Origin of the sequence: Enterobacter asburiae, assembly GCF_008080435.1 — a bacterium.
GTDB classification, from domain to species: domain Bacteria; phylum Pseudomonadota; class Gammaproteobacteria; order Enterobacterales; family Enterobacteriaceae; genus Enterobacter; species Enterobacter asburiae_C.
The window spans coordinates 1-42,213 of the sequence record NZ_VRKN01000022.1 but is presented as its reverse complement, the minus strand read 5'-3'; the positions used below and the strand labels follow the sequence as shown (position 1 = coordinate 42,213).

Below are 42,213 nucleotides of genomic sequence, written 5' to 3'. Positions count from 1 at the left end.
GTAACCGCTTTCTCAGACAGAAAGAAATAAAAGTGACGGACGTGACAAAATTTTGGACGGTTCCCGCTTACACCCCCTGATGGCGCGTGGACTCTGGGTATCACCCAATGAATTTGTCAGCTTTGCCGAACCGAATAAGACGCTGACGGAGCAGATTGCGTCACGCAGCCGCTCCATCGACTTCTTCGGTCTGGGGATGTATCTGCCCAATCCCGATCCTATTCTCAAATCACAGGGCCGGGATATTCGCATCTATCGCGAGCTGCGTACCGACCCGCTGGTTGGTGGCTGTATCCGCAGGCGTAAAGCGGCGGTCAAGTCGCTTGAGCGCGGGCTTGAGCGTGGTCATGCCCCGGAGCGGGTGTTCAGCTTTATTAACGATATGCTCGACGACCTTGATATCTCCCGCATCATCGGCGAGATGACTGATGCCGTGCTCTACGGATATCAGCCCTGTGAAATCATGTGGGGCCGTTCGGTTAAGTCCTGGGCGGTCACCGACATCGTGGGTAAACCACCCGAGTGGTTCCAGTTCGACAACGACAACCTGCTGCGCTTCCGGGCAAAAGACGCCGGGCTGGAGGGCGAAGCTGTACCGCTGAATAAGTTCGTGGTACCGCGTCAGGATGCGACCTACGACAACCCGTATGGCTTCCCTGATTTGTCGATGTGCTTCTGGCCCGTGACCTTCAAAAAGGGCGGGATGAAATTCTGGGTGCGCTTTGCTGAGAAATTCGGTTCGCCGTGGGTTATCGGCAAGCATCCACGTGGTACGGCGCAGGGTGAGATTGACCTGCTGCTGGACTCGATGGAAGCGATGGTCGAGGACGCCGTGGCGGCTATTCCTGATGATTCCTCCATTGAAATCAAAGAGGCCGCAGGCAAAGCCGACAGCAGCGATATTTACCAGAATCTGATTACGCTCGCCCGCAGTGAAATCTCTATTGCCCTGCTGGGGCAGAACCAGACCACCGAGGCGAACAGCAACCGCGCCTCGGCACAGGCCGGGCTGGAAGTCACCAGTGATATCCGCGATGCCGACGCCGAGATTGTGGTGAGCGCAGTAAATCAGGTTATCCGTCAGGCCGTCTCGCTGAACTTTGGCGATGTGGCCAGCCCTGTCTGGAAGATGTGGGAACAGGGAACGGTCGACGATACGCAGGCCACCCGCGATGAGAAACTCAGTCGCGCCGGTGTGGTCTTCACGCCGCAATACTTCAAACGCGAGTACCAGCTGCTGGACGGTGATATTGATGAGACACCGCCTTCAGAGCGCCAGAAGAACAACACGCTGCCGCTGTCGTTCGCCGAGGCGATTGATGCCGATATTCAGGCTCAGCAAGAGCTGGATGATGCGCTGGATATTCTGATGAACGGCGGCTCGTTAAACGGCGTGCTTGAGCCGGTGCTGGCACCGCTGTTTAAGCAGGTTGAAGGCGGTGTTAACCCCTCGGAGCTGCTGGGTGCGCTGGCAGAACTGTACCCGCAGATGAACGCGGATGACCTGCAGGAGCGGCTGGCCCGTATCCTGTTTGTCTCAACACTCTGGGGGCGTCTGCATGAGCGTGACCACGGCTGAGCTGGCGTACTGCATGACGTTGCCTCCGAAGCGGGCCATCAGTTACCTGAAATCCAAAGGGTATAAAATCACCTGGGACTGGGAGGACATGTGGCAGGATGCCCATGCCCGCGCCTTTACCGTCGCCAAAGTAACCCGCCTCGATATTCTGGAGGATATCCGAAGCGCCCTGCAGAAGGCGCTGGACGAGGGGAAAACAGACCGCTGGTTCCGAAAGGAGCTGGAGCCGGAGCTGCAGCGCAAGGGGTGGTGGGGGCCGCGTGACACCATCTTTCGCACCAATATGTCGGTGCTCTACAGCGCCGGGCGCTGGGCCGAACAGATGGAGAACGTCGACGACAGGCCGTACTGGATGTACACCGGCATCAACGACAGCCATACCCGCAAGAGCCACCTGATGCTGCACGGTCTGGTGCTGCGCTATGACGATCCGTTCTGGCAGGCGTTCTACCCGCCGAACGGCTGGCGCTGCCGCTGCGGCGTGATTGCCCTGAGTGCAGCAGACGTCCGTGCCCGTGGTCTGAAGGTGGCGGATTCCGGCACCGCCATGGGCTGGGAGCTGAAGCTGGTGTCGGAGAAAACCGGCGAGATGCAGAGCGTTGCCACCTTCCAGACCGGTAACACGAAGGTGGCCACCGACGTCGGCTGGTCTTATGCACCGGGGGCGGAATACCGTCCTGACCTTGCCCGCTATCAGGGCACGCTACAACCGCTGGCACAGCGGGAACTGAGAGGATAACGATGGCTTCCGATAATCTGGTCAACATCACCATTAACGATGAGTCCCTGCGCCGGAGTCTGCGGGCGCTGGATTTAGCCGCCACAGACCTGGAGCCTGCGATGCGTAAAATCGCCGGAACCCTGCTGGCGGAAACACAGTTTAACTTTCTGGATGAGGGACGGCCGGGATGGATGCCCTCGCTCGCCGCACAGGATCGTGATGGTCAGACACTGCAGCTCACCGGGCGACTGATGGGGTCAGTATCAACAGACCATGACGACAGGCAGGCAGCGGTTGGCACTAACGTCGTTTATGGCCCGATTCACCAGTTCGGCGGTAACCCTCAACAAGAGAATGACGCGATGACCAAAGAAGAAATTGAAGCCCTTCAGGCGGAAAACACCCGCCTGAAGGCAGATGCCACCCAGCGAGCCGAGCTGGATGCGAAGAACAGGCAGGAGAAGCTGCACGCTGACAACGTTTCCTACGCTGAGAAGCTGGTAAACGGCGGGCAACTGGCCCCGGCAGCGAAGCCCGTTGTTGTCGCCATTCTGGATGCAGTCTCTGCTGGCGATAAGCCGGTGGAGTTTGCCGAAGGCGATACCCGCACACCGCTTGCCACAGCATTCAAGACACTGCTGGATGGCGCTGCACCGGTGCTGAATTTCAGTGAGCACGCAACCAAAGACCGTGTGGATACCGGTGTTTCAACGTCTTCAGCAGAGTTTGCTGAAGCCGATCCAGATCGTCTGGCGCTGCATCAGAAAGCGCTGGATTTGTCGAAAAAAGAAGGCATCAGCTACGACGCTGCTGTCTCACGCTGCCTGTAATTAAGGAGAGAGCATGTCTGATTATTTAAAGGGTAAGCGCGTCGTTGATCCGGTGCTGACCAGCATCGCACGCGGTTATAAAAATGCCGCGTTCATCGGTGAGCACATCTTCCCGATTGTCCAGACCGACAAGGAAGGCGTGACCGTGCCGACCTTCGGCAAATCGGCTTTTGTGGAGTACGACACCGAGCGTGCCGTGGGAGCTGACAGCAACGTCCTGGTACGTGAGAAAACCGGCAAACTGGATCTGGTTCTTAACGAGCACGATCTGGCCGCGCCGGTGGACTATCGCGAGCAGGCGGAGTCAATGTTCAACGAAGAAGCCAAGGCCATTCGTCGCGTCACCAGCGGCGTCAACCTGAATCGTGAACTGTACGCAGCCCGCCTGGCCCAGGATAAAAACGTCTACCCGGCATCGTCCGTTAAAGCACTGGCTGCCGCTGAACGCTGGGTGGATGGCAAGGGTAATCCAATCACCGTCATCGAAGCCGGTATCGAGGCTGTACGTAACAAAACAGGCCTGCGCCCGAACCTGATGACCATGGGTGCCAGCGTCATGTCACTGCTGAAGTTCCATCCGGCGATCCAGGCCGCGATCGGAGCCAACGAGCGCAAACGCATCACCATCGAGATTTTGAAAGACCTTTTCCAGCTGGAAGACGTGGTGATCGGCGAGCCGGTCTCCATGGCCTCGATGAAAGACGCACAGAATAAGGACAAGACCCCGACCGATGTCTGGGCCGATAACCTGATGCTGCATTACGTCGGTAAACCCCAGCCGGGCACCGACAGCGCAGACGAAAACGAGCCATCGTTCGGTTATACCCTGCGTCGTAAGGGCATGCCGGTGGCGGACAAATACGATGGCGTCGGCGGCAAGGTGAAGTACTGCCGTTATACCGATATCTACAAAGTCGCCGTGGTCGGCGGTGATGCCGGGTATCTCGTCACTAACATTGTGAAATAAGGAGAGCGTAATGGGTACCACTCAGCAGGTCATTCTGACCACCACCGTTACGGCCAGTGCGGCGCTAACCCAGCAGCGTTTTGTCGGTGCCGATAATGCCCCCTGTCAGGCCGGTGCAGTGGCACTCGGTGTGGCAGAAGTCGATGCCGCTGCCGGTGATTTAACGCCGGTTAACGTTCTGGGTATCGTCGCCGTCGAAGTCGGCGCGGCTGTCACAAAAGGCCAGAATGTCCAGTCCGATGTCAACGCCTGCGCGGTTCCCCAGACTGCCGCATCGGGCGACACCCCAGCAGGTATTTCTGCCGGGATTGCGCTGGATGAGGCGCTGGCAGAAGGCGACGTTATCCGCATCCTGCGCGGGGTGTGACATGTACTGCACCCTGGCGGATTTGCTTGAGCAGGTACCGGAAAGGACGCTCATTGAGCTGACTAACGAGTCGGTTGGCTTTGATGAGCAGCCTCCGGTCAATGCTACCGTGGTTGAGAGTTGCATCCGCTACGCCGGTGAACTGATAGATGCCCACCTGCGTGGGCGCTATACCCTGCCGCTGACGGAAGTGCCGACCGTTCTGCGCGACATTGCCATCACGTTGACCCGATACCGTCTGTACTCCGCCGTCCTGAAGGTGACCTGCCTGACACCGTGAAGGACGATAACAAGGAAGCACGACGGCAACTGGAGGCCATTCGCGACGGGAAACTCACGCTGGGGCTGCAGTCGACTCAGAAAGATGTGCCTGAGTCCGGTGAAATCCGGGCACGGGCACGCCGTCCCACCTTTGGCGGGCGCGATGGCTTACTGGAGAAATACTGATGAATGTTCTGCCCGTTATTGATGCGGTTGTCGCCCGCCTGAAGGAGAAACTCCCGACGCTGGCGGTGGAATACTTCCCGGAGAAACCAGCGGAATATCGCCTCAACCACCCGAAGGGAGCGCTGCTGGTGAGCTATGCCGGTTCGCGCTTCGACAAGCCCAATGATATCGGTGCGGTGATCCAGCCTCAGACCATCCAGCTGTGCGTCACGGTGGTCTTCCGCCAGCTCAACGGTAAACAGGGCGCGGTGGATGTGCTCGACGTGGTACGCCGCATTCTCGGCGGCTACACCCCGCCGAACTGCCGCCGTCGTATCTGGCTGACCCGCGAGGTGTTTATCGGTGAGGTCAAGGGGCTGTGGCAGTACGCCCTCGACTTTGCCACTGAAAGCGTCTTTATCGAAGACAGCGACTTACCGTCCGGCCCGCTGTTAACCGAAGTGAATTATGAGGAAAGCGAGTGATGAAAGAATACCGCTATTCCGGCCCGGCCAGCGGCGTCACGCTGGGCGACGGAACCGAAATCCTGCTCTGGCCGGGGAAGAACGTCTCCCTGCCAGAGAACCATGAGTACGTGACGGTTCTGGTGGCCCTGAAGCACCTGACGCCGGTACCTGAAGAAACCAAACCCGCCAGCACACCCGCGCCTCAGTTACCAAAGCGCAGGAACGGTGGCGACAACGATGTGAAAACGGAGGACTCCCATGGCAGCTAACTATCTGCACGGCGCCGAAACCATTGAGGTGGAAAACGGTGCCCGCCCGGTTAAGGCGGTGAAGTCTGCCGTTATTGGCCTGATTGGTACCGCCCCGATGGGTGACGTCAATACGCTGGTGCAGTGCCTGTCTGAGAAGGATGCGGCGGCATTTGGCAGTCAGCTCACCGGCTTTACCATCCCGCAGGCGCTGGATGCCATCTACGACCACGGCGCAGGCACCGTTCTGGTCATTAACGTGCTTGATCCGGCGGTACATAAAACCGCTGTGGCCGATGAAAATGTGACGTTCGATAAAGCAACGGGCAAAGCGCAACTGGTCAATCCGGTGGTCGCGCAGCTGGTGCTGAAACCGGACAGCGATGGTCAGCCTTACGTCGAGGGTGAAGATTACTCGCTCAATGCGCAGACCGGCGTGATCACCAGCCTCGGCAAAAGCATTGCGGCGGGCGCAACCGTGACGGCCAGCTATAACTATGCTGACCCGACTAAAGTCACCCCGGCTGATATCATCGGTGCGGTTAACGCGGCGGGCAACCGTACCGGCATGAAGCTGCTTAACGACAGCTTCAACCTGTTTGGCTACTTCGCCAAAATCCTGATTGCCCCGGTGTTCTGCACCCAGAACAGTGTTTCAGTAGAGCTTATTTCCATGGCTGAAAAGCTGGGGGCGGTGACCTACATCGACGCGCCAATTGGCACCACCTTTGCACAGGCGCTGACGGGACGTGGCCCGGAAGGCACCATCAACTTTAACACCAGCTCCGATCGTGTCCGTCTGTGTTATCCGCATGTCAAAGTGTACGACGCGGCCACCAACAGCGAACGGCTGGAACCACTGAGTCAGCGTGCTGCCGGGCTGCGTGCCAAAGTTGACCTGGATAAGGGTTACTGGTGGTCTTCATCCAACCAGGAAATCATGGGTATCACCGGCGTGGAGCGCCAGCTGTCGGCGATGATTGACGACCCGCAGAGCGAAGTAAACCTGCTCAACGAACAGGGCATCACCACGGTCTTCAGCAGCTACGGCAGCGGCCTGCGTTTGTGGGGCAACCGGACGGCAGCATGGCCAACGGTCACCCATATGCGCAACTTTGAGAACGTTCGCCGCACGGGCGATGTTATCAACGAGTCCCTGCGCTACTTCAGCCAGCAGTACATCGATATGCCCATCACCCAGGCGCTGATTGATGCGCTGACGGAGTCGGTCAACGCCTATGGCCGTAAGCTGATTGGCGACGGTGCGCTGCTGGGCTTTAAATGCTGGTTCGACCCGGCCCGTAACGAAGAGACGGAGCTGGCCGCCGGTCATCTGTTACTGAGCTACAAATACACGCCGCCACCGCCGCTGGAGCGACTGACGTTTGAGACCGAGATCACCTCGGAATACCTGTTAACCCTGAAGGGGAATAGCTGATGGCAAAGATTGAGATCAACCGCATCACCAATGCCAACATCTACCTGGATGGCGCTAACCTGCTGGGCCGGGCCGAGGAGGTCAAACTCCCTGACGTGTCCATGACAATGCAGGAGCACAAAGCGCTGGGGATGGTGGGCAAGGTAGAACTCCCGGCAGGCTTCGACAAAATGGAAGGCGAGATCAAGTGGAACAGCTTCTATCGTGACGCCATGTTGTCTGCTGCAAATCCGTATAAATCGCTGGCCCTGCAGTGCCGCTCGAGCGTACAGCGCTACAGCTCACAGGGGCTGATTGATGAAATCCCGCTGGTCACCTTCCTGACGATCATGTTCAAGAAGAACCCGCTGGGGACGTTCAAACAGCATGAGAACGCTGAGTTCTCCAGCAGCTTCACCTGCACGTACATCAAGCAGGTACTGGACGGTGAAGAACTGCTGGAGCTGGACTATCTGGCCAACATCTTCCGCGTCGGCGGCGTTGGATAAGTGGTATCCGGGCAAGGGTGACACGTTGACGCTAAAAATGGGCTATCAGGGCGAGAAACTGCTGTCCTGCGGTACGTTCTCGATAGACGAGATCGAAGTGAGTTCGCCCGCGTCCGTTGTCGCTATCTGCCCCCTCAATCACCGTCGCCCCGACAAAACTCCCCGACGGAATATACGGAAGCGCTGACGCATCATCCTTTTTTTCGCCGTAATCGATACTCATGGTGGACAGCCCCTGATTCAGCTGTGGGGCGATATTCACCGTCATCTGATTGCCGGGAACGCCGGGATAAAAGGCGGTCGGCGATGGAACCGCCCCTGAACCACCACCGACAGGCAGGGTGCCGGCGGGTGCTCCCGGACCCGGCGTGGCATTACCACTGCCGCTTTCCCCCGCCTGGTTCATGGCGTCAATCTGCGTCTGCAGCAGTTTGATATCATCATCCTGTGACCGAATTTTGTCCCGGTAGGACTTGTTTTCACTTGCGAGTTTATTGAGCTGATTCTCGAAGCTGGCCAGCTTTTTATCGGCTTCATTCGCGGTATGCTGCAGGTCAGCCACCGCCGTATCGCTGACTTTTTTGCCAAAGGTACTGGAGGTCACCGCGCCGGTCATATCCGGTACCGTTTTTTTTGCCTGGCCCTTACCGGGGGACACCTTTGACGGGGCACCGATATACCAGGCGACACCGCCGATAGCGCTTAATCCCAGCGCCACGGCGATCAGCACCGCCATCTGCTTGCGACGGGTCAGCACGTTAATGTTAGCCATTAGCTTGCCCCTCCCCGTCGTTGCTGACCGTGACCCACACCTGCGTATCGGTGCCGGGCATCAGCGTGGTACTGAACGGAAACACCATCACTGCCCGTACACCAGGTGCCTTAAACAGTCGTTCAGGTATAGCCAGCGCACTGGCACCACGATTACGCACCGTCAGACGATAGAGCCGAAGCCCACCACCGCTCCACATTTGTTGAGGCATCACCGACAACCAGCCCGGCAGGGAAAATGTCGGTGCCGCCACGACAGGTGCCTCGGTAAACCCTTTCGGTACGCCGCCACTCAGTACCGCCTGCTGAACAGAGATCAGAGTGCGCACATACGGCTGCGACTGCTCCCAGCGCCGCGCATCATCATGCTGTACCGGACGGCTGGAGATAAACTGCAGCACCCGGCCATCCCGTTTAACGGTCAGTCCACCTTCCGTGCGGACATAGAAGGTGAACGGGGCCGTCTGGGCTGTCATCAGCTGTACGCCGCCGTTGGCCTGTCCCTGCGCCTTGTTGTCATTGAGAAACATGCCCTGCGCGCTGTCTACGGCGATAATCTTATCGCCGAGCACAACCAGCAGATTCGGATTGGTATTGCTGAGCGCGACCCGGACCTGGCTGTCCGGCGAAACCGGTATCTTTGTCGGTAGTGTGACCACCGACTCTGCCAGTACGCTGCCGCTCAGACAGAGCAGACTGGCCAGCAATGCAAGACGGTGCCTGCCATGCCTGTTATTTTTTCTTTTCATCCACCTGCTCCCTGAAATCCTGAATGGTGGTAATACCCCGGTGATAGCGCAGTGCCATCCGGATCGTTTTGTCTTCCGGCAGCTGCTTACGATTGCCTATCCACTGCTGTACCGTCCCGTGAATATCCACGATCCCCGAAGCCGGATAGGTGTCGAAACCGGACAGATAAAAGGCCGTGGTGACGTTATTGTCGATAACGCGCTGCGCTTCGCTGGCCAGCACTTCCTGCATGGCAGGACGCTCTTCGTTATCAAAGAAGCGCAGCAGCGCTTTGTGATTGGCCTTCACCGATTCCGGCGACACGTTGTAGCGCAGGAAAACCAGTGACTCGGCGGTTTGCTCCAGATAGTTCGCATCCATCCGGTTGCGCGTCAGGGTGAACGGGGTATCAAACCCCATCGGGATATAGGTCTCCTCACGGCTGTTAATCAGCGTATCGAGTCGTAACCAGGCCACCAGATTGCCGGCAAGACTCAGACCAAAGAACACCAGAAGCAACAGAAAGATGAGTGATGTGTAGCGGGCCGACAGGTGCTTTGCCTTCAGGTCCATGGAAATACCTCCTGGTCATCAACGCAGCCACAGCCGGAATGACGAATCGGGAATGACTTTGTACATGTCTTTGAAGAGTGAAGACGGGAGGTACCAGTAGCAGGCGTTGAGCAGCCAGTCGGTCCCCCTCCCCTTTTTGAAATACTTCAGACAGAACCAGAGCAGAACGGCGATGACCAGACCGGTAACGTACTTACCGGTATAAAAGCCCCATCCCATCGGTACGAACAGGGCTATTGTCTCATCCATCGGTAGCCCGATGGGCCGAGTCTGCTCTGTCAGTGTCTGAGGAAACATGAAGCGCGAGGCGCGTTCCTCATCCATTGGCTGGTCTCCGTGCCGATCAGCCCCCGGAACGGGCAGAAATGATGGAGAAGATGATTTTGGTAATCAGGATAAACACCGGGATGAGCAGGAAGGTCGCCGGGTTATGAGATTTGAGGTACAGCAGGAAGACCAGCACCACTTCCGCAATCATGAAGTAGTACATCATGGTGGAGTCTTCACCAAAGGTATCCGTCGCATCCTGTTTGCCGGCCGCCGTCAGGTCTTCAGCATGCGCCATGCCGCGCGCCGCCAGAGATAATGCCAGCGGCATCGCAACATACTTAAACAGCGCCTTCGCAGTACGGTTATTCACCAGCGACGGCACAGCTTTCACGGCAGATACCATGCGTGACAGCAGTCCCTTTTTATTCCCCTTGCAGACAACGTCCGCCCTCTGATTTATCACTGAAATATCAGCCATATCATTTCCTTTAATTAACGATTAAGTTGTTCGGGCAGATACGCCCCCGCAAGGCAAAAGCTGCGGGGGATTATCTGTACAAACTCTTTTAGGCACGCTACCGCCCCAGGGTGTCACACCTGTCGTGGGGGGATACTCACCCGACGGATTTTGGGCAAAGGGATGCCCGCCGAATTTTTGACAAATAAAAATTCGGGTAATGCGAGAAACCTGTTTATTGAGGTCCCCGGAGAGGGGACCATCATCGTGCTACACGGGAAAAAGTATATGGCGGCATGACCTCCTGAAATTCAATTAGTAACAAAGCCCCCTTCAAAACGTGGTGATCTCATAGTAATCACCGTTGATTTCGGGGACACGCCTGAGATGATCGTGCAGCCGAATCGTGGCCTCCTGCACTCGGGAACGATCTGCTTTTCTGGCTACTTCGGTCAGTCGTGTGCTGGCTCTGGCGGTGAGGATCGCAGTGATTTTTTTGTTACGCTCCAGTTCTTCCTGAGCAACCGCCCAGTCGTCCGGAATTCTGGAGAATAATTTAAGGTGGTCATGCAGACGAAGCGTGGCCTCCAGCTGGCGGGAGCGTTTGCCTTTCCTGGCAAGTCCAGACAGTTTATCGCTGTCAGCTTTGGTTAGCGGCACGCCGATGGATTTAGGGCGAACCAACTCGTCTTCTGCGGGTGTTTTCTGGCTCATGGGATTCCCTGGTGTTGGAGACATCAGGGGCATTATTCAGGAAAATAAAAGAGGTGGGAACGGGGCGGTCGCCCCGTGGATAAATAACCATATTGACAAATAACACCTTGATTTTTATGCGCTTGCATAATAAAAATGCAATAAAAAATATCAATTTATATTGATATGCATCAATCGTCGGGCTTGAAAAAGCTATTGACATGGATGTACCAACAAAATCTGAGACCCAAGCAGGTATATTTCTCATAGAGACCAGGAGGGACAAGATATAGCGTACCGGTAAACTTAAGACGTAAAAAACCGACTGGTGAGGTCGGTTTTTTCAGTTCCGGACGATGATGGTTAACTCTGACCGGAGGAGGCAAGCTTTATCTAACAATTGAGCAATGCTGTGACAGACAGTGTATGAGTAAGCAGCATAGTTCTCACTCCGCTTTTGATGGAGAAACGAGTGAAAGTTTTCATTGAGAAAGCTATCGCTGCTCTTAAAGCGCTAATAGCGCTGCTGGAGTTGATCCGCCAGTTCGTAGACTGATAGCGGAGACGTAATTAATGGCGGGAAGCAAACCACTTCTCGCCCTTTAACAAAGATGAGCTTAGCCAAGCCTTATGACATTCGAATCTGCAACAAATCTAAATAGCTGCGCGGAATAGTAGATCACTTTGAGGGAACTCAGCCCGGACTGAGCGATGCCGATCATAGCACCAATTCCCCGTGACGAACGACACCTGATGCAGAAAGCAATCTATAAAACGCACGATAAAAATTATGCCCGCAGGCTGACTACCATGCTGATGCTGCATCGGGGTGACTGCGTCAGCGATGTTGCCGGAACGCTCTGCTGTGCCCGTTCCTCCGTCGGACGCTGGATTAACTGGTTCACGTTGTCGGGTGTTGCAGGACTGAAATCATTACCTACCGGACGAACCCGTCGCTGGCCTTTTGAGCATATCTGCACGTTATTACGTGAGCTGGTAAAATATGCTCCCGGCGATTTTGGCTACCAGCGCTTACGCTGGAGTATAGAACTTCTGGCAATAAAAATCAATGAGATAACCGGCTGCCAGTTACATGCCGGAACCGTTCGCCGCTGGTTGCCGTCTGCAGGGCTTGTGTGGCGAAGGGCCGTATCCGTGACCCGCATAAGGATGAAAAGATGGCGGCAATCCACAAAGCACTGGACGAATGCAGCGCAGAGCATCCGGTATTTTATGAAGATGAGGTGGATATCCATCTCAATCCCAAAATCGGTGCGGACTGGCAACTGCGCGGACAACAAAAACGCGTGGTGACGCCGGGGCAGAATGAAAAATACTATCTGGTTGGTGCGTTACACAGCGGAACGGGCAAAGTCAGCTACGTGGGTGGCAACAGCAAAAACTCAGTCTTATTTATCAGTCTGTTGAAACACCTGACGTCGACGTACCGACGGGCGAAAACGATCACGCTCATCGTGGACAACTACATTATCCACAAAAGCCGGGAAACGCAGTGCTGGCTGAAGGAAAATCCGAAGTTCAGGGTAATTTGTCAGCCGGTTTACTCACCATGGGTGAATCTTGTTGAGCGGTTATGGCAGGCGCTTCACGACACGATAACGCGCAATCACCAGTGCCGCTCAATGTGGCAAATGTTGAAAAAAGTTCGCCATTTTATGGAAAACGTCAGCCCGTTCCCCGGAGGCAGGCATGGGCTTGCAAAAGTGTAGCGGTATTCGGCGCAGCTATTTAGCGGGGATAAAATTCACCTACCTATTGCGTAGAGCCTTTTTAAATAATTCTTCCCTATTGGAAACACCAAGTTTCAAATAAGCATGACTAGTTTTCAAATCAACAGACTGCCTCTTCATATCAATTAAAGCAGCTATTTTTCTAAGAGAGAAACCACAAATAACTAGCCACGTAATAGCCCATTCGCTTTCAGTTAAATGCAACAGAGGGTTAACATGGTTGTCATTGATGGAATCAATATCATATGATTTCATTTGAGTCCCAGGAAACAACAACGATAACCAGTCCGTCTTTGTATTAACCTCAGCCAAAGCTGAAACATAAATGATAACTCCAGTACCGACAGAATAGTGCCTGGGTTTCATTTTTAGAATAAAAGACTTTATATCATGGAGGTCAGTAAAATAATTCCACACAAGAATGGTAACCTTCTTATTCTGCGACATAACGAGAGATTCAAACTCATGCATAAGAGCAATATCTCTGACTGATGCTTCTGAAACGTCATCATCACAAAGACCGATAACGGATGTTAACTCCGGTGACCTGCCCCCAGTATTAGATACAACCTTCAGTTAGTAATGTCGGTTGATTTTTCTTCATGCTTCCCGTTTCGCCAGCCTGCTGCAAATTCAGATGGCGTCTGGTAATTCAGCGATGAATGAGGTCTGGACTCGTTATAGTCCTGCCGCCAGTCATTAATGATTTTCCGGGCATGAAGAACATCGCTGAACCAGTGCTCGTTCAGGCATTCATCCCGAAAGCGACCGTTGAAACTCTCAATAAATCCGTTCTGAGTTGGCTTGCCCGGCTGGATTAAGCGCAACTCAACACCATGTTCAAAGGCCCATTGCTCCAGCGCGCGGCAGGTAAATTCCGGGCCCTGATCGGTTCTTATCGTCTCAGGATATCCACGAAACAGCGCAATGCTGTCCAGAATACGCGCGACCTGAACACCTGAAATCCCGAAAGCGGTGGTGATCGTCAGACACTCCTTCGTGAAATCATCCACACAGGTCAGGCACTTAATCCGGCGGCCGCTGGCAAGTGCATCCATGACAAAATCCATCGACCATGTCAGGTTCGGCGCATCCGGGCGAAGAAGCGGAAGCCGTTCAGTCGCCAGACCCTTACGGCGGCGCCTGCGTTTTACACCCAGACCGTTAAGGTGATAGATGCGGTAAACCCGCTTGTGGTTGACGTGAAGGCCATCCCGGCGCAATAACTGCCAGATGCGCCGGTAACCAAACCGGCGGTGTTCAAGTGCCAGCTCTGTGATGCGTAGAGACAGTTGCGCGTCAGCAGCCGGACGCTGAGCCGAATAACGGCAGGTTGAAAGTGACAGACCGACCAGCCTGCAGGCACGGCGACAGACCCGTTGTCTCACACATGACTTCCACGGCTTCCCGCTTCTGGTCTGTCGTCAGAACTTTCGGCCCAGAGCCACCTGAAACGCCTCCTTATCCAGCCTGGCTTCAGCGAGCAGCTTCTTGAGACGAGCGTTCTCCTCTTCAAGTGACTTGAGCCGCTTCACTTTGGGGACTTCCATGCCGCCGAACGTCTTACGCCAGGTGTAGAAGGTGGCGTCTGAAATGGCATGTTTGCGGCAGAGTTCCCAGGCCGAAACCCCGGCTTCTGCCTCGCGGAGAATACTGATGATCTGTTCGTCGGAAAATCGCTTCTTCATGGGGATGTCCTCATGTGGCTTATGAAGACATTACTAACATCGCGATGTATTAATCAACGGGGAGCAGGTCACTCTCCTAAGTTGGTTTTTGGTTAGCTCATGCAGAGGGGGTCGAATCCCTCTGTGTGAGTGATGTTTTTATTGTCTACAACATAACCTTATGTTGCATTTAAAATATACAACAAAAAGATATCGTTACAAAACCAATTCATCATATATATTGCGCGGTTTTTCTGAAAACAGAAACGCAGCAATCATTCTATCACGATTGTTAGCCGGCTCCCATAAACAGGAACACCTACTCTCTGTTGAGTACCTTTTTGACCCGTAAATCTGTTTTCTCTTTTAAAGAGTCGACCAATTTATTGTAATTGTTACGACTATCAGATTTTATATCCTGCAAAGAAAACATCAGCGCCAGTATCTCCTGTGATGCCATTCTTGATTTTACAACTTCTTCAAAAAGAGAGCTTTGAAATACATCTTCACCGGCTTCCGCATCAGGCGCCTTTTTATTCCTGGCATTCAGGTATACACGCATCCCCAGTTCCAGCATTTCGGAACAAACACTTGAGATATTGGCATCAGAAGCTGTCGCCCCCTCTTCTCTTCGCATATCGACAATCTGTCGAATCCCGTCTATCGTCTTTTGCTTCAAATAAACATTCTGCCGTGGCATGACTTTATTTTCCCTTTGTCCTTTCAGCACCATACCGGCACTGTAAAAAAACTATGTCAATTAAAACACAGCACCACAACAGTGCTAAATAGCCAAAATCAGGCACCACAATGCCACACACCACACAGCACCGCAATGTGTGGTGTTCATAGTAATTATATGAATTTTCTAATTCAGCACTGCAAAAGCCACATCTCAGCCACAAACAGGCGACATTACGGCACTGCATCAGTGCCTTTCCGTGCTGCAAAACACTGGATTACATTCTGAATATCAAGGTAAGCTCATGATTTAGTGAGTTAATCCTGCAAAATTAAATTTTGCGAGGGGTGTGAAAAAAAACCCATTGGAAAGCATATTAGCTTAACACCTTATCGCGCATTTCTCGGCTATATTCACCTTGTCTGATATTATATAAAAATGCCTTTCTTCATGATCCCATTAAATGCTTATGGTAAAATTCCATTATTTTCGGTGAGAGTATCAGTCATCACTCTCAATGCCACAGTGGATTATTTTGATCAGGCAGGTCGGGATTATCATATCGAACCGGTTCTAATCCGGCCGGTGAGTCTTCGTACAGGGCTAATACTATGAATGTGGTATCGCCTGAGAAATATGATGCTGTAGGAAACATGCGAGTACACTCACAGAACTTCCCTCACCTTTCACAGTTCGGTATTACGCCAGAAAAGTTACATCATAATTCGTGTATAAATATTTTATTTGCTCAATTCTGCGTGCAGCTGATTCGCTGATATAAACAAACCATCTTTATCCGGCTGACGCTGAAAAACAAACAGGGCCTTACTGGCTTTCATCTGTAATGTCTCAATCGAAGCCAGCACATTTTTCACCCATCTTTCGTGAGATTCTTTGGTGGCGGTTTTGACGTTGACGTTCTGTGTGTTCCTCCTCATCTCCGCCGGGGAGCTTAACGGGAGAGGGATCTCTGTGCGGGGATGAGGAGGAACACACCCCGGAACTACGGAGCGCCACCGGCGAACCGGCATTCCGGCCTGAAAAGCTCCGACGGCTTTATCGTAGGGACATTGAACGCGCTGGCGCCAGCCAGCTGCAGACTTTGACCTTTGCCATCAGAACGTAGCGCCCGTTCCGGGCGTGAGCCCACGGGGCCATGTTGTTTTCTTTTGCCGTTTTAAACAGTAAAGCGACTGCGCAGAAGAATCGTGCCAGGAAAAACAGACGAGGAGAACCGCAGATCACGGCATGTTGGTTGGTCATACGAATAACGGGCGTGGGACGAGTATATAAGCATCAATCTGACCGTTTTTCATCAGCATCCCCATACCTCGTGAAATTTTCGGCTACGGTGTGGATTGGCAAGCGATACCCTAACTCCGGCCTTGTGAAGGCCGTATGCTAATGATTCGTGATAAGCCCTGGAAGCTTCCACGATGATATGAACCTCAACCGGTTCGCAGTGTTGCTTATGGAACCTGTTGATTACAGCACTGGTAGCACCTAAGTCGTTTTTAAGCTTGCGCGTTTTCACCCAGCCTTTTACATTTTCCCGCAGCCAGCATAAATCCAGGGTTTTCGTGCTGACATCAATACCTAACTGAAACATAGCCATTTCCTCCTTTCATTTAACCATCACGCCTATTACTCTTGTATATGCAGAGTCATCGCTCCTGGCAACCGCTCATGCTAATGCTGGCGTGGAGGGGGAACTGAGGGCTTTAGCTGACGCTCAAGGTTCTCGACATCCAGGAGGGAAACAAGCTCACTCCGCTTCATGTGGTGGTAGCTAACCATCCCCCTCTGTTACATACAAGCTACGGTATTTGCGGTACCAGCGTACCGCCCACAAAATAATGTCCTGATTAAAATGGCGGCCTTTAGATGAGTTCAGGTGCTGTTCCTTCGGCAAGAGACGGAGATTAATTTACCACCACCGGATATTTGCAACAGTGCCTGATACGATATCAATTCGCAACTTTATGATTTTAAACTGAAATAATTATTCTCATTTAATGTGAGCGCGAATGGCTGATGGCTGATGGCTGATGGCTGATGGCTGATGGCTGGCAGGGTCGTATATGATTGTAAGCGCCTGCAGCTATGTATCGCGCTTTCGGTAAAAGAGAATGTGGGTATATTCAGCTCTGAATGAAATAGCATTTTCCAAAAGTCGGCAGATGTAAGATTATTTATATCTATAACTTTCATTATGATATAGGACCCATCTTACGGTAAATTTTTGCTAATCTTAATCAGATATATACTACGCAAAAGGCGGAGCGTATGTTCAATAATCTTGAAGTTTGCCAGTCCGTACTCAACACGCTTCCTGAAGCGGTTTTTATGAAAGACAAATACTTCAGACTGGTTTTCTTAAATGAAAAAGCCTGTACTTTATTCGGAAAATCAAGAGAAGCGTTAGTCGGCAGGAAAGCGCTGGACAGCCTGGCGGACCCGGTGGTATCCAGAATGCTAAGACTGGAAAAAATGGTGCTGAAAACAGGAGAGTCACAGGAGTTTGAAGAACGCATTCAGGGGAAAGACAATCAGTTAAGAGACATTTTCATCAGAATATCCCGACTTATCCTCCATTCAGAATCTTATCTGCTTATTTCACTGAATGATGTTTCAGTTTTACGACAGTCTGAAGCACAAATTCGTTATCTGGCATATCATGACCCTCTGACGGGACTCTACAACCGGGCTGCCTTTTTTGAAAAATTACAGAGTATTTTGAACTGTGATAACAGGTCCGGGTCTCATCGGGGCGTGCTGATATTAATTGATATCGATAGTTTTAAAACGATCAATGACACGTGGGGACATCACGCAGGCGATCTCGCGTTGTGTGAATTTTCGCGTCAGCTTCTGAGAACGGCACCTGAACATTGTATCAGCGCCAGAATAGGCGGTGATGAATTTGCATTACTCATAGAGGGGACAATTTCTTCGGATGATGCCGGGAAGTTATGTCTTGAACTCCTTGAAAATATGAGATTCCCGCTTAACCTGAACGGGCTTTCTTTTTACATGAGTATTTCAGCAGGTATATCTGTTCTGGACTCGTCAGATGTTGTGGCTGGTGAATGTTTAAGGAAGTCAGATACAGCCTTGTATGAAGCCAAGCGGGCCGGTAAAAACGGATACTTTATCTATTCAGAAGCTCTTGACAGGGCATTCGTAAAAAAGAGAGAGATGGAAAAAGCACTGACAAGAACACTGGCAAATGAGAATGGACTGGAATGTGTTTACCAGCCACTTGTCAGGCCAGATGTTGATGAAATTGTCGGGGTGGAAGTTCTGGCCCGCTGGAATGATCCGGAACTGGGTGGGATTTCGCCAGTACAGTTTATCCCCCTGGCTGAGGAGTGTGGACTGATTATTCCATTAGGTGAATACATACTCAGAAAAGCCTGCCGGGAATTACGGCACTGGGATGGTTTGTCTGTTTCTGTGAACGTCTCGGCAGTTCAGCTTAGTGAAAAGGATTTTGCAGAAAAAATCCTCGCAATACTGGACAGTGAACGCTTCCCCCACAAAAGACTTGAACTTGAGCTGACAGAAACCGCCATCATTCATTCTGATACGCATGGTCGGGAGCAGTTAAACATACTTCGTGAAAAGGGTATCAGGGTCGCTCTGGATGATTTTGGCACGGGCTATTCCAGCCTTAGTTTGTTAAAAAATATAATAGTTGACAGTGTCAAAATTGATAAGTCATTTGTACAGTCAGCAACTCAGCTTCCGGATGCAGCAGCGATTGTGAGCGCAGTATCCACCATGGGAAATAAGCTGAATCTGCAGGTTATTGCAGAAGGTGTGGAGACTGATGAGCAACGTCAGTTTCTTATTGACGCAGGGTGCACTCAATTGCAGGGCCATCTGCTGTCCTATCCACTTACACTGGGCCGGCTGGAACAACTGATGAAGGAGAAGAATGCATCTTAAATTTGACTACAATTTTTTATTTTCAGATAATTTTTTAAAAATTAATGGAAACTGTTTCACAGTTTATTAAGCACATTGACTCATGTCTTGCTATTTTTAGCAAACTGATAACATAACATCGGTGGTTACATGATAAAAATACTGATTGTTCGCGGTGGTGTTCCTTCTTTTTATGTGACAGCAAATGATTGCATGGTCGAGACAGTTTGCGGTAACAACAGGGGGAGGTGATAAATTCCCCGTACATATACCCTTCGGTAGCTCGGGTAACGGAAAGACCGACGTTCTGCTGACTGTGGGAGAAAGACTTACCTCATTTTCAGAGGTGTTCGATCTCTGGGAGAGCGTCAGGACAGACAGGCCTAAAATGTATTTTTAATATTAACCTCATGCGGCGAAGTAAAATAAGAAAATAGAGGCTTGTTATTTATTGACCTATTATTGTTTCGTGCTTAACCTGCCCGGAAGTTTATAGGGAAGTGTTTGCACTCGACGTGGCCGTAGCGGTGAGCATGCTGAAAGGCGCGGATAGAGTGTTGTTGATGCCGGCCTGACGCGTCCGGTGGATTTGTCTAACCCTTCATCTGTCCAGAAGCCAGTTCTGAACTGACGAGGGGGTTTTGAATGAAAGCAGAGAGGTTATCCTGCCTTCTTCCTGACCGGAAGAGGATTTCAGAAAAGAATACTCAGTGGCGGATCTGCGCCAGGTCGTCTGCCGTCAGAGCGGTCATTTTCATGACGGTATTACGGTCAATGCCGTTCTGTAGCATCGTTCGGGCTACTTCAAGTTTACCTTCGTTGCGGCCTATTTCAATGCCACGTTGTTCACCGAGGCGAATGCCCTTTTCGATGCCTTTCTGTTCAAGCTGTTGTGCAATGGTCATCAGTTCGTCCTCATGTTGCGGCAGACGCTCTGCCAGCGCCCGCATAAATTCAGGTGCTGGTGCTTCGCCTGCATTTACCATATAGTGTATCAGAACGTGTACCTGTTCGGGAGAAATCCATTCCACCATAACCTGCGGCAGTCTGTCCAGAAGCTCCATCATGTCGCGCTGTCTGATATGTTTCATCAGTAGGGTCAGTGCGGCCATCCATCGGTGGTTCATTATCTCGTCATCATCGATGACCGTGACATCAACCAGCGGGAAGCCGTTCGAGTACACCTCTTTCGGCCTGTTCCGGATGACTGAAACAGTCCAGCCACCTGGTTGGGTATGGACTTCGGCTGCCGTGATAGAACATGATCGGGATAACCAACGGCAGTTTTTTATGGCCCGCCTCGAGATGGCGCTGCATCGCGGCCACGGCGTATCTCAGTTGGCGGAAGGCCATTTTTTTATCAGCGGAGCTCTGATGCTCCAGTAGCAGGTGAATATAACCGTCATCACCGGATGTGGTTTTCATGCTCCAGAGAATATCGCTGGCGTTCTGACGTAAATCCTCCTCAACGAAGGTGCCAGACTCCAGTTTAAGCGTATTCAGGTCGCACAACGCTTGCAACCCAGCAGGAAGGTGTATCTCCAGAAAATCGCGTGCAACATCAGGATTTGCCAGAAACTGGCGAAAGGCTGCGTCATGGGGTGTTTGTGTACCGGATTTCTTCTTCATCTGTCCTGATCCCTGAAAAATGACCCGGTTATCGTATCACAGGCAAAAAATGCTAACATTGGCGGTGATCGGAATTGCGATTCCTCCAGGGGACTGTGCCGGGGTAATTCTGCCCCCTCCTTTCTTTTTTGGCATCACTTTGCTTCTCAGAAGGTTATCCGCGCACCAGGCTTCTATACGTAGCGGCTGAAAACCTTCCGGATCGCAATCAACGCAGATTTTGGTTCTAAATAACTGCACATCAAATCTGTATACCAGCCCTCTTGCTCCATCCTGCCCTGAAATGGCCCATTCAGGCGAAACTCGCCTGATTTCCGTAAGATTTTATTTGCAGCCTTATCGACTGCATAATATAAACAGGAGAATGCCATGAGCACATTACGGTTCAGTAAAGCTCCCGAAGTCATGGTGCTCGACAACCGCAGCCTGACCGTGCGCGGTATCGCGTACCACCGCCAGGATGGTGAACTTCAGCTGCCTCACGCACCTGGCTGGCAGTGAGCACAGCCGGCTCCGTTTGCTGCTTTCAGTATGAAGATGCCTCACTGTCGGGGCGGCCGATCTGTATTACTGAACAGGTCGCCAGCAATACGGATGCCTGAACCTGAGCGGACAGTGTGTCAGCCATTACGTCCCATCCGGGCTGGTGCAGACAGGCAGCAATAGCCCTGGCCAGCGTTCCGATGTCTGTCGCCCGCTGAAGACTACCGATCAGCAGGGCCGCCGCTTACCGTCCATCACCATTCCCCTTCCAACCGACAGCACTGCATAAACGAACTATACCCGCATTTATAGCTACGATGAAGCTGGCAACCTGGCCCAGGTCGGCACAGCGCCCCGCGACAGACAACAGCTACACTACGAACATCACGGTCAGCAACCGGGGCGTGCTGGGCACCCTGACCGAAAATGGCCAAGAGGTGGACGCGCTTGTTCACGGTGTTTGAAATCCCGGCACGGCGTCATCGGCATGCCTGACCATCACTACGTCTTCCTGCGCATGCTTTCGGGGTTTGTTCCGCCACAGATCGAAGCTGTCGTGCAGGTAAGTGTTAGCAAGCATCGGTGAGCACACTGTCCCCACGTGCGAGTGCTGTCGGCGTCCATATTTATCCCTTACCCCAATCATGGCCCACTGTCTAATCAGCCACAGTATACGCTCGTCCCTGATCAAGGCCGTAGAAACCGGGGCAACCAGTCATGTTCCACGGTATTGAAGAACCGGCTGATGTCCCGATCCAGCCCCCGTATTACTTTCCGTGACAAGCCGCCATATGTAGAGTGTCCAGTGCATTATGCTGGCCTTTTCCGGACCTGAGGACAATTCGCGGAAATCAGACTGTTACCAACGGTGCAAAACTGGGTCTTCCGCAACCTGGGTGGAGATTTTCATGCCAGAGGACTCATCACCCGTCGCCTCAGTAACTCGAACCCTGCCCGGCCATACATTTGGCGTTTCAGCATCTTCAGACGATTTACATGGCCCTCGACAACACCGTTACTCCATCTGCTGACTATCGCTTCGTGTATTGCTGTTGCATCGGCTTCCATCCCGGCAGCAACGCGCTGAAGGTCAACGAGTCCACTCTGACTGACGTCAGAGAACCATTGATTTAACTGTGTTTTATTCTTCGTTTTCAGCATCCGGCAGAAGTCGAGGGACAGCTGTTGTGCCATTTTCAGTTGCGGTTCTTTCTGGCACATTGACTCGATGAAGCGCGACGCATAGTTTTCTTCACCTCTGATCATCCTCCAGGGCATTAACCAGCGACTGACCCGGGATGCAGAAGGAAGTTGAGTCGGGGCGACAACCGGAGCGTTAGCCTGCTTACGCCACTTAGCCACAGCATCTCTGACAGTCGTTTCGCTCCCGGAAAAACCAGCGTCAACCATCTCCCGCCATAGTTGTCGGGCATTATGGTTACCATTTATACGTTGTCTTTCCAGCCATTCATGCCACGAGTCAAGAAGCCCGGGCTTTGGTGGTTTCGTTGATATTTCAGGGAACGCCTTTGACTGTATCCACCGACGAACTGTCACGCGGGACAGTCCGGTGATACGGGATATTTCTCTTATCCCGTAACCTTTTTTATGAAGAGAGTCGACCTCAGTCCAGCGTTGATACCGTTTGTCACGCCGCTGCTGTTTAATGCGCTCAGGGCGACGTAGTGTTGAGACTGGTGCCAGAGACGCTTCGGCGTACTGTTTTTTGGGTGACAACTCAGTAGCAACCTGTCGTATCAATGGCATATGTCTGTACATCATGCGTTCCAGTGCATCGCCGATATTCTTCAACAGATGCCAGCGATCGGCCACCTGTACTGCCTGCGGTGCACCATCGCGAGCAGCTAATGCATAGATCCCGCCACGATCTCGTGAAACGACCTGTATCTCCGGGTATTTTTTAAACCATGCGGCCAGAGTGCGCTGCTCCCGACCGGGCAGTAGTACCAGAGGGCGATGTGTATCGAGGTTAACAATCAGCGTGCCGTACCTGTGACCCCGATGCCATGCCCACTCGTCGATACCGACATGCCGGGTCCGGCTTTCTGTCTGCTCCGGAGCCTGAACCACTCTGCGCAGCAACGTATCCGGGCTGGTCTGCATTCCTGAGGCTACAGCTGCCCGTCTTCCAGCCTCTCCGCCGGCAATGAGTCCCAGTTGATGCTGTAGATTCTGAAGTAACGCTGAAGACTGCTGCTGTGGGCCAGCAAAAGGAGCCAGTGATCCCGCAAAGATTTTGCGTGAACAGGACGGATTACGGCAGTACCAGTGCCGGACAGCAAAGATTAACCAGAGCGTCCGGCCGGAGCATGGGAGGTGCTGTATCCGGCGCCGCCGACAACTATGGACAGAGCGGCTGCGCTTAAGGCATTCGGGACATAGTGCTGTTTTACGTGTGGCTCGAAGATGGATGGTTATCCCATCAGGACTAACAATTTGTCGGCTGGATTGCCACCCGCAAGGCAGCTGCAAAAGCGTCTTAAGTGAAGGCATAGCGTTATCCATAACTTAAAACAGCTTAGATCCTTGTTAACTAAAAAGTTTCATTGATTTTCTTCCACCCAGGTTGCGGAAGACCCACTTTTTACCCGTTGTTGACAATAAACAACCATCAGGTTTGTTTCTGACCGCAGTGCCCGTAAGTAACGGGGACGGTAGTGCACAAATTCGCTGGGTCAGCTTGAAGTCTGATGAGTTCGCCGCCATGCCCTGGGAAATGACGCCGCGTAATATTGCGACACTGATGAAATCAATGAGCGGCAGGCCCCATGGATGGGGAATTTATAATTTCTATAATGACTGCTCGGCTGAGATGCGCAGTCTGCTGATGCCGTTCGGAATATTCCTTCCCAGAAATTCAGCGGCACAGGTGCAGGCCACAACAAGAATGATTGATCTCAGCAAAGAAGATATCGGCCCCCGGATAAACTATCTTAAGGAGCATGGTAAACCGTTCACCACGTTGATTTACATTACAGGGCATATCATGCTGTACATCGGCAACACCACGATTAACGGACAGGAAGTTCCAATGACCTATCAGAATATCTGGGGATTGCACACGCCAGATTCACGTAGCCGAAGCATAATTGGCGGCTCTGTCTTTTTCCCAATTCTTCCGTCTTATCCGGAGGAGCCTGAGTTGATATCACTTGCAGGTAAGCCTCTATTTAAACTGGGTTTCATTGAATAGCTGACAATGTATGCGAAGCCATCAGAGATGATGGCAGAAAGCGTGTTGATTTTCTATTCCACATAAATGTGTGTAAGCGTCATTTCAGTACCGTCTGGCAGATCCTGAAATTCCTGAGAGGATAGTGGACACCAAATATGGTGGACGCTATTCATGAAATCATTAACCGCAGTGCGTAAAAAAAGCCCTAATTATCCCGTTGAATTCAAAATCAAAATGGTTGAACTCTCACATCGACCAGAGATCTCCGTGGCGCAACTCGCTCGTGAACATGGGATCAACGACAATCTGCTGTTCAAGTGGCGCCAGTACTGGCGTGAAGGAAAACTTCGCTCTCCTTCAACAGCAGAAAACAGCATGCCTGAACTGCTCCCGATAACACTTGATGCCGAAGATGTCCCCTCGGACTCCTCCCGGTCACATTCTGTAGCTGCTGCGGCACCTGAATCACTCAATATCAGCTGTGAAGTGACCTTCCGGCACGGGACGCTTCGCCTTAACGGCGCTGTCAGCGAAAACCTTCTGAACCTGCTGATACAGGAGCTCAAACGGTGATCCCACTACCTTCAGGGACAAAAATCTGGCTGGTTGCCGGTATCACCGATATGCGCAACAGCTTCAACGGTCTCGCCGCAAAGGTGCAAACGGCGTTGAAAGATGATCCGATGTCAGGTCACGTCTTTATCTTCCGGGGCCGCAGTGCAAAATGGCGTCTGAATCGATCATGATTTGGCATGCATCTCCGATCGCGATTTGGCATCACAATCGATCACGGTTTGGCACGCATCTCCGATCATGGTTTGGCATCCTGCCGATCACTCCGGGAATTAACTCTTTCTTACACGGTCTCCATTGCTGATTTTTACGCCAATGGAGACATCGATGTCCAAAAAGAGAAAAGCCAGGAGTTCCATGGAAACCTGTTTTAAGATCCTTCAGCTCAAGTTCGATCAGAAGCTGACCAACCGCTGTATCGGGCTGACGATGAAAATCAGCTCATCGACGGTTTTTGAGGTTATCGCCCGCTTTAAAGCCACCTCTCTGCCATGGCCCCTCCCTGAAGCGATATCCCATGACGCCCTGGAAAAGCTCATCTTCCCGGCTAAAAGCACGCCGGCGTCAGAACGGGTGATACCCGACCTGCTCCACTTCGATACCGAAATGAGAAAGTCCGGCGTGACGCGGCAGCTGCTGTGGATGGAATACAAGGCTCAGGCCGGAGAGCTGGCGATGGGGTACTCCCACTTCTGCCGCTGCTATCCCGACACAGCGAAGAGCACCCTCCGGCGTCGCTGGAGCACGAAAACCTGCGCGGTCCTGGCTATTACCACTAACTGACGAACAGAGGAACAAACGGCATGAGCGATAACCTGTTAAATAAACTGACCCAACTTAAGCTCCCGGCAATGGCCGGGAGCCTGATACGCCAACGAGAAACGCCGCAGACCTACGACGAGCTGTCGTTCGAAGAGCGACTGGGCCTGCTGGTCGATGACGAGTTGCTGAACAGAGAGAACGGCCGTGTGGCACGTCTGAGAAAAAGCGCCAACCTGAAGTATCAGGCAGCCCCGGAGGGGCTGCATTACCCGGTCTCTCGGGGGCTGCGGGCCGACCAGATGCGTGAACTGCTGAACGGGCATTACATCACCCACAAGAAAAACCTGCTGATCACGGGTCCGACAGGGTGCGGAAAAAGCTGGGTAGCGAACGCGTTGGGTGAGCAGGCGTGCCGACAGAAACACAGCGTCCAGTACTGGCGCACGGGGCGGTTACTGGAAATGCTGGCGCAGGGCCGGGTTGACGGCAGTTGGCTACCGACAGTAGTGATGGTCATAACGAATCCCTCTGGGCTATGTTTACCCCATGATTGCACAATATTTAATCAGTCGCATATCCAGGGGAAGTCCCTTCCATTCGGTAAGCTTGTTTTATGAACAGACTTACCTGTAGCGACAGGGAGTGCTCCCGCGCCATACGCCGTTTTCCGTGGATTTTATCTAATCGGATAACCTGAATTCGATAATTTAAAAGCGATAGCAACTGAAACTAGCCTCTTAACCGCGTTGTACATTCCGTTACTCCCGAAACCCCGCGATCCAAATTCCTAACCATCAAGCATCAAAGTGAAAATGAGTAGATGATCACGTTGGCAATTGGCCGACCACACTGATAATTGTTATCTATGTGATCGACCAATACAGCAGCTTTTCCTTAGTCGTTTATGGAAATCCCTGAATTTCTCAGCATTATTGAGAGCTGAGAGTAACTTCTTTTTCAACGATGCCTTTGTAGATGTAAATATTCCTAATATATATAGTCTTTAGTGGGGAGGTGATATCATCATCTGTGCATACTCCAATACCGTATTCAATTAAATCATTATTATCTTGAGTGTTTTCTATTAAAGTCATTCCGCTATCGATGTGTAAATTATGTTGAAGCCCCTTACTGCTAACCCAGCTAGCGAAAGGACTAAAATAATATGAGGCTTCATCTTTTCTGCCAAAAGCTGAAATTTCTATATCGCTAGACTCAAGACTCACTTCAGCATACAGAGAAACACCATAAGCCCCAACAGTGGGATCATAAGACCCGAATAATTCCTTTAAAGTAAGCAAATTTGACAAACCATTTGGAACATATGGTTTTACTTCATAATCTGATGTTATTTCCAGAAAGCGACCTGTCGTATCATTACCTATCTTATAGGTAAAATTTGGATTGGCCACCCAGTCTTCATTAATTAAATCACCATCGAATAACTCTATTCGTGTTGCCTCTACTTCTTCTATAGAAACATCTCCAAAATAAACAGTTCCGTCACTACTTGAAAGTTCAATGGCAATAAAATGTGTATCTGCAGTAATCTCCGGAATACAAATTATTCTTTCGTAGCTGATGGTATCTGTAGTTTTTTTGTCTAGTATAATCTCAAGTTCGAACCCTGGAAGATAAATTGAGAAATTGCCCTTGTTACTTTGCTCGGCTTTCTTCATTTTAAAAGAAAATCTGAAAAAACCTGTATTTTTGAACAGATTGTCTAATTTTTTGGAGCGAAGTACATCACCCTGCTTAATCTCAACAAAATACTCTCCAGTTGACTCAACTATTACTGGGTCTCCTGATGCGATAGACCAATTTTCAAGACCATTTGCGAAATCATCATGAAAAACATAATCAGCAAGAGGGGTGCTCTTCTCATGAACTCTTGCATTATTATGGATTTTATTTTTAACACTATAATTTGTTTTCATTTTTATCCTTTAAGGTTTGATTGAAATATCAATGAGAAATTACTCGTCTCTGAATCCTAAAACTGTGAATTTGATTTTATTTATTATACGGATGAAAATTATTTCACTGCTGTTGATGAATGGTTGAATTTATAACCTGATCACTCCGCCCGCAACACAACGATGCCCGGTATCGAATGCATATATTCCATAAACGGCGAGTCCACCACTTTTTTGTTTGCAGCCAGCGAGGAGGCATTCCTGAACCACACCTGTCCATCGTGGCGAACCACGATACCCACATGTGAGACGTCCAGCCCGTCAAGCGGAGAGTAGACCCCGATATAATCCCCCGTTTTTCAGGTAGTTCATGACCTGCTGGTTGATGGCTTTTCCTGGAATGTAATTTATTTTACGAGGATGAATACTCAGACCAAGGATGTACTCGCTGCCACCAGGTTTGCGGTTAAGCTGCTTGTCAACAACGACATAATCAGGGCTGATATTTGGCGTGACGTCCCGGGCGTTACGCGGTGAGGTGGCGAACCAGTCAGACAAGAAGTGCCGGCGGCTGAGGTAGTCAACGTTGCCTCCGGTGTAGCGGGTTTTGGCAAGATTATTCAGGAACGTCTTTTGGTCACGGCTTCGTGTCAGGGCCTCAAGGGGTCCACCCTTCGGCCAGCGCACGTTTCTCCTGGCTGTGCCACTCGGAGGCCATGCGTGTCAGACGTAACCTTCTGAGCAACCTTTCAGGCGTATGGATATCGGTCACTGCAGGCCTTTTTCTGCATCAGGTTGTCATAACCCTGCAGGCTGTGCTGGACCAGTTTCCCGTCCGGCAGCGGGCGTTTATCTTTCACGCCCAGCCAGTTGAGCAGCTTCTGCAGATCCGGCTCTCCCGGCTCCGGCAGCAGCTGGTTCAGCCCCTTCGCGACCGCTGAGATGTCTTCCCGCTCTGCCGCCAGCTTCAGGGTATTAACCATGAGACGGCTGGCCAGCTGAGGGGCAAGACGTGAACACATCCGCTGCCACAGTTGTCGCCATTCATCATCCGGAAGGATGTCGTTGCGAAGCGTGATAGAACGCACCCGGTTTCATGACAAGGCTACTGCCAATGGGATGACGGGTTATATCCAGATTTCTGTTATAACAATACATCAGACGACTTTCCTGTCGCACGAAGCCATTGCGCATATCGGTCACGCTGGCAACCAGCCAGATGTGAGAGCCTGTAGGAAGTGATATCACCGTGTGTCCGCCTGCATTTCCCGGGTGAGCATCTGCAGTAGTCTGGCGTCAGTGTTCCCCGGATGCGCAGTGTGCCGGCAGGCAGAACTAACTCGCAACAGGGAGACTCTTTTATCTGAACAGATGGCAATGGAGCCGGATTTTCAGTCTCTGCAGTAAATTTTAGTGGCAGCAGTATCGCTGTATTCGCCTGTGTGGCGAGCCGTTCCTGCCGGTAAAGCCGTCGCCAGTTGAACAGCAGGTTGTCGTTAATATTATTTTACAGGGCCAGTTGTGCCACACTGACACCCGGCTGCATCGACTGTTCAACCAGGGGTATTTTGAATTCACGGGGAAAGTTAGGCTTCCGTGCGTAACAGGTATAACTTTAATACGTGTAATACTACAAAACATCATCTCTACAAAAAAGACACTTCAAAGTGTCTTTTTTGTAGAGATGTACGTGCTAAACTTTCTATGTGTACACTAAGATTACTTCTAAGTGTTTTTTCTGTAGAGGTATTACATGGATAAACTGGTCGCGATTAACACCCTGGATAAGTTCAGTCATCAGGGGCGATATGTATTTCATTTCAACGACTTGAAAAACATATTTTCCGATGAATCAGAGCGAACACTGAAGGCATCTCTCAAGCGTCTGGTCGATACGAACATCCTGACCCGCGCAACCCAGAGAGTCTATGTCTACAACCGTGCGCCAAAAGACAGTTTTATCCTTGAACATATCGTTAGAACAATCCGCCGGGGCGAGTATAACTACGTCAGCCTTGAGTCTGCTCTTTCACTGTATGGCGTGATCTCCCAGATCCCAGTGGACAGGTTGACGGTGATGACCACCGGAAGAGGTGGGGAATTTAAAACTCCCTGGGGAGTTATTGAGCTAACACATACACAAAGGTCCGTAAGCGATATCCTCAACGGTACGGTAGATACAAAATCACCCATTAAATTCGCTAAAAAAGAGACTGCACTGCGCGATCTTCATCGGGTTGGCCGAAATACACATTTGATTGATACTCGGGAGTTGAAAAATGTCTAAACAAGTGGCGTTTGATGCACTGGTTGAAGAAGCCATTCGCCAGGGGGGGCCGGCTAATTTACGACCCGTTATAGAAAAAGAGTTATTGCATTATGACATCCTTTTTTGCCTTTCTGAGGCCGGTTTACTTAAATCCCTGACCTTTCAGGGAGGCACTTCGTTACGACTGTGTTATGGCTCTAACCGCTTCAGTGAAGACCTTGATTTTGCTGGCGGGACTGAATTTTGCTCCGCTAATTTAGCACAAATGAAAGAGTGTATTGAAGATTACCTTGGAAAAAGATACGGGCTTGAAGTCACCGTTAAAGAACCAAACGAATTACGTGCAGAGCCTGAATATGCAGAAGTAAAAGTGGATAAGTGGCAAATTTCAGTTATGACAGCCCCGGAGCGTAAAGATCTTCCCGGACAACGTATCAAAATTGAAGTTGCTAATATTCCTGCTTATACCCATGTCTGGCGGCAGTTAGTTCGTAATTATACAGTGTTGCCTGATGGATATAGCGATACCTTGATAAGGGTTGAGACGCTCGAGGAAGTAATGGCCGATAAACTGGTGTCATTCCCTGCAACCACCCGCTATATCAGATACCGTGACATGTGGGATCTTCTTTGGTTAAAGCAACAAGGTGCAAAAACAGACGTAAATCTGGTTAACCAAAAAATCAAAGACTATAAAATTGATGGTTTTGAGAAAAATATCCTGGCCAGAGTTGACTCACTTCCCAATATTATCACAGAGGGCAACTTCTATAACGAAATGAAGCGATTTATTCCATCGTCAGTGTATGAAACAAGTCTGGGAAAAGAGGGGTTTTCTTCATTTTTACTGGATAGCCTGAAAGATTTACTGAACCAACTCAGAAAAGAGTTATATGCTGAAAATGATAAAAATAATTCATTTCAGTTATAAATAATTTCTCAACTTTTTATTGGTGTCTGGAGAAGTCAAATAAATTGTCGTGTCATTGATGCGACAATCTACATATCAAACCGCCAGAACGCCTCCCACGCGATCATTTTTGATTTTTTACAGCTTATAAGCTGTTATACCCTACAGGTTGTAAAAAGACGACGTCACCCTGCTCCCTCGACGGGTTGCAACGGGGAATTCATTAAACCCAGCACCGTAGCCTAATCTCCAGCTTCAAATTTTTCGCGCGAAATACCGAAAAAAGTGTGAATGATTCCTAACATCAGCCTTTTAGGCTAAGAACGACAACTGACAGTACCTTGATCACGACCCGCATGGCGGCATAACCGCAGAGACTCATCAGCAATAAGCCACACCTGGAGTATGGTTTTTTGATATACTGTTTTATAATAATTACATATGCTTAACCTGTATACAGGTAACTATAAAGGACCAATATTGATGAATGTTTCTGCACATAAGCTTTCTGATGGAATTGCACTGACGCTGCGTACGCCTGCCGGCAACAATACAAACCTCCCGGTGGTTGTCCTGTGTCACGGGTTCTGTGGCATTCAGGATATCCTCCTGCCTGCGTTTGCTGAGGCTTTTACACAAGCGGGTTTCGCGACGGTCACATTTGATTATCGGGGGTTTGGTGACAGTGAAGGAGAGCGTGGCCGTCTGGTCCCTACCATGCAGACTGACGATATCCTTTCCGTCATCGGGTGGGTAAAGGAACACCCCGGACTGGATACCCAGCGCATTGGGTTGTGGGGAACATCGTTTGGCGGGTGTCATGTCTTCGGTGCGGCAGCCAGAGCTCCGGAGGTAAACTGCATCGTCAGCCAGCTTGCATTTGCTGACGGTGAAGACATTGTCACCGGTAAAATGAATGTGGCGGAAAAAGAAGCCTTCCTTGCCACGCTGGATAAAATGGCCGAGAAGCAAAAAAACACCGGCAAGGAAATGTTTGTTAACATTACCCGGGTGCTGAACGATGTGGAATCAAAAGCTTTCTTTGAGGAAAATAAGGCTCAGTACCCGAAAATGGACATCAAAATCCCGTTCCTGACGGTCAGAGAAACGCTGCAGTATAAGCCGGCCCGCAATGCTTCGCTTGTAACCTGCCCTTCTCTGGTGGTGATTGCCGGAGAAGACACGGTCAACCCGCCTGAGCAGGGGAAAGCCCTGTTCGATGCCATTGGTGCAAAGGATAAGCAACTCTTTGAAGTGCGCGGTGCCCGCCATTACGATGTGTATACAGGCGAACATTTCAGACACGTCGCAGATGTTCAGGTTGCCTGGTTCAAAGAACACCTGTAGCCGTTTTCGCCGGGGAGAGAGTGACCTTATTAAACCCGCCTGAGAAATATCTGCACTTAAATACATAACAGCAAATAACAACCAGGAAATAATATGGATTCTTTAACGAAATTTGCTCTGGATATTTTACGTGACAGGAATTTTTCCAGACTGGATGAGGACGTCAGGGACGAAGTGCTGTCCCTGTTTCTTGATGATCATCACAAACCTTCAAAGGAAGGGAGAAGGATGCTGGCGCTCAATGCCGATCTGCTGGCAAAACAGTTGGGTGAGCCCCGACTGGAGGTGCTTTCAATGGATGTACTCATGGCCTGTGATAAAGCTGAAGTCCGTGACGTTCTGGCAAAAATGACTGACATTCTTCAGGCGCAGGTTTAGCATTATTGCCTGAATGAACACTTTCCCGGTACTGGCTCGATCGTGAACCGCAGGAGATGCTGGCCGAACGCAACGTGAATGTCGACCACTCCACGATTTACCGCTGGGTCCAGCGTTATGCACCTGAAAGGAAAAAACGGCTGCGCTGGTACTGACGACCCCCTTCAGGTTCTGCTCCTGGCATCTCGATGAAACTGATATCAGAGTTAATGGCCGGCGGGCTTATCTGTACCGTGCCGTTGAGAGCAAAGGCCGGACCATCTATTTTTATCCTTTCTCGTGCCGTAACAGTAAAGCGGCATATCGTTTTTTCGGGAAGATTTTAAATAACGTGAAAGGCTGGCAAATCCCCCCTACCTGTGGTCGCGCGCTGGCGTTACTGAAACGGGAGGATCGGTGTCCGCCTGATGTTGAACACCGACAGATCAAGTAACGGCACAACGCCATTGAATGCGATCACGGTAAGCTGAAACGGATAATCAGCGCGACGCCGGGGTGTATACGGGACAGGGTGATGCGAGCTCTGTGCAAAGGTCAGGCCGAATCATTTTATTTTGAGCATCCTCTGCGCGAGATGCATCTGGTAAGCCGGGTCTTTGAAATGTAAGGTATTAGACGTCAACTAGTTTTGCCGGACTGAGTTATTGTCGTCTCGTAGTAAGGCCTTTCACTAAAACTGAAGGCTACTTCATCACGAACTTTGCAACCGTGCCAATCGTCGGCGCCATGGTACTGCTCAGTAGTAGTGCCGTGATAGTAAAGCTGTTTATTTAAACCCTACCCAATAACATAAACATCACCTGTTGCCGGAGAGACTGGTCCCGGCAACCACAAGCGCCCCCATTTACCAGTACAATGACAAGCCATTATTTTATCGGGTTTGTGTCGGTGTAGAAACTGCCTTACCTTCCAGAGCCTGAGGGGTGATGCACAGCGCAGGTGAAAACCACCGAAAATGGCATGTATATGATTTATCCCGGTTATATGCTGGCAGTGGCGTACGGTATCAATCAGCCCACGATGAGCACAACCGATAAAAATGATCAGCCCAAAGTCGGATTTATAGATTAAAACCCCCTCATCTTTAACATAATCCGCTTTCGCATTCTTACGACCGATAACACCGTAAGCACACGGTTTGGCTACAGGGATTTCTCCCGACCACATAAAACGTTCCCCGATATGTACTGGGGTACTGCTGTACTCCATGCGAAAACGTGAAAAATCATTATGTAACGATAATTTTTTTATTCTGGCGGTATAGCCTGAAAACCTTACTGCAGAGTAGCGCTCACTCGCCACCACTGGATGGCATATTATCCGGCATGTATCAGGTAACCACGGAACACCGCCACAATGGTCATAGTGACCGTGGGAAAGTACAGTCGCGGTCAGGTTTGTCAAATCGACACCCATTAAACCTGCGTTATGCATGAAGCTATCATCAGGTCCGGTATCAAACAGAACTGAATCATTTTCATCCTGTATCAACAGACTGAGCCCAGCTTTAGCACGCAGCAAATTTTTAGAGCCTGGCTTAAGTCGGTTTTCCAGCAGGACGCTGATGGTTATGGACATGTTCGCTCTTCCCCTGAAATGTTTCGTTACCGCCAGGCTGCGATACCGCTGCGAGGTACCGTCAATAATACTCCATTCCTGGGGTGGAACACGATTTATATACAGGCAGCTTTTGCTCATCGACGGAATCTGGAGAAACGTGTTAACCGAAAAACTCCGCCCCCCCCCCGGCCCAACGGGGCGGAACAACATCGCTTTTAATAATGTATGTTGTAACTAGATACGCCGTAGCATTAAGTAATGCCGCTGGAAAGTGTGGGTGACGTACCCCGATTACGGCTACGCCTTGTCGTGACCACTCCGACAGCGCACAGAAGATTCTGTATCGCTTTTAGCGGGGTTAGGTATAGCAGCGCAAAGGTATTCTGTCAGACTGTATCCGGCTTCGCCGGCGCCATTCAGCGACAGTGCCATATTCACCATCAGCTGGCGCCTCCATGCCGCTGATGCGGCATCAACATCATCATAAATTTTCAGGTCATTGATATTCTGTTGCCATTGCATGCAATGTTAAACCGAAGTTTCATTATTATCGGTTCAAAATCGCAAAATGAAATTAACTATTTAAAACAATAATGTAGAAATATTAATTTCACCTAACAATTAGTTATGGCGATCATTATCATAACAAGGATAGATCTCACCTATTATTGGTAGGAGACCGATCGATAATAACCACTTTAAATTAACTGTCTTTATGGTTAGGGTTTGCTCAGGACATTCGTAAGGGATGGTATCGCCATCCGGTATTTATTTCCGGAACCGTTCATTACGGGCTGTCATCCATATTTGTCAGGCATAAATTATGTTGACTTTCATTTACGATAATACTGACCTGAAAGTTATCGTGTCTTCCCTTTCAGGGGCGATGGTCTGTATTCTCACGCAACAGCGATTTAGCCGCAGTCAGAGACCCGTTGCTTTTTTTGTTTCGTTTGTGATGGGGATTGTTGGGGCGGATACCACACTGGAAATCATCGGTATATTTGTACCCGGTGCCTTCAGCGGTGAGGGCGCTGTCGGGGCCTTTGTCTGCAGTGCGCTTGTGATCACAGTCATGATTAATATTACCGCCAGGATGGATTTCGCCATGAAAAAAGGAACAAAAAACAATTCCACCAGATATAAAAGATATAAAAACAGATGTAGCCTGACAATCCAGTCCGGGCCAGGAATATTAGCCGTTCTGATAGTGCTTAATAATATTGTTGGTTTACACCAGTAAGTAACTCCACTTTTCTGTCCGCAGTGAATGTATGCATGGCGTTATATTGAATTAAAAGAAACGACTAATTTTATATTTTCCATATAGATAACGATATCTTATCACAATGTCCTTAAAAGGAGAGTAAACATGAGTTGTCCTTCACAAATTAGCTACTCATACCCGGCGGGTACATATACTGCTTATAGCACTAATCTTTTTGATTTTTCTGGCTCTTTGCAGGTGTCGCTGACGTTTACGAATAAATCAGATGACACACTTTCTCTTTCAACCCCCCAGGTGTGGACTACAACTGGCTTACCACCTGCCCCAACAGGGGATGTAGAGCTCCCGGCTTTCCAGCTAATTAGCACGCCCCCGGAAGTTAAGCCTGGCGAGGAGTTCGTTATCCAGGGCATAGTTGATTTGTCTTTGGTCAAAAAAGGTAATAAATATCTCACATTCAGGCCACAAATTTCTAACGGCGCCTGGTTTGGTGATGTGGAAAAATTTGCTCCTGTCGTGTCGGCCACATTTATTTGTCTGCCTGAAAAAGAAGAAACAAAAGATATCACATATAAAATTACCTGATGTGACATCTTGATACTTCAGATTGAGCTCTGTGTGCTTAATTTAAAATTCAAATGCCTTTGAAAGGAGTAAAATTATGATTATTGATATTAAAGATATCCCGGTTGTTCCAGCTCATAGCTCAATGATTATTGGTAACGAAATGGTATTCGATGAACCAATCATTCTGGGGGGCAACCATCATGCTCTGATTGGAAATCAAGGCCCTGCTGCATCAATTAAAATTGTTTGTGAAATTGTTACGACCAAAAACGGTGAATATAAAGAGGCAGGTGAAATCATTGTTCCGGTGAGTCAAACAACTTTAACTACAATGGATTTACCTTTAACGGCTGTTTATAAGTTAAGATTTGTAGCTCACAATGATACAGATGAGACAGCAACAGTTATCATATTTTTGTCTTAACTTTCTTTACTCAGTAATGTCAGAATATCTGTCTGACATTACTGAGGTTAACCATACAATCTATGAAAATCGTCATTTTTATCACTGGAACCTGAGGGTTAATGCTAAAATTCCTGTCAAAATCAATGTGTTGAACTGTGGTAGCACTGCTGGCGCCATTTTAACTACAGACTGGCGGTGATGCCATTCTCAGACGCGAGTTTAGCAATCGACACCCCAGGTTCACAGAAAGCCGCAACGAGCCATCGTTTAAATCCGGGAGAATAATTAGGGCAGCCCTTACGTCTGCCGGGAGTCACTTTTTTGCGCCTATCTGACACGTTGGTTCCCACCATTCCGATATGCGGCCCGGGTATTACGGCGCGGGGAGAGATAAAAATCGATGGTGCGCCCTCTGTTGTCAACGGCCCGGTACAGGTAACCCCACAGGCCATTAACGTTGATATCAGTTTCATCAAGATGCCATGAGCCGAACCCGGAAGGGTTTCGCCAGTACCAGCGCAGCCGTTTTTTCCTTTCAGGTGCATAACGCTGAATCCAGCGATAAATGGTGGTGTGATCGACATTCACGCCGCATTCGGCCAGCATCTCCTGCAGCTCACGATAGCTGATACCCTATTTGTAGTACCAGCGTTCTGCCCAGAGAGTGATGTCTCACTGAAAATCCCGGCCTTTAAATACGTTCATGAGTTGCGTGGTGACTGATGAAAATGGGTGCAAAGTTTATCAATGCGACGATCTTTGCAACAGTGCCACCTCAGCTCCGGTATAATACTGCCTGATGAGCACACGTAAACCAACGGAGACGCGGAATGTCAGGCAGAAAAGGAAAGGGCGGGAAGTCACCGGTTCCCCACGACGGGCTGTTTAAAACCTTCCTGACCCACACGGATACCGCCCGGGATTTTCTGGCCCTGCATCTGCCCGCAGAGCTGCTGCAGCTGTGTGACCTGACCACCCTGCAGCTGGAGTCCGGCTCCTTTATTGAGGAAAACCTGCGAACCTGTTTTGCCGACGTGCTGTACTCCCTGAAAACCACAGAGGGAGAGGGATACATCTATACGCTCATTGAGCACCAGAGCAGTCCTGACAGGCATATGGCGTTCAGACTCATGCGGTACGTGCGACCAGAAGTCGCTTAATGTATTGTTTTGACAAAATATGTACAAAACCAGTCATCCCATTGACTGTAGTCTAGCCGGAGTGCGTCGCTGGCAACGGCGGGGTTCTGAGCCCGGTGATAATGAACCCTTCCGAAAGGATAAGAGATTTTGCGAGAAAAATCTGATGTCTGGGAGCACCACCCGGACAAGGGGCTAGGCTGATCAGTACGGCTAACACACGTGAACTGCCGAAGAAAGACCGTCATTAGTAACAGGCCAAAGATGCTGAAAGGCCTGAACCAAAAGGTATGTAGCTGGCTATCCGGTTGTATCGTCCGGATACATGGGTATTAAGCTACCGGTCCACAGGCAGAGCCTAACCCGATCTTGTACATTAAGCGGAACTGGGTAAGCCCGTATCACTGCCTTGTCTGGCAGGCGAAACGTAAGGGACGCTGTGAGTGATGCGGGTACAGGAGGATGGAAAAAGCGAATGCCGCACTGTAATGGTCCGGACAGGGGATCGAACTTTGCCCCACCCGAAAGGGGGCCCACTTCCATCTGGTCTTTAATCGTTTGAACTACTGTAAAGCGACCAACAGGGGGCAAGCAAGATGAGTATGCTGGCAAAGATACCTGCGGCCCCCCACCCAGACGGCTGGCATTCCATAGACTGGAAACTCCACCATCAAAAGGTGAGGAAGCTACAGTCACGGATAGCGAAGGCAACGTTGAACAAGCAAAGGCGCAGAGTCAAATCTCTGCAACGGATGCTTGTCCGCTCGTTTTCTGCAAAAGTACTTGCCGTTAAGCGAGTGACTGAAAATCGCGGGCGTAAAACACCCGGTGTCGATAAACAACTCTGGAACACCCCCGACAGTAAATGGAAAGCTGTATTCCAGCTTATAAGGAAAGGATATAAACCCAATCCTCTTAGACGGATACATATTCCAAAAGCTAACGGGAAGCTTCGGCCGTTGGGTATTCCCACGATGAGAGACAGGGCTATGCAGGCACTCTATTTGCTGGCACTGGATCCCGTCGCAGAAACTACTGCTGATCCTAACAGTTATGGATTTCGCCCCGGAAGAAGTACCGCCGACGCAATGGCGCAGGTTTTTAACTGTCTCTGCCGCAAAACAGCGCCGGGGTGGATACTGGAAGGGGATATCAAAGGTTGCTTCGATAATATCAGCCACGACTGGTTGCTTGAAAATATCCCAATGGACAGGCAAATACGCAGAAAATGGTTGAAATCCGGATATAGGGAGAAAGGCGTCCTCAACAACACCCACACCGGGACACCCCAGGGAAGTCCCTGCTCCCCGGTACTTGCCAACATGTGTCTTGATAAACTGGAGCGGATACTTAACGAGCACCCCGCAATCAGCAAGACCACAGTCGAAGGCAGGAAAAACAGGGTGCACTATGTGAGGTTCGCTGATGATTTCATCTGTACCAGTAGATCAAAAGAAGTGCTGAAAGACGTCGTTCTGCCCATAATCACGGTATTCATGCAGGAACGTGGTCTGGTGCTCTCAGATGAGAAAACAACAATCACACATATAGACGAGGGTTTTGACTTTTTAGGGCAGAACGTCAGGAAATACAAGGGGAAATTATTAATTAAACCCTCGAAGAAAAACCTGAAATCCTTCCCGAAGAAAGTCAGGTCAACCATAGAAGCAAACAAAACGGTTACGACGGTCAGACTGATTGCGTTACTCAATCCAATGATCCGGGGATGGGCTAACTATCACCGACACAAAGTATCCAAAGAAATTTACAACTATGCAGACCACCATATCTGGAGAAAGATCTGGCAATGGTGTCGAAGGCGACACCCCAATAAAGGGAGATGCTGGGTAGCCGCGAAATATTTCCGGTCCACAGGCAACAGGAGCTGGATATTTCACGGTACAGAGCAGAACGGTAAGAAACATGAATTAATCCGTGCAAGCTCAACACCCATTGAACGCTATGTCAAAATCAGGTCAGAAGCGACCCCCTACCCGGAGTGCCGCCGAAAAGGCTTTCCTCGATATGCTGGGTGTATTCGCGGAATTTGAAACCAAACAGCGTCGTGAACGTCAGATAGAAGGCATCGCTGCCGCCAAGGCGCGAGGGGTCTACCGTGGCCGCAAACCGTCCATTGATCCTGCCGAGGTGTACCGCCTGTATGTGGACGAGAAAATAGGCGCCACGGCTATTGCCCGCCAGCTGGGTATCGGACGGGCATCGGTCTACCGAGTGCTGGATAACTATGAGCAGCCGGCGTAAATCCATCCCGTCAGACTCCCTGCCGCCAAAAAGTCCTGAACGGGCCTTTCAGATCGCCACTATCGCTCAGCTGTACGGCGTTTCTACCACCACGGTTTACCGCTCCCTCCATCGCACACTCCGCCCCCGCACGGCTCACCGTCGGGATCATGGCCGCCCGCAGGTGATGTCCCGCGCGGACTTGGAATATTACTGCGAGTTGATCGCCGCGCTGAAGCTGCGCACCACCAACAAAGCCGGGCGTCATCTATCGACCGGGCGTGCAATACAGTTGCTTGAAGAGTATGGCGTGGAAACGCTGCAGGGCCTGGTCAGGGCGCCTGCCGGTGTGCTGAGTGTGCCCACGGTCAACAGCTGGCTCTCACTGTACCGTCTCGACCAGCCCCGACTGCTGCGGGAGCCCCCGGCCACCCGGTTTCAGGCGGAATACAGCAATGACTGCTGACAGTTTGATATGTCGCCTTCCGACCTGAAACATATCGACCGTCCTGAGTGGGTTGACCCTGTCCGGGGCGAGCCCACCCTGATGCTGTTCAGCGTGGTGGATGATCGCAGCGGTGTGGCCTGGCAGGAATACCGTTGAGTGTATGGCGAAGATGCCGAATCCGCCCTGCGGTTTCTGTTTAATGCCATGTCAGCAAAGACCAGCCCTGATTGTCCGTTCCGGGGACGACCCCGCATGCGGTACCTCGATAATGGTCCGGTGGCCAAAAGCCGCGTCTTTCGCAATGTGATGCAGTCCCTCCAGATCGACTGGCAGAAACATGTACCAACGGGTAAGGATGGTTCCCTGACAACAGCCCGGGCCAAGGGGAAGGTTGAACGACCTTTTCGTACCGTCACCATCGTCTCGACACCAACAGATAACGATGACGGTACGTACACGGCTGAACTGACCGGCACCTCTGCGGGTACCGCCAGTATTGGCGTGACCATCGGTGGTACGGCACTGGCGCTTACCCCCGCCCCTGTTGAACTGGTCGCAGGTAAGCCGGACGCGGGTAAATCAACCTTTGAAACCGACCCGAAAAGCATTGATGCCGATGGCAGTACAGAGTCCACCCTGACCTTTACCGCGAAGGATACGTACGGTAATGCAGTCACCGGTGCCACTGATAAAGTGTCTTTCAGCGTGAAGGACAGCAATGGCGGCACGCCAGCGGATGGCACCGTTACCGTCAGTAGCGTAACAGAAAGCAGTACACCGGGTATTTACACGGCCACCCTGAAAGGCACGCTGGCGGGCACCTACATTGTATTGCCGCAGTTCGGTGGCACTACGGTGGGTGGGCTCAACGACACCGTTACGCTTACTCCCGGCGAACCGAACCAGGTGAAGTCTTCCATTACGGTGGGCAAGACCATCTACACGTCGGGCGACGACATGACGGTGACCCTGAAGGACAAGGGCGGTAATCCGGTGAAACGCAGTGCCGCCCCGCTTAAGTGAACGGCATTACCCGTTAGGGGGCTTCTTTTAAGATGTGCGGCAATCTAAATATGAAATGCAACTCGCTTGCCTGTTGGCAGCTCCACATCGAGGCTTAGCTTTCCTCCCATAGCCTCGATGTAGCGTTTCAAGGTAGCCAGCTTCAGCTCATTCCCGCGCTGTTCCAACTGAGTGATTGCAGGCTGGCTAACGCCCATAACCTCTGCTACATGCTTTTGTGATAGCTGCAGCTCCTCACGCATCATCTGTAAGCCGACTTCTAAAACCATTTCGTCGGTCATTTCCTTAATTCTGGCCTGGCTCTCCGGGGAGCGGCCAGCGATGACTTCATCTAACGTTCTCATTTTTTGCTCTCCAGGTTGTTAAGATGCGCTGCGAACTCTTCCTCTGCAATACGCACCAACTTGTCGTAAAATCGCTTGTCGTTACTCTTATCACCGGCGCATAAAATTATGGCTCGTCTGATAGGATCAAAGGCGTAGAACGCTCTGATTGGATGCCCTGCATACTGTACACGAAGCTCTTTCATATTTTTGTATCGGGAGCTTTTAATCGTATCAGCATAAGGCCTGGGCAACTCTGGACCATACACTTTTAGTTTACCCAAGTCAGCCAGCACCTTATCTTGTAATGCTTCATCCTGCTCACTCAACCAATCGTCAAAACGCTGGCTGAAAAGTATCGTCCACATGTCCATTATCCCTATAAGCTATGGCTTATGCTTGAAGTGTATAACCCATAGCTTATAAATTCAAGAAAAAGCGGCCTATTTAACATACGTGGTCGCCCCTGCTTGCCAGGCACCCATGTTAAAAAAGTCAGCCGCGTAAGATTGCAGTCATACATCCGGACTCAGATTATTAGGCGACAATTACCCCGTCCGCCGTGTTGCCTCACCAGTTAATGTTACTTTCTTGCTTCAGCTAAAATGTTACCATCAGCACGGGTTCCGTAGACCAGTTCTCTTACCACTCTGACCCGCCATTCCTGTAACCTCCGGTGCAGTATTCTGCGATGGCCTTCGGTGAATTTACCCGGATGTGCGTCTTCAGGCCTGAGAAGTAATTCGGTGCTGCCCGGCTGC

The 42,213-nt window shown here is 50.6% G+C and carries 36 protein-coding genes and 20 pseudogenes; 34 read left to right on the top strand and 22 right to left on the bottom strand.

The genetic code is table 11. The features are described 5' to 3' along the window. Nucleotides 1-79 precede the first annotated feature (79 nt). The 11 genes and pseudogenes from FU672_RS22930 to FU672_RS22880 all read left to right on the top strand — a co-directional run. Nucleotides 80-1,579: a DUF935 domain-containing protein gene (locus FU672_RS22930; protein WP_148244958.1), complete on the top strand. Its 1,500-nt coding sequence runs from the start codon at nt 80-82 to the stop codon at nt 1,577-1,579. Continuing rightward, complete coding sequence (locus FU672_RS22925) at nt 1,560-2,318, top strand: phage head morphogenesis protein (protein WP_148244957.1); 759 nt, start codon at nt 1,560-1,562, stop codon at nt 2,316-2,318. The genes FU672_RS22930 and FU672_RS22925 overlap by 20 nt, the downstream gene beginning before the upstream one ends. Before the next feature lie 2 nt (nt 2,319-2,320). Beyond that, complete coding sequence (locus FU672_RS25285) at nt 2,321-3,130, top strand: phage virion morphogenesis protein (RefSeq protein WP_148244956.1); 810 nt, start codon at nt 2,321-2,323, stop codon at nt 3,128-3,130. Between the two features lie 13 nt (nt 3,131-3,143). After that, complete coding sequence (locus tag FU672_RS22915) at nt 3,144-4,097, top strand: hypothetical protein (protein WP_148244955.1); 954 nt, start codon at nt 3,144-3,146, stop codon at nt 4,095-4,097. Between the two features lie 10 nt (nt 4,098-4,107). Next, the gene (locus FU672_RS22910; RefSeq protein ID WP_148244954.1) at nt 4,108-4,464 is read left to right on the top strand and encodes a DUF2190 family protein; all 357 of its coding nucleotides are present in this window, start codon (nt 4,108-4,110) and stop codon (nt 4,462-4,464) included. A 1-nt stretch (nt 4,465) separates the two neighbouring features. After that, nucleotides 4,466-4,911 (top strand): annotated as a pseudogene (locus FU672_RS22905) (gp436 family protein). Then, complete coding sequence (locus FU672_RS22900) at nt 4,911-5,375, top strand: Gp37 family protein (RefSeq protein WP_145548450.1); 465 nt, start codon at nt 4,911-4,913, stop codon at nt 5,373-5,375. Before FU672_RS22905 ends, FU672_RS22900 begins: the two are co-directional and overlap by 1 nt. Further along, on the top strand, nt 5,375-5,626 hold the full coding sequence (locus tag FU672_RS22895; protein WP_187360847.1) for a hypothetical protein: 252 nt from the start codon (nt 5,375-5,377) through the stop codon (nt 5,624-5,626). Before FU672_RS22900 ends, FU672_RS22895 begins: the two co-directional genes overlap by 1 nt. Continuing rightward, on the top strand, nt 5,616-7,043 hold the full coding sequence (locus FU672_RS22890) for a phage tail sheath subtilisin-like domain-containing protein (protein WP_148244950.1): 1,428 nt from the start codon (nt 5,616-5,618) through the stop codon (nt 7,041-7,043). The genes FU672_RS22895 and FU672_RS22890 overlap by 11 nt, the downstream gene beginning before the upstream one ends. Then, the gene (locus tag FU672_RS22885; RefSeq protein ID WP_187360846.1) at nt 7,040-7,531 is read left to right on the top strand and encodes a phage major tail tube protein; all 492 of its coding nucleotides are present in this window, start codon (nt 7,040-7,042) and stop codon (nt 7,529-7,531) included. Before FU672_RS22890 ends, FU672_RS22885 begins: the two co-directional genes overlap by 4 nt. Continuing rightward, nucleotides 7,524-7,658, top strand: a pseudogene (locus FU672_RS22880) (phage protein D); the annotation flags it as partial. The gene FU672_RS22885 and the pseudogene FU672_RS22880, both read left to right, overlap by 8 nt. A gap of 637 nt (nt 7,659-8,295) precedes the next feature. Here the strand turns inward: FU672_RS22880 and FU672_RS22870 are convergent. The 5 genes from FU672_RS22870 to FU672_RS25280 form a co-directional block, all read right to left on the bottom strand. Then, complete coding sequence (locus FU672_RS22870) at nt 8,296-9,051, bottom strand: TraK domain-containing protein (protein ID WP_148244947.1); 756 nt, start codon at nt 9,049-9,051, stop codon at nt 8,296-8,298. Next, nucleotides 9,035-9,604: a type IV conjugative transfer system protein TraE gene (traE, locus tag FU672_RS22865; protein WP_148244945.1), complete on the bottom strand. Its 570-nt coding sequence runs from the start codon at nt 9,602-9,604 to the stop codon at nt 9,035-9,037. Before traE ends, FU672_RS22870 begins: the two co-directional genes overlap by 17 nt. Before the next feature lie 18 nt (nt 9,605-9,622). Next, complete coding sequence (gene traL / locus FU672_RS22860) at nt 9,623-9,901, bottom strand: type IV conjugative transfer system protein TraL (protein WP_262349051.1); 279 nt, start codon at nt 9,899-9,901, stop codon at nt 9,623-9,625. 46 nt (nt 9,902-9,947) lie between these two features. Beyond that, nucleotides 9,948-10,352 (bottom strand): type IV conjugative transfer system pilin TraA, encoded by a 405-nt coding sequence (locus FU672_RS22855; protein ID WP_148244941.1) that lies wholly within the window; start codon nt 10,350-10,352, stop codon nt 9,948-9,950. Between the two features lie 312 nt (nt 10,353-10,664). Then, nucleotides 10,665-11,045, bottom strand: coding sequence for a TraY domain-containing protein (locus FU672_RS25280; RefSeq protein ID WP_262349050.1), 381 nt, complete (start codon nt 11,043-11,045; stop codon nt 10,665-10,667). Between the two features lie 439 nt (nt 11,046-11,484). Between FU672_RS25280 and dinQ the strand changes: the two genes are divergently transcribed. Together dinQ and FU672_RS22840 are read left to right on the top strand one after the other, a co-directional pair. After that, nucleotides 11,485-11,580 (top strand): damage-inducible type I toxin DinQ, encoded by a 96-nt coding sequence (gene dinQ, locus FU672_RS25490; protein WP_410053337.1) that lies wholly within the window; start codon nt 11,485-11,487, stop codon nt 11,578-11,580. 155 nt (nt 11,581-11,735) lie between these two features. Next, nucleotides 11,736-12,754, top strand: a pseudogene (locus tag FU672_RS22840) (IS630 family transposase). 39 nt (nt 12,755-12,793) lie between these two features. Here FU672_RS22840 and FU672_RS22835 read toward each other — a convergent pair. From FU672_RS22835 to FU672_RS25595, 6 genes and pseudogenes are all read right to left on the bottom strand, one after another. Continuing rightward, nucleotides 12,794-13,246, bottom strand: coding sequence for a helix-turn-helix transcriptional regulator (locus FU672_RS22835; protein ID WP_148244940.1), 453 nt, complete (start codon nt 13,244-13,246; stop codon nt 12,794-12,796). A gap of 101 nt (nt 13,247-13,347) precedes the next feature. Next, nucleotides 13,348-14,463: pseudogene (locus FU672_RS22830) on the bottom strand (IS3 family transposase). Nucleotides 14,464-14,761: 298 nt separating this feature from the next. Further along, on the bottom strand, nt 14,762-15,175 hold the full coding sequence (locus tag FU672_RS22825) for a relaxosome protein TraM (protein ID WP_262349049.1): 414 nt from the start codon (nt 15,173-15,175) through the stop codon (nt 14,762-14,764). 689 nt (nt 15,176-15,864) lie between these two features. Next, entirely contained in the window at nt 15,865-15,999 is a 135-nt protein-coding gene (locus FU672_RS25275; protein ID WP_262349048.1) for a hypothetical protein, read from the bottom strand. A 408-nt stretch (nt 16,000-16,407) separates the two neighbouring features. Then, nucleotides 16,408-16,733 (bottom strand): annotated as a pseudogene (locus FU672_RS22815) (IS110 family transposase); the annotation flags it as partial. A gap of 201 nt (nt 16,734-16,934) precedes the next feature. Beyond that, nucleotides 16,935-17,018, bottom strand: a pseudogene (locus FU672_RS25595) (IS6 family transposase); the annotation flags it as partial. Nucleotides 17,019-17,410: 392 nt separating this feature from the next. Here FU672_RS25595 and FU672_RS22805 point away from each other — a divergent pair. Then, a complete protein-coding gene (locus FU672_RS22805) occupies nt 17,411-19,075 on the top strand; it encodes an EAL domain-containing protein (RefSeq protein WP_148244936.1) in 1,665 nt (554 codons plus the stop codon). A 686-nt stretch (nt 19,076-19,761) separates the two neighbouring features. Here the strand turns inward: FU672_RS22805 and FU672_RS22800 are convergent. Next, nucleotides 19,762-20,683: pseudogene (locus FU672_RS22800) on the bottom strand (Rpn family recombination-promoting nuclease/putative transposase). Nucleotides 20,684-21,052: 369 nt separating this feature from the next. Here FU672_RS22800 and FU672_RS25270 point away from each other — a divergent pair. Beyond that, nucleotides 21,053-21,184, top strand: coding sequence for a hypothetical protein (locus FU672_RS25270; protein ID WP_262349046.1), 132 nt, complete (start codon nt 21,053-21,055; stop codon nt 21,182-21,184). 190 nt (nt 21,185-21,374) lie between these two features. Beyond that, a pseudogene (locus FU672_RS25265) lies at nt 21,375-21,615 on the top strand (hypothetical protein); the annotation flags it as partial. Nucleotides 21,616-22,072: 457 nt separating this feature from the next. On the opposite strand, the gene FU672_RS22790 reads toward FU672_RS25265, so the two are convergent. Then, nucleotides 22,073-23,692 carry an ISL3 family transposase gene (locus tag FU672_RS22790; protein WP_148244935.1) on the bottom strand — a complete coding sequence of 540 codons (1,620 nt, stop codon included), beginning with the start codon at nt 23,690-23,692 and terminating at the stop codon, nt 22,073-22,075. A gap of 100 nt (nt 23,693-23,792) precedes the next feature. Here FU672_RS22790 and FU672_RS22785 point away from each other — a divergent pair. The 5 genes and pseudogenes from FU672_RS22785 to FU672_RS22765 all read left to right on the top strand — a co-directional run. Beyond that, nucleotides 23,793-24,380 (top strand): annotated as a pseudogene (locus tag FU672_RS22785) (NlpC/P60 family protein); the annotation flags it as partial. 153 nt (nt 24,381-24,533) lie between these two features. Next, nucleotides 24,534-24,935 carry an IS66-like element accessory protein TnpA gene (tnpA, locus tag FU672_RS22780; RefSeq protein WP_148244931.1) on the top strand — a complete coding sequence of 134 codons (402 nt, stop codon included), beginning with the start codon at nt 24,534-24,536 and terminating at the stop codon, nt 24,933-24,935. After that, nucleotides 24,932-25,087 (top strand): annotated as a pseudogene (tnpB, locus tag FU672_RS22775) (IS66 family insertion sequence element accessory protein TnpB); the annotation flags it as partial. The gene tnpA and the pseudogene tnpB, both read left to right, overlap by 4 nt. A gap of 205 nt (nt 25,088-25,292) precedes the next feature. Beyond that, nucleotides 25,293-25,640: pseudogene (locus FU672_RS22770) on the top strand (IS21 family transposase); the annotation flags it as partial. A gap of 98 nt (nt 25,641-25,738) precedes the next feature. After that, nucleotides 25,739-26,194, top strand: a pseudogene (locus FU672_RS22765) (ATP-binding protein); the annotation flags it as partial. A 432-nt stretch (nt 26,195-26,626) separates the two neighbouring features. On the opposite strand, the gene FU672_RS22760 reads toward FU672_RS22765, so the two are convergent. From FU672_RS22760 to FU672_RS25485, 4 genes and pseudogenes are all read right to left on the bottom strand, one after another. After that, on the bottom strand, nt 26,627-27,634 hold the full coding sequence (locus tag FU672_RS22760; RefSeq protein WP_148244927.1) for a hypothetical protein: 1,008 nt from the start codon (nt 27,632-27,634) through the stop codon (nt 26,627-26,629). Between the two features lie 140 nt (nt 27,635-27,774). Next, nucleotides 27,775-28,276, bottom strand: a pseudogene (locus FU672_RS22755) (N-acetylmuramoyl-L-alanine amidase-like domain-containing protein); the annotation flags it as partial. A gap of 86 nt (nt 28,277-28,362) precedes the next feature. Further along, nucleotides 28,363-28,738, bottom strand: a pseudogene (locus FU672_RS22750) (IS21 family transposase); the annotation flags it as partial. A gap of 18 nt (nt 28,739-28,756) precedes the next feature. Continuing rightward, a pseudogene (locus FU672_RS25485) lies at nt 28,757-28,861 on the bottom strand (IS66 family insertion sequence element accessory protein TnpB); the annotation flags it as partial. A gap of 505 nt (nt 28,862-29,366) precedes the next feature. On the opposite strand from FU672_RS25485, the gene abiEi reads away from it, so the two are divergent. The 5 genes and pseudogenes from abiEi to FU672_RS22725 form a co-directional block, all read left to right on the top strand. Further along, nucleotides 29,367-29,900 carry a type IV toxin-antitoxin system AbiEi family antitoxin gene (gene abiEi, locus FU672_RS22745; RefSeq protein WP_148244926.1) on the top strand — a complete coding sequence of 178 codons (534 nt, stop codon included), beginning with the start codon at nt 29,367-29,369 and terminating at the stop codon, nt 29,898-29,900. Further along, nucleotides 29,893-30,813 (top strand): nucleotidyl transferase AbiEii/AbiGii toxin family protein, encoded by a 921-nt coding sequence (locus tag FU672_RS22740; RefSeq protein WP_148244924.1) that lies wholly within the window; start codon nt 29,893-29,895, stop codon nt 30,811-30,813. The genes abiEi and FU672_RS22740 overlap by 8 nt, the downstream gene beginning before the upstream one ends. A 462-nt stretch (nt 30,814-31,275) precedes the next feature. Then, a complete protein-coding gene (gene uilS / locus FU672_RS22735; RefSeq protein ID WP_148244961.1) occupies nt 31,276-32,139 on the top strand; it encodes a UilS family quorum-quenching N-acyl-homoserine lactonase in 864 nt (287 codons plus the stop codon). 93 nt (nt 32,140-32,232) lie between these two features. Continuing rightward, complete coding sequence (locus tag FU672_RS22730; protein ID WP_148244922.1) at nt 32,233-32,517, top strand: hypothetical protein; 285 nt, start codon at nt 32,233-32,235, stop codon at nt 32,515-32,517. Between the two features lie 41 nt (nt 32,518-32,558). Beyond that, a pseudogene (locus FU672_RS22725) lies at nt 32,559-33,124 on the top strand (IS6 family transposase); the annotation flags it as partial. A 170-nt stretch (nt 33,125-33,294) separates the two neighbouring features. Here the strand turns inward: FU672_RS22725 and FU672_RS22720 are convergent. Further along, nucleotides 33,295-34,095 carry an MBL fold metallo-hydrolase gene (locus tag FU672_RS22720; protein WP_148244920.1) on the bottom strand — a complete coding sequence of 267 codons (801 nt, stop codon included), beginning with the start codon at nt 34,093-34,095 and terminating at the stop codon, nt 33,295-33,297. Nucleotides 34,096-34,900: 805 nt separating this feature from the next. Here FU672_RS22720 and FU672_RS22715 point away from each other — a divergent pair. From FU672_RS22715 to FU672_RS22705, 3 genes are all read left to right on the top strand, one after another. Beyond that, on the top strand, nt 34,901-35,320 hold the full coding sequence (locus tag FU672_RS22715) for a putative holin (protein WP_148244919.1): 420 nt from the start codon (nt 34,901-34,903) through the stop codon (nt 35,318-35,320). 129 nt (nt 35,321-35,449) lie between these two features. Further along, nucleotides 35,450-35,890 carry a hypothetical protein gene (locus tag FU672_RS22710; protein WP_148244918.1) on the top strand — a complete coding sequence of 147 codons (441 nt, stop codon included), beginning with the start codon at nt 35,450-35,452 and terminating at the stop codon, nt 35,888-35,890. Between the two features lie 76 nt (nt 35,891-35,966). Then, the gene (locus tag FU672_RS22705) at nt 35,967-36,296 is read left to right on the top strand and encodes a hypothetical protein (protein WP_148244917.1); all 330 of its coding nucleotides are present in this window, start codon (nt 35,967-35,969) and stop codon (nt 36,294-36,296) included. 336 nt (nt 36,297-36,632) lie between these two features. On the opposite strand, the pseudogene FU672_RS22695 reads toward FU672_RS22705, so the two are convergent. Beyond that, nucleotides 36,633-36,947, bottom strand: a pseudogene (locus FU672_RS22695) (IS6 family transposase); the annotation flags it as partial. 161 nt (nt 36,948-37,108) lie between these two features. Here FU672_RS22695 and FU672_RS22690 point away from each other — a divergent pair. The 5 genes and pseudogenes from FU672_RS22690 to FU672_RS22670 form a co-directional block, all read left to right on the top strand. After that, nucleotides 37,109-37,417 (top strand): annotated as a pseudogene (locus FU672_RS22690) (Rpn family recombination-promoting nuclease/putative transposase); the annotation flags it as partial. Between the two features lie 596 nt (nt 37,418-38,013). Continuing rightward, on the top strand, nt 38,014-39,468 hold the full coding sequence (ltrA, locus tag FU672_RS22685; RefSeq protein ID WP_148244916.1) for a group II intron reverse transcriptase/maturase: 1,455 nt from the start codon (nt 38,014-38,016) through the stop codon (nt 39,466-39,468). Continuing rightward, a pseudogene (locus FU672_RS22680) lies at nt 39,410-39,679 on the top strand (helix-turn-helix domain-containing protein); the annotation flags it as partial. The gene ltrA and the pseudogene FU672_RS22680, both read left to right, overlap by 59 nt. Then, nucleotides 39,663-40,520: pseudogene (locus FU672_RS25260) on the top strand (transposase family protein); the annotation flags it as partial. The pseudogenes FU672_RS22680 and FU672_RS25260, both read left to right, overlap by 17 nt. Nucleotides 40,521-40,523: 3 nt before the next feature. After that, the gene (locus FU672_RS22670) at nt 40,524-41,129 is read left to right on the top strand and encodes an invasin domain 3-containing protein (RefSeq protein WP_262349052.1); all 606 of its coding nucleotides are present in this window, start codon (nt 40,524-40,526) and stop codon (nt 41,127-41,129) included. A 44-nt stretch (nt 41,130-41,173) separates the two neighbouring features. Here the strand turns inward: FU672_RS22670 and FU672_RS22665 are convergent, their stop codons facing one another. The 3 genes from FU672_RS22665 to FU672_RS25590 all read right to left on the bottom strand — a co-directional run. After that, the gene (locus tag FU672_RS22665) at nt 41,174-41,473 is read right to left on the bottom strand and encodes a helix-turn-helix domain-containing protein (RefSeq protein ID WP_086513084.1); all 300 of its coding nucleotides are present in this window, start codon (nt 41,471-41,473) and stop codon (nt 41,174-41,176) included. Further along, the gene (locus FU672_RS22660; protein WP_148244914.1) at nt 41,470-41,820 is read right to left on the bottom strand and encodes a type II toxin-antitoxin system RelE/ParE family toxin; all 351 of its coding nucleotides are present in this window, start codon (nt 41,818-41,820) and stop codon (nt 41,470-41,472) included. Before FU672_RS22660 ends, FU672_RS22665 begins: the two co-directional genes overlap by 4 nt. A gap of 215 nt (nt 41,821-42,035) precedes the next feature. Beyond that, nucleotides 42,036-42,213, bottom strand: a 178-nt coding sequence (locus tag FU672_RS25590) for a hypothetical protein (RefSeq protein ID WP_508610039.1), incomplete at its 5' end; no start/stop codon positions are given.

Excerpts from the sequence above, each read along its gene's own strand:
- FU672_RS22740 (WP_148244924.1), top strand. The coding sequence starts at position 29,893 with ATGTCTAAACAAGTGGCGTTTGATGCACTGGTTGAAGAAGCCATTCGC.
- uilS (WP_148244961.1), top strand. The coding sequence starts at position 31,276 with ATGAATGTTTCTGCACATAAGCTTTCTGATGGAATTGCACTGACGCTG.
- FU672_RS22805 (WP_148244936.1), top strand. The coding sequence starts at position 17,411 with ATGTTCAATAATCTTGAAGTTTGCCAGTCCGTACTCAACACGCTTCCT.
- FU672_RS22715 (WP_148244919.1), top strand. The coding sequence starts at position 34,901 with ATGTTGACTTTCATTTACGATAATACTGACCTGAAAGTTATCGTGTCT.
- FU672_RS22660 (WP_148244914.1), bottom strand. The coding sequence starts at position 41,820 with ATGTGGACGATACTTTTCAGCCAGCGTTTTGACGATTGGTTGAGTGAG.
- traE (WP_148244945.1), bottom strand. The coding sequence starts at position 9,604 with ATGGACCTGAAGGCAAAGCACCTGTCGGCCCGCTACACATCACTCATC.
- FU672_RS22665 (WP_086513084.1), bottom strand. The coding sequence starts at position 41,473 with ATGAGAACGTTAGATGAAGTCATCGCTGGCCGCTCCCCGGAGAGCCAG.
- FU672_RS22855 (WP_148244941.1), bottom strand. The coding sequence starts at position 10,352 with ATGGCTGATATTTCAGTGATAAATCAGAGGGCGGACGTTGTCTGCAAG.
- abiEi (WP_148244926.1), top strand. The coding sequence starts at position 29,367 with ATGGATAAACTGGTCGCGATTAACACCCTGGATAAGTTCAGTCATCAG.
- FU672_RS25285 (WP_148244956.1), top strand. The coding sequence starts at position 2,321 with ATGGCTTCCGATAATCTGGTCAACATCACCATTAACGATGAGTCCCTG.
- traL (WP_262349051.1), bottom strand. The coding sequence starts at position 9,901 with ATGTTTCCTCAGACACTGACAGAGCAGACTCGGCCCATCGGGCTACCG.
- FU672_RS22720 (WP_148244920.1), bottom strand. The coding sequence starts at position 34,095 with ATGTCCATAACCATCAGCGTCCTGCTGGAAAACCGACTTAAGCCAGGC.
- FU672_RS22925 (WP_148244957.1), top strand. The coding sequence starts at position 1,560 with ATGAGCGTGACCACGGCTGAGCTGGCGTACTGCATGACGTTGCCTCCG.
- FU672_RS22930 (WP_148244958.1), top strand. The coding sequence starts at position 80 with ATGGCGCGTGGACTCTGGGTATCACCCAATGAATTTGTCAGCTTTGCC.
- FU672_RS22790 (WP_148244935.1), bottom strand. The coding sequence starts at position 23,692 with ATGGATAACGCTATGCCTTCACTTAAGACGCTTTTGCAGCTGCCTTGC.
- FU672_RS22890 (WP_148244950.1), top strand. The coding sequence starts at position 5,616 with ATGGCAGCTAACTATCTGCACGGCGCCGAAACCATTGAGGTGGAAAAC.
- FU672_RS22870 (WP_148244947.1), bottom strand. The coding sequence starts at position 9,051 with ATGAAAAGAAAAAATAACAGGCATGGCAGGCACCGTCTTGCATTGCTG.
- FU672_RS22895 (WP_187360847.1), top strand. The coding sequence starts at position 5,375 with ATGAAAGAATACCGCTATTCCGGCCCGGCCAGCGGCGTCACGCTGGGC.
- ltrA (WP_148244916.1), top strand. The coding sequence starts at position 38,014 with ATGAGTATGCTGGCAAAGATACCTGCGGCCCCCCACCCAGACGGCTGG.
- FU672_RS22710 (WP_148244918.1), top strand. The coding sequence starts at position 35,450 with ATGAGTTGTCCTTCACAAATTAGCTACTCATACCCGGCGGGTACATAT.
- FU672_RS22760 (WP_148244927.1), bottom strand. The coding sequence starts at position 27,634 with ATGAAAACAAATTATAGTGTTAAAAATAAAATCCATAATAATGCAAGA.
- FU672_RS22705 (WP_148244917.1), top strand. The coding sequence starts at position 35,967 with ATGATTATTGATATTAAAGATATCCCGGTTGTTCCAGCTCATAGCTCA.
- FU672_RS22910 (WP_148244954.1), top strand. The coding sequence starts at position 4,108 with ATGGGTACCACTCAGCAGGTCATTCTGACCACCACCGTTACGGCCAGT.
- FU672_RS25270 (WP_262349046.1), top strand. The coding sequence starts at position 21,053 with ATGAGCACATTACGGTTCAGTAAAGCTCCCGAAGTCATGGTGCTCGAC.
- FU672_RS25280 (WP_262349050.1), bottom strand. The coding sequence starts at position 11,045 with ATGAGCCAGAAAACACCCGCAGAAGACGAGTTGGTTCGCCCTAAATCC.
- FU672_RS22915 (WP_148244955.1), top strand. The coding sequence starts at position 3,144 with ATGTCTGATTATTTAAAGGGTAAGCGCGTCGTTGATCCGGTGCTGACC.
- tnpA (WP_148244931.1), top strand. The coding sequence starts at position 24,534 with ATGAAATCATTAACCGCAGTGCGTAAAAAAAGCCCTAATTATCCCGTT.
- FU672_RS22900 (WP_145548450.1), top strand. The coding sequence starts at position 4,911 with ATGAATGTTCTGCCCGTTATTGATGCGGTTGTCGCCCGCCTGAAGGAG.
- dinQ (WP_410053337.1), top strand. The coding sequence starts at position 11,485 with ATGGAGAAACGAGTGAAAGTTTTCATTGAGAAAGCTATCGCTGCTCTT.
- FU672_RS22835 (WP_148244940.1), bottom strand. The coding sequence starts at position 13,246 with ATGCATGAGTTTGAATCTCTCGTTATGTCGCAGAATAAGAAGGTTACC.
- FU672_RS22825 (WP_262349049.1), bottom strand. The coding sequence starts at position 15,175 with ATGGTGCTGAAAGGACAAAGGGAAAATAAAGTCATGCCACGGCAGAAT.
- FU672_RS22730 (WP_148244922.1), top strand. The coding sequence starts at position 32,233 with ATGGATTCTTTAACGAAATTTGCTCTGGATATTTTACGTGACAGGAAT.